The sequence below is a fragment of the Allofournierella massiliensis genome (assembly GCF_004345265.1).
GTDB lineage: Bacteria > Bacillota > Clostridia > Oscillospirales > Ruminococcaceae > Allofournierella > Allofournierella massiliensis.
The window spans coordinates 57,672-109,420 of the sequence record NZ_SLUM01000012.1 but is presented as its reverse complement, the minus strand read 5'-3'; the positions used below and the strand labels follow the sequence as shown (position 1 = coordinate 109,420).

Sequence of the window (51,749 nt, the reverse complement as noted above, 5' to 3'; positions counted from 1 at the left end):
CAAGACACTCTCATTCTAACAGCTTAGGCAACGATACGGAAAAGACACGGCTGGCTGCCGTGCCTTAAACCGTAAATATATTGTAATAGGAGGATAACTCATGAATGCAACAATCTTGCACGAGAGTCGTGGCCGAATCCGTATCAGACTGCAGCAAAGGCGAATGACTCCGGAACAGGCAGATCAGTTGGAAGCCTGGCTGCAGAGTAGGGGCTGGGCAAAGAGGATCACTGTCCATGAACGCACCTGCTCTGTAATTGCGTATTATAGTGGAGACAGGCAGGCGGTTTTGGACGATATTCGTCGTTTTTCCTGGAAAGATGCAGAAAAGAATGTGAGTTTGCCAGTTCACAGCAGTCGTGCCTTGAACCGGGAATTTGAAGAAAAATTAGTGGGCAAAATTGTGATGAAGGCAGCCTGCACGTTGTTTTTGCCGTCCCCATTACGAATTGCTCGAATTCTCTGGCATATGATTCCTTTTGTGCGACGTGGTTTGCGCTGCCTATTACAGCGGCGAATCAAAGTGGATTTATTGGATGCTCTGTCGATTTCGATTTCTGCTTTCCGAGGAGATTTTGGTACTGCCGGAGCGGTGATGTTTCTGCTTGAAGTGGGAGAGTTGCTCGAGGAATGGACCCGAAAAAAATCCATGGAGGATCTGGCCCGGTGTATGTCACTCAATGTTGATCGGGTTTGGCTTCGTACGGCGCAGGGAGAAGTACTGGTTCCAGTGTCTCAAGTGCGGCCGGGAGATGCAATTGTTGTGCGCGCAGGAAGCGTCATCCCTATGGACGGTATTGTTCTGGAAGGGGAAGCAACTGTTAATCAGGCTTCGCTTACCGGAGAGTCCATACCGGTTGCCAAACGAGCCGAGAGTGCTGTTTATGCGGGCACTGTGGTGGAGGAAGGCGAATGCGTTCTGGAAGTAAAACAAGCATCCGGACAAAGTCGCTACGATCAGATTGTACATATGATTGAACAATCCGAGCAGATGAAATCGGCAGCTGAAAGCAAGGCGACTCATCTGGCGGATAAGTTGGTTCCTTACACTTTTTTCGGCAGTCTGTTGAGTTTTGCCTTAACGCGCAATGTAGCGCGTGCTTTGTCGGTTTTGATGGTGGACTTTTCCTGTGCGCTAAAGCTGGCAATGCCTTTGGCGGTTCTCTCTGCTATGCGAGAGGCTGGCAGGGCTCATGTTACAGTTAAAGGAGGAAAATTCCTGGAGGCGGTAGCTGCAGCAGATACCATCATTTTTGATAAAACAGGCACGCTCACTCATGCTTGTCCTCGAGTAGCGAAGGTTATTCCCTTTGGAGGGAATAACGAAAATGAAATGCTTCGTCTTGCTGCCTGTCTGGAAGAGCATTTTCCGCATTCCATGGCGAACGCGGTAGTGGAAGAAGCAAAACGACAGGGGTTAACCCATGAAGAATTTCATTCGAAAGTAGAATATCTGGTGGCTCACGGTATTGTGAGTACGGTGGATAGTGAGCGCGTATTAATCGGCAGTGCGCATTTTGTTTTTGAAGATGAGGGATGTAAAATTCCGGAAGGGGAGCAGGAACGATTTGCGATGCTTCCGGAAGAATACTCTCATCTGTTCCTGGCGGTAGGAGGGCAACTGGCGGCTGTATTATGTATATCGGACCCGCTGAGAGAAGAGGCTGCAGATGTACTCCGTGTACTGCGAAATATGGGAGTCAAGCAAACGGTGATGCTTACCGGCGATAGCCAGCGTACAGCGGCTGCAATAGCAGCTCAGTTAGGTGTGGACGAGTTCAGAGCAGAAGTATTGCCTGCAGATAAGGCTGAGTTTGTTGCACGTTTGCGCAAAGAAGGACACACAGTTTTAATGGTAGGAGATGGAATCAATGATTCTCCCGCGCTTTCCGAGGCGGATGCAGGAATTGCCATCAGCGATGGTGCGGCATTGGCCCGAGAAATTGCAGATATTACCATTGCTGCTGATAGTCTTTGGGAGCTGGTAGAGCTGCGTCATGTTGCGATGGAACTGATGCGGCGGATACATTCTAACTATCGTTTTGTGATTGGATTTAATGGTGCACTTATCGCATTGGGGGTAATGGGCATTTTGCCGCCAGCGACTTCCGCTACGTTACATAATTTGTCCACATTGGGTGTAAGTTTGAGAAGCATGAGTCCATTGCCGAAAGTACAGAAAAATGTGGATACAATCATAAGTGGTGATTAATGTGAAAGCGGTGGCCACAGGCGGTACCTGCGAAATAAGCACATATGAGAAAGGGGTTATACCATTGCGTATGGTGAATAGCCGGACGAAGCTTTGGATGTGGTAACACACCTGACGGGAATTGCGAGAAGCCAGTGAAGTCAGATTGTTGCGGATCGGTTCTGTTTTGGTGTCTCTTGCCCAAAGAAGGAGATCCGTCAAAATCATCTTCGAAACGCTTTGGGAATTTTAGTTTATTTTGACTCCGCAGCTTCCCGAAAAAGACATTCTGCACAGTGTGACTGATACTCCTGATGGCGGTCGATGTACTGGTTTCCCCAATCGCTGAGTCCACTCAATACATTGAGCAGGGTTTTCCCGTTATCTGTCAACTGGTATTCTACCCGAACTGGAACTTCATTGTATTGTTCCCGATGCAGAATCCCATATTCCTCCAGATGCTTCAGAGATTGGGAAAGCATTACATTGGTAATACCAGGCACTCCGCGTTTGATCTGATTATAGCGCATAGGTCGGCCGTCCTTCAGCAGGCAGATAATACTCAGCCGCCACTTTCCGCCTATAATATCCATCGCTAGCCGCAACGGGCAAATCTCAACCTGGTTTTTCATAGTTCAATAATCCTCCCCAGATACGAAAAAGTATACCATATACAAAAAACTGCGTTCTTGTCAATTTGCTTTCTCTCCATATAATGAAAGTAGATACAGAAATCATACCATGTATTGATAATTTATCAAGGGGGATTACTATGAAACTCTCAATTGTCTACGACAGCAAGACTGGAAACACTGCCAAGATGGCTGAATACATCATTGAAGGTGTTGCACAGGTTGCTGGAGCTGAGGCCAAAGCATTTTCTATTGAGTCCATTGACGAAGCATATGTGAAAGAAAGCGATGCCCTGATCGTGGGTACGCCTACCTATAACGGCTATCTTACTGCCCGCATGAAAGCCTGGCTGGAATCTGCTCCGGTCAAGTTAAATGTGGCAGGAAAATTGGGTGGTGCTTATGCTACGGCGGCCTTTATTCATGGCGGCGGTGATCTGGCCATTCAGTGCATCCTCACTCATCTGATGGTGGACGGCATGATGGTCTATTCCAGCGGTCAGGCCAAGGGAATGCCTGTAATCCATCTGGGACCGGTAGCCATCGGTCCGGATCTGGACTCCTTCGCCGAACTGTTCCGGATTTACGGAAAACGTATGGCAGAGCAGGCGATGCAGATTTCTTCCAAATAAGCAAAAGTGCCGAATTCCCGCAGCATTTCGGGGGATTCGGCACTTTTTGGATGATTTCGGTTATAGCCCTTTCCTTTGTGATCTTGTATCTGCTCACAGAGAGCGGCTGGACAGCATTTTAAATCGCATACTCCGATGGATGTCGGCAAATAAACTCCGGTATCCGTTGAGAAGCAATATATAATTAGGAGTTGGATAACAATGAAGTACGATTTTATACTAACAATCCCTACTCTGTTCTTAAATCAAAATCAGGGTATATAGTTTTTGGCGATCATACCAGAATAGTTAAATATATTCGTTTTCCATTTGCGAGAGGAGCAGATGGAACACAGGTGTTAAAATCCAATAATCCTTGCATTCCAGAAGAATTATTTTATCAAATGATAAAATCAATCGACTTGTCTAACTATGGATATGCACGCCATTTTAAGTTCTTAAAAGATACATTGATTGTTATTCCGGAGAAAAATATTTCTGGCAATTTTGCAGAAATAACAAAGCCGATATATGAAAAACAAGCCAAACTTGTATTCGAGAATATTGAATTATCAAAACTCCGTGACTGGCTCCTGCCGATGCTGATGAACGGACAGGCACGGATGGAATGAGGTGAAACTATGGCCAAAAGTCCATTGGAAAGACAGATTGAATCTCAAATGAAGCAGGCAAAACAGCTTGCAGATAAAAAGCGGCGAGAAGATGAAAAACGGGCAAGGGAGCAGAAGCGCATGGAACAAAAAGCGATTGTTCGGGATCGGGCATCATCTATTGTAAATGGCCAACCATTAGTGGAAGGCTTTCGCATTATGGATAAGACATCAGAAGAAATATTAAGGTGTTTACTGGAGTGTGACAGCCTAAGGAACAGCCATGTTAATTTCTCTGATGATATTTTTCCGTCGTATGTCCAGATGTCTATTGGAGTGGAACTCGAGAAACTAATACAATATGGGATGATTGGCGGGCTTTTATCATTTGGCAATGGAGGTATGCTCGACTTGTTACCACCTGCCTTCTCCTATTTTGAGGATAAACAGGCAGCTTTAGATAGGCAAGATAAGCGAGAAAAGGAACGCCAGCAAAGTATCATCAACTATGGAAACTTGGTTTTCGGTAATGTTTCGGGCTCTACATTGACTGTGGACAATTCCATACATCAAATTGAGCAAGCCATAGATGAAAAAGGCGGCGAGGATAAAGAGGAACTCCACGAATTGTTGGATGAGGTCAAAGAATTGATTGAAAATATACAGTTGAGCAGAGCTATACCGAAACAAAAGAAATTATTTGAAAAGATCTCCAATCACATGGAAAAGCATGGTTGGTTTTACGGTGCCGTGGTTCAACTTTTGGGAACAGCTGCATTGGGACTGATAGGAGGATAGAAAGTATGAAAAAGGTCGATTTACACATTCACACAGTTGCGACTGTAAGTGACCATTACTTTGAATTCTCCATGGATACTCTGCAAAGTTATGTGGAACGCAAAGAATTAGATGCAATTGCTGTCACAAATCATAATCTGTTTGATAGAAAGCAATATGAAGAAATTTGTAAAAAAATATCAGTTCCAGTATTTCCGGGTATTGAAATTGATGTAGAGCAGGGACATTTATTATTGATTACTTCACCGGACGACCTAGATGATTTTGAACCTCGATGCAAGCATATACAGGAAAAAAATTCAACCAATACTTCTTGGATATCAGAAGATGATCTGTTGGAATATTTTCCAACCATTGGAAAGTATGTGCTGATACCTCACTATGATAAAAGTCCAAAGTTAGAATTACATCGAATTCCCAAAATTAAAGACCATATTACATGCGGTGAAGTTACAAGCGTAAAAAAATTTATATCAATGAAAAAAAGAAGCGGGGAACTCGTACCAATTCTTTTTAGCGATGAACGCATGGAGAACAGGGAGGCGCAGTTCCCAGATAGACAAACTTTTATTGATATTGAGGAATTATCTATAAATGCATTAAAACACGCCTTAAGAGACCGTGCCAAAGTTTCACTTTCTCCAGATGAAGGGAATGTTTTGTTTCAAATTTTAGATTGACGCCATTTTAATAACCTTGTTTTTGGTAATATGCCTAAAATCATCAATCCCAAGTTTTTTCAAGACTTTTTCTTCTGTCATTAGTTTGCTCATTTCAACATCTTCTTTCTTATAGCAATTTTAGTGATAGAAAATGTATCTTTGTATTCTTAATTACGCAACAAACGGCCTCTCCTGTGGCCTATAAGTGAGAGAGTCAAAAGAGGTTCTGGGGCGGCACCTTCACATAGGTCTGAGCCTTATCAAACTCCGGGTAATGGTAGCGCCACTTGTCATAGTCCTCTTTGGAGATCTCGCCCGCCTCCAACATGGCAGCGGCCTGCTGCCAAGAACAGAGCATCTCATGCAGCCGGGCGGCATCCTTGTTCTTCCGCACATCGACCTTCAAGCAGACTTCTCCATCCATCTCGCTGATCTTGAGCCCGTAGTTGTCCTCCAGGGTAAACAGGGTGTGCATGAGCCCCACATAGGAGTCTATATCCGGGACAGAAAGAGCATAGGGCGAGACATCCAGTACCTGCGCCAGGGCGGCAGTTAGATCCGCCTGCTGTTGAGCAGCACATTGTTGAATATGGTGCCACAGAATTTATTGTCGGCCACTACGGCGGATTTGACCGTCTTGCAGCGTCAGCAGTCAAAGAAGCAAAGCGTTTCTACCCAGAAGTGAAGCTCACTTTGCTATTGCCATACCATCCGGCAGAGCAGCCCATCCCGACGCCAAATGGATTTGACGGCACCTTCTATCCACCGGGGATGGAAAGTGTCCCGCGCAAGATCGCAATCGTGAGAGCAAATCGCTATGTTGTAGATCATGTAGACTATCTTATCGCCTATACCTGGCACCCCGCCAGCAATGCGCGGGAGTTGGTGGAGTATGCCCGGAAAAAGCAGCGAAATCTCTGCCTTTCCATAACACTGATAAAACCTGATAATTGGATGTCAAGTTGAGTTTTTCACGAAAATGTGATAAAATAAATCCAAGCATTTCTTGCTTTGGAGGGACTAAAATGGCGATTTGTTATGACCGCTTATTCCATCTGATGATTGATAAAAAGATAAGCAACGCACAGCTAAAAGAGAAGGCCGGTTTTAGTGCCAATATTATCACCCGCCTAAAGCGTAACGAGTATGTTTCCATCGAAAGCATCGAGAAGATTTGTCGTGTGATGGAGTGTGGCGTGGACGATATTCTGGAGTTTGTTCCGGAAGAAAAATAAGCATGAATTTTGACAAAGTGGTTTGATATTTGAAGGGTTCTTTTGGCATACAAAAACTTCGTAGACTAAAAAGCTGTGAAAGATCGGATAGGAGTGTGGCTGTGATGGCAACAGCAAACAAAACGGTTTGGGGAATCCATACGATGGACGATCCCCTTTTTTTGAATCAGAATCTAATTGCAATCGGCTGGGAAGAGATGGGCGACTTGTCGGTCATAAGTGCATCTCGTGATGTCTACAAAGAAAAATATATTGCGACCTATCCGGACGCTAAAAAAGGTTCGATCCCCACAAGTGCTGGAATGCTGTACCGGTTCGTTCATGAAGTGCGAGAAGGCGATTATGTCGTGTTTCCATCTAAGTTCGACCGTAAAATCAATATTGGGATCGTTGAGAGCGCCTATTTTTATGATAGTACAGCAGCACAGTATCCCAATCGCCGGAAAGTAAAGTGGCTCAAACATCTGCCCCGCACAGCTTTTTCCCAGGGTGCTCTGCATGAAGTTGGCTCGGCATTGAGCTTTTTCCAGGTGAAAAACTACGCAGATGAGTATTTTAAGGCTCTGGATAAAGATTTCAAAGGCAATATTCTGGAGCCGGATACCGATGAGACAGTGGCACAAACAGCGGATGAAATCATCGAGGCTAACTGATTTTGATTAGTCAGTTAGCTCTCTTTTTCTTTTTATTATTATTTTGTGCAACAAACGGCCTCTCCCGTGGCCTACAAGTGAGAGGATCAAAAGAGGTCCTGGGGCGGCGATGAGGTAAAATAAGTTTCGCAAAAATAAAAAAGACATGGTTTGCAGATCGCTGGTAGAATGAAGTTGCGACACTAACCATTCGAAAGGAGAAAGCAAACCATGCCTGAAAAAATTGTACAACTAAATGAGGCCGTAATCAAGAGCGAACTCAAAGAACTTGTGCGAGGCAGCGTAGAGGAAACTCTCAACGAGCTGCTGGAGGCCGAGGCGGATAAACTGACTCAGGCAGCTCGGTATGAACGCAATGAACAGCGCCAGGGCTACCGCAGCGGCCACTACAGCCGCAACCTCACTACGACTTCCGGGGATGTTACCCTGAAAGTGCCCAAACTCAAGGGAATTTCTTTTGAAACCGCCATCATTGAGCGGTACCGTCGCCGTGAAAGCAGCGTGGAAGAAGCTCTCATTGAAATGTACCTGGCAGGAGTATCTGTCCGACGTGTGGAGGATATCACTGAGGCCCTGTGGGGCAGCAAAGTCTCACCCTCCACCATTAGTGAGTTGAATAAGAAAGCATATGTCCACATCAAGGATTGGCGAAATTGCCCCCTGCAAGGCGGACGGTATCCGTATGTCTACATAGATGGAATCTATCTGCGCCGAAATTGGGGCGGAGAGTTTGAAAATGTGGCCATTCTGGTGGCGATTGCGGTGAATGAGGATGGATACCGCGAGGTTCTTGGTGCAGCCGAGGGCATGAAGAAGGACAAAGCCAGTTGGGTCAGTTTCTTCCAGTGGCTACGCGGCCGTGGTCTGGATGGTGTAAAACTCGTCGTTGGCGACAAGTGTCTTGGTATGCTGGAAGCCGTGGGTGAAGTGTTTCCTGAAGCCAAATACCAGCGCTGCACTGTCCACTTTTACCGCAATATCTTCTCTGTCACACCTCGCTCCAAAGTGAAGCTGGTAGCTAAAATGCTCAAGGCAATCCACTCCCAGGAAAGCAAGAAAGCTGCCCGTGTGAAGGCAAAGGTCGTAGTGGAGGAGCTGCGTTTCGTGAAACCGAAAGAGGTCGCTAAAAAGGTGGAAGATGGCATTGAGGAGACGCTGACCTACTGCAATTTTCCCAGCAAACATTGGACTCGTATCCGCACCAACAACGTCATTGAACGGCTGAACCGGGAGATCCGCCGCCTCGCCCGTGTGGTTGGCAGTTTCCCGGACGGCAATTCTGCTCTCATGCTGGTCTGTGCCCGACTGCGCCATGTGGCTGGTACCCAGTGGGGTAACAAGAAGTACATGAACATGAAGTACCTGGAGGCGACCCTTGAGGACACCTCCATTGCTGGCTGACTTCATTCGCGACAGGGGCTGTAAACCAAAGTGCGAAAAACTCTTGACACTACCGAAAAAAGGAAAGTAGTCAAATGGATGAAGAACCATATATAAACGAAAGAGGAGCGTGAGCAGTGCCAATCATGGCACGGCGCACGCTCCTCGCATACAATGCAATCAAATCAACTGCCGTATCTGACCATTCACAACACCGCTCAGCTTCTCCAGCCGATTATCCGCCACTGGGATTTGCGGATGCTCTTGGAACGCGAAGCCATACAGATTTTTCAGGTCATTACGGATCTCATCTGTCATTAAGGCTTTTGCAACGACGATAAAGTCAGATCCGAGCCGTGGAGTCAGGCGGGCGATATAACGTTCCGCATGCTCCAACTGGTCGGCATCCAGATCAAACAGCAAGCTGCGGTTGTTATCAAACACCGGGGCCATGGTTTTCACCTGCATGGTATCCGTATCAAACAAAACACCGAAATTACCCGGATGCCGGTCCGTATTCAGGAGAATGGCATCCAGAATCATCATGCGGCGAAAGGCATCCTCGCTACCGATGGAACGGAAATACTCCAGTAAGCCGGAGATAGACCGCTCTTCATGGGTAATGGCAGCTGTTTTGGCAAGGCCGATGGATTCACTGGTGAACAGGGGACAAGTAGACACCAGTCTTCCATGATGGAATCGTATATCATATGAGACTGTACCAGGGCACAGGATGCTGGAAATCTGAGCAGCCAGATATTCCGACAGTGGCTCCAGCTCATAGGTGGCGCTGCCGGCCTTATAGAGGTAAATACCGTCCGCTTCTCGTTTCCAGCACTTGGCATAGTTTCCGTCCGTGGTAAATTCCGGTGAGGGGGAGGAGGGAAGATTCTGCTCGCTGAAGAAGCCGTTCAACGCAGCCTCAGCAATGATCTCATCAAAGTCATTCTGATACAGGGAGACATCCCGCCAGCACAACGGGGAATCCGCCGGTTTTACCCAAAAGGTATCGTTGAGAGAAAGCGCATGGCTGACCAGCAGAAATCCTTCCAATGTGCGGCACCCATATTGCTCGAGAAGCTGCTCGATGTGCTTTCGGTGCTTGGGAGCACGCCGCCCTTCCAGAAAGCTCAGAAGAGATTTATAGCCAATGGGGCGCAGGGACGAAAACCAGGTTCCTTCCAGAGCTACCACATCGCCAAATTCATCCTCTTGGGTGGAAAATTCCAGAAATGGTGTGTCTTTGTTCAGTAAAATCCAGTCCATCTTGGCCCATCCTTCCTGCGTTTCATTATACTACAGAATCAGTGTTATGCATCCCGCCTTTCTTTGTCTGCAAAAGGAGGGTTCCCGTTTTCTGCTCTCACAGGTGTTGGAAATATTGATTTGTTGGTGTCCAATGAGTATAATGTTCTCAAAGAGGTGATGCAGGTATGACGCTGGAAGAACGGCGGGCAAAAATTCTAATCAACAAAGCTGGTGGGACAGCTGGGCCAGAAGGGAAAAGCTATCGTGTGGTGCTGCCCCCTGTATGGGCCAAACAACTGGGGGTTATGGAGAATAGCTGTGATGTCATTCTGCAATTTGACGGCGAATGTATTACCATCCGCAGAGCTGGCACGGGAGAATATCATTCCTTTATCAATGAGGCGAGAGAGAAAAAGCACGATCTATTGATTCTTCACTACTATGATGGGGAGACTCTTTGCACCAAAATCTGCCTGGATCGGACCTCCCGGCGGTTGGTTATCGAAAATGAGACGGACGATATTCTTTCAACCGCGTTTGGGGTCAACCAGACACCCAATTGGGAGGACTTTATGACCTTTTTGGAATCTCGCTGCATTCCGCGGCAGCGGGATGGATTGAAATACTATCTGGCACAGCTGGGGATAGAGAAATACGATCCGATGGAGATCATCCGTAAGACTGCCGGCCGCATGGCAGAAGATTCCTGCTGGATTAAGATTGTGGAGGGGTAAGATGGCAGTCAGATTAGTGACCGGAAATCGCATTGCAGAAACGTCCTCCAAGGGAAATCAGGAAAAGTGGCTGGAACATGACCGTTGGTACAAACTTGACCTCTTTGGATATGAAGGGTTGGCGGAAACCGTAACCTCCCAATTGTTGCAGCAGTCTAACATAGAAGAACTGGGTTTCCGCTATGTGACTTACTGTATGGAGCGGATGAACGTGCATCAACGGATTCGGAATGGCTGTTCCAGCCCCAATTTTCTGATGCCCGGCGAAAGCATCCTGACCCTCGCTGACTTGTTTCGCAAAGGTGTTGGACCGGACTGGCAAAGTGTTGTAGCCCGACAGCCTAACCTCGCCGGGAAGGTTCGCTGGATGGTGGAACAAACGATACGCCTCACCGAATTGAAACAGTTTGGAAACTATCTCACGTTGTTGTTTGAAGTGGATATGCTGTTTGGCAACGAAGACCGCCATCTGAATAATATTGCTGTTCTGCGCAGGGGAGAGGAATTCGACTACTGTCCCATTTTTGACTTTGGTGCGGGACTTCTTTCCAATGTGCGCGACTATCCCATGGATATTGAACCTCGTTCCCACATGAAGCTGCTGCGGGCGCAGCCGCTGAACACAACATTCACACGACAGGTCCGGGCGGTCAGATCCCTCTATGGGCCCCAATTGCAATGGACTTTTATGGTTGCCGAAGTAACTGCTGCACTGGAGGAGCCGCTAAAGTTCTATGCCGAAAGGGACCGGGCATACATTGCCGACCGGATAAAAACCTGCATCCACTGGCAGGCTGCAAAATTATGAAAAGGGTTAGGGCAGATAACCGTCTGTGTGTTTCAGCAGTACAGCGCCTTCGCCTGCCACCTGTTCATTTAAAGCCTGTTCGGCGGTGTTTAGTTCGTCATTGGCCGTGGCGGGTGAATCGTTGATGAAATTGCAATTCGTACACGCTTTGCCCGGAGATATTTCGTAACCGGTCATTTGAAATTCATATCTGGCAAAAAAATTGATGTTGCCTGCGTCTCGATTCATACGGTCAGGCAGGATGATATATCTTGATGAAGCCATTGGGGGAAAACGACTGTGCAGCTTCTGGAACGCAGCTGCACAGAAAAGAAAGAAGAAACGGGGCGCAAAACAGAAAACTCCCTCCCGATCCATTCCTGCGGAATGAAAGGGGAGGGAGCTTTTTGCAAACCGGGCTTCCTGTGTTCGCAACGCTGCTGTTTGGGGAATCAGAACCGCGACACTTCGGAGTCGCTCCAGCGTTCTGCGGTGGGTGCGTCGGAAAGATATCAATTAATCTTCTGAAAATTTTCAGAAGATGTCATGTGCAGCTGCATCAATCCGTTTGCGGAGAATTTCCTGAACCTCCTGCATCAGCAGCAGTCCTGTGGAAAACCCGTATTGAAATGCATCGCTGCTTTCTGTATCGCAGATAATCAGTGTCTGTTCCAGCATCTGGTCCACCAGTGCCATATCATCCTCGCTCAGATTGTTCCGCAGGTCTTTCAGGAGCTGTTCAATCTCCTTGCCAGCCTGTTTGTGCCGACCGTTTCCTTCCATGTTGTTTTCACAGGGAAGCAACTCTCCCCGGTAGATAGCATCCAATACCATGCGGATTCCCTCCTTTATCACAGAAGCTGCTTTTCTTTGTGGGTGGCCAGCGAGAAGTTGTAGGGCGCACTGGGCCGTCCGTCCGGGAAATTGGGCGTGGGCAGGGTATTCAGAATGCGCACCATCTCCTGCAGTCTGTCAGAATAGCCGTTTGTCAGCAGAATTCCCCGGGTGGGCTGAATTCCCTCCAGAACCAGACCGTCCCAGTACATCCGCAGCTGGTACAAATCCTTCGGCTCTGCCTTTCTAGTCTTCAGCTCATAGATATCGCATTTTCCATTTTCCCCTTTGTCCACCACATCCACGCGAGTACCGGTGGGCCAGACACAAATCTCGCTGGTTACCTCATCCTCCGGATTTGCAGCCTTGAGAATTTTCATCCACTTCTTTTTCAGTTCATCCTCGCTGAATGTGGCGGCGTTTTTCTGCGGCGGGAACTCAGCCAGCGCTTCAAAGACCTTGTCCCAGTCCGGGTCGTTGCGGTCAATACCGGTCTTGTTGTTCAGGGTGGCAAGAACACCACGGGGCAGCTCCGGCAGGATCAGCTCGCCCACAAAATCGTTGTAGCTGTTGTGCCGGGAAATGGGCGTGCCGTCTTCTTTGTGCCAGATTTCCCCCAGCTGAGCGGTGGCAATCACCCGCTTGCCCAGCCGGATATCGATGCCCTGCGTGGGCTGGGTTCCCTGATAGTAATACCGGGCCTTGCCGCCCAGTACCAGATGATCCCGCTTGGATTTATCGAGGGTACCGTGGACGTAAGTCACCGGTACAATCTGGCCGCCCAGTTCCACTTCCAGCTTTTCGGTGCGCGCCATCATCATGGGAACCTGGATGGGCGGAACCAGCATACTGCTCTGGCCTACCGTCACCGCGATCTTGGCGCTGGGCTCCAGCGTGACCGGATCCAATTCCAGGTAACCCCGGTAGACAACGCCCAGATGCTCGATCAGCCACAGCCGGAGAGTGGCCAGATCACTGAGCTTCCGGTTGCCCTGCCGCTGCAGGGTGCGGGCAATGGCCATCGGCACCCGCACATAGATGACCGTGGAGGGATCAGGCCACTGAAGATTCAGGCCCTCGGGCAGCTGAAGATTGTTTTCCTCAGTTACGGTCATCTTCAGGTCAAAGGGGCCGCTCACTTTGTAATAAGGGCCGGGCTGGCTGCGGGTGTAGATGCACCAGTCACCGGTGCCGCCGGACAGGCAGGCCAGCGCATTGTTGAGACCATATCCGTGCTCATTCAGGCGGCTGTTGGTCAGCGGAGCACTGCCCAGCTGAAGCGCATTGGTGAGAGCGGCAAGATCCATGCCGCAGCCCCAGTCGGCCACTGCCAGGTGAATATAGTTCTTGTCTGCATCAGGTGCCAGCGCCACACAGATCCGGGCTTTTTCGCCCGCCAGTACGGCAGCGAGGGCGTCATCGCACAGTTCACAGGTACCCTGATGGCAGAGCATTCCCTGACGGGCCAGCCCGACAAAGGCCTTGCCGGTGATGTTGATGGAGATTTCGTGGCTCTCGTTGGTGCAGGCGGTGATGTTGTTCGTGTTCTGGTTGTTCATATTGAATCCTCTCTTTCTTATTTATAAGGAATATGGTTGATCCACTGCCCTTTTCCGGCTTGTTTTGTTGCGGCCGGCATGTTATGATGAGAGGGCAGATTGGATTGTTTTGACGAATGGTTCATCTTGCACTTGCCGTGTCTGAGTTGCAGCTCAGATGCGGCTTTTTTTGTGTGGGGAAAGCAATCTTTATCACGGCCAGCAGGCAGGGACAATGGCCGAACTGCCTGCTTCGATGATCCGGGATGTTGTCCGCTTCGTAGATGAAGTGGGCGTTGCCTTTCATATAGATACCTCCTATCTGATTGGTGTCAGGGAGTGTGTTCCCTGTGCTTATATTATAGCATATTGGTACCAATATATTAAATACGCATTTCCTCCAAATAATATTGGTACCAATATATCATTCTTTGTGCATTATCCATATTGGTACCAATAGTCATTTATGATATACTTAAAATAAATATGCCATTTTATCGATTGAATGGAGGAATTGAACATGGCTTATACCAAAGCGAGTGGTCAGGCTGTAAACCGATATTCTAAAAAAGTATACGATGATGTCCGGGTTCGGGTGAAGAAAGGGCAGAAAGAAATCATTCAGAAGCGGGCAGAACAGCTGAACAAGAGTGTGAACGGCTATATTACGGACCTGATTGAAGAGGATCTGGCCGGCAGCGATTTGCTGGAAGAGTGAATCGAAAAAGCACAGCCATACATATTAGTAAAAAACCGGGCACAGAGCCACCTGCCGAGGTGAATCTCTGTGCCTGGTTTTCTGTTTTTATGATGCCGTAATCTGAACGGCGTTTTCACGAACCTGATTGATTGTTTCCAGCAGGAAAGTGGTGTCACACAGCTGCTTTTTGGCATACTTGAACACAGCATGCTATGCCTCCGGTGCGGTGCACTGGGGGACTTATTTTTTTGAACAGTCTTGCATTTCAATAGAGTTTCGCTATAATACAAATAAAGACTATTTTTTGATTTTGTACTTTATACGGGAAGGTGACAGCTTGTGGCAAGAAAGGCGTACTCCGATGAGGAGAGGGCGCAGGTGAAGGAAGCCCTGATGGTCACCATGATCCAGTGCATCGCGGATCGGGGGCTGATTCATAGCAGCATTGATGTTCTCTGCAAAAAAGTGGGGATCTCCAAGACCTTCTTCTACAGTTTCTTCTCATCCAAGGAGGAACTGGTGCTCTACGCCCTGCGATATCAGCAGCCCAGACTGTTGGACTACGCCCATCAGCTGATGGAAGACCCGACGCTCAGTTGGCGGGCGGGCGTGGAGACCTTCCTGAAAAACTGCTGCTACGGAGCCAAAAGCGGAGTCGCTGTTTTGTCCATTGAAGAGGAGCAGCAAGTACGCCGTTGCCTTTCCGAGGAGAATTTTCAGGCCTTCCGACAGGATCAGGTCAGTTTTTATGGGAAACTACTCTCCATCTTTGGCCTCCCCGCAGACGGCATTGACCCCCGGCTCTTCGGTAATCTGGCTCTGGCCATGATGATGGTGCACAAGGCCATTCCGGACACCATGCCCTTCCTGTTTCCGGAGGTGGCGGAAGATATGGTGGAATTCCAGGTCAGGGCTCTGGTGGACGAGATGGAGCGTGCAAAAGAGGATGCGCGGCAGGTGAAAGCAGATGTATAGCGGTGGGTTCCTACGTCCAAACGGACACGAAAGACAGCAGAATATTGTTAAGCACGGGGCCTTGGAAAACAGGTCTCGGGTCTGTGCGGCCTTTTTATGCCTTGCGTCAGCCTGTCCAAGTGACAGGGTGTCGCAGGGCATTTTTTATTGTTCGGAAAGAGGTGCCTGATATGAATTTACCAAAACGAAATAGTGCGGACGGGCGCTGTTACTGGATGAAGCCCGAGGTACAGGAGGAACTGCAACTGCTCTTTGACCAGTGCATTCAGGATGCTATTGACGGGAGAATCACACGGCTTGATTCCCTTTGGCCGCCGGTAGTGGTCAGCAGCGAAGGCGCACCCTTTGAGGTGCACGCTCTGGTGAGAAAATGGACCGAAGCGCAGCGGGCTGAAACGCTCGATGCGGAAAAGGCCATCGCCTTCAGCGAAAACCTGCGCCGCCAGAGCCGGTGGGGTGAAATTGACTACTATTTACTTGATATGCTGAAACGGGAGCTGCAGGAGAAGTATTTTGTCGTGACAGGCAACGAAGATGACCACTTCTGGGATCGGGAATACTCCCTGAAGCCAGGTATCCGTGCAGAACAGGTCCCGGAGCCGCTGCTGCGTTTCGCCTGCTATGTGGCAGTGAGCTATAAGGTATATGGCATGGACTTTGAGTATCTGGACGCCAATTACCTCTTTGGATTGGTAGAGAAAGTCCGTCCGGATATGGTGAAAAAGCTGAAAGAACATGGGACCGGCAGGTTGCCGCTCAACCTGCAAAAGCGGAAAACAGAGCACTTCACCGCATCGGCCAACGATGCCTTTGCCGTGATCCGCATTACGGCCAGAGACAACACCGAGGAATGCTGCCATGAAGTGCTGGACTATCTGTGTGAGGTTCTTTCGCAGGAGGATTTTCCCCGCAGCTATGCGGTGGAGTTCAAAGGGCCGGAAAAGAGGTATTTGCCCATCACAGGCCTGCCCAAAAAGGGAGTAAACCAGCTCTTTGCCTGTGCCGTGCAGTACCCCGGCCTCCACTCCCTGATGGAACGGTACGCCCGGCTTGCCATGCGGCAATATGAGCAGTACACCAATCTCAGCGATGAGCAGTGCGCGCTCCCCGGAAGTTTTGCTGTGTTCGCTCTGGGAATGCTGGGGCAAGAGTGGCGGCAGCTGGTATGGGATTATCTCGATCTCTGCGATGATGAGCACTCCCACTTACAGGAAAAATTCCTCCGGGAGTATGTGAAACAGTTCGGATTTACCGCCGATACCGTCCCTGTGTTTGTCCGGGGTGTGCTGTCCATGCAGAACATGAAGTATTCCAAGGACTATGCCGCGTGGATGGCAAATGCAGAAAGCCTGGACGCTCTGCTGGAGGCCAAAAGCCACCTGTCCGAGATCGTTCCAAGCGGTTTTTCCTCCGACGAGGATGACGATGATGACGAGAAACCCACCGAGGAAACAGAAGCCAGCCCGGAGGAAGTGCTGCAATACGCATGGGAAACGGTCTGCTATGTGATCTGGGGCAAAGCCAGCGCCAAGGGTGGTCAGAAAGTGGTGGAAGCAGCTCCGGAGGAACTGAGAGAGCGGTATCAGGAAATTTTTCGATAGGAGGAAACAATATGAAAACCTTTGATCCCGATTATAAATTACTGGACGAGATGTATCAGGATGATTATTATCCTGCTTTTCTGGTAGACAAGGTAAAGGATGAACTTCAAAAAGTCATTGACCTGCTGGAGAGCGGCGAAACCGACACTGAAGTGATACAGAACACGCTGGATAAGGCGGTCTGCGGAATCAATAATCTTCAGGATGAATTTTACGAAAACGACAGCGAGATTGAAACGGTGGCGAGGGATTGTATTGGAGATACCGTTGCCTACATTCTGGAGTGGTTTGACATTCCCATTGACACCGAGGAGGCCATCCGGGAACGGGACTGGTGATTTTTCAGTGCGTTGACCACATGGCTGTCGCTATGATGCAGGAACTGGGAAAAGGGGAAACGACCTATGGCAGAGTTCGAACAAATCATAGAGAATGCGCTGGACATTCTGAAATTTGACGGAGCCATACAGGACACTCTGGCGGAGCTTCGAGAAAAATGGAGCGCACAGGTCCCGGCGCTGCTGGATGAACGCTTTGATGCCGTTGGTGTTCAGTATATGAAACTGTCCCATGAAAAAGGGGCGGCAGCGTTGGGACAGGAACTTTCTGCCTTCGGCTGGGCGCTGTATAACCTGGACGATGAGGACGAGTATCTGTTTGCCCTGATCCCAGAGGAACAACGCAGCGAATGGGAACGCTACTGCAAAAAGCAGGGGCAATATTGCCACCTGATGAAACAGCAGGGGAGAAAATGGGGCGACCATGCCAAGGAGCAGGACCCTGGGAAGCTGATGCCCTGCGAGGAGTACATACTTCAGGATGAGTACGATTATTTCTTCAACTCCCTGGCGGGTGATTTTGCGGCGGGCGAATGGAAAAACCAGGATGCAGAAGAATGGAAAAACGGCTGTGTGGCCGATCTGCGCCAGCGTCCGCCCCAGGTGACCCGCGCCCACAGTTTGCCGCATCTTGGGTGCCTCACTTATTCCGCAGAAAATGGACTCTATGCCGCGTCCATAGCCGCTGGCAGCGGGACGATTGGCCGGGCATTACTGAGCAGAAATCCAGCCACCCTCAACTGGGCCGAACCGTCCCCCATTGGATATGACGGCCCGCCCCGCACCCTTTGCTGGGCTGACCATTCCCTCTGGGTGGGTGATCCCACCAACGCCACACGGATCGAACTGACTGACCGGGGCACCTGCCAGGATGTGAAAAACTGGATTCTGCCGGAAGATGGATGGAGCACCAAATACCATTGCGGCATCGTGACAGACGGTCTGGGCCGGGTCTACTTTTCCAACGAGTGGTACAAGGGGCAGATTTACCGCTGGGAAAACGGCAAGGTAACAAAACACACCTTCTCTCTGAATGGATACGACCATCTCTCCGAGGCCGTTCCCGTTCCCGGCACAGGCCGCATTACCATGATCCACGCAGTCAGCGGCAAGGGGAGAATGGAAGAATGCCTGCTGGAACTGGACATGGACACCGGGCGGTGCCGCATTGCCCCGCTGCCCGGAATGGGCGAGGGACTGAAACTGCGCTGGTTTACCGGGGACTGGCTGCTGGTGCAGGGGAACGGCGAGATCCTCTCCGATGACTTTGCCCAGCTTATCAATAGGAACACCCGTGAAGTGCTGCGTATCCGTCCGGGAATGTTCGGCGGGGAGAAAATGCAGCACATTGGAATACTCACCGATGGCACGGTGGTGATCGTCACCCGGCGGGATAGGGTTGGGCCGGTGTTTCGTTATCCCATCGACTTCTGGGGTTTCCTTCGGACGGCAAACAAGCCCAAAAAGCTGGAATGGCGAGAGTACAAAGAAGTGTACCCGAATCTGCCAATCTTTCTTCCGCCCAAGACCACGGAGCGAAAAATCATTCTCAAAAAAGACAGCCTGACTATTCTGGGGTCGGTATTTACGCCGCCGTTTACCCTGTCGCAACTTGCGGAAAAGCTGGGGTCCGCCCGCATTGTCCTGCAAAATGGAACACGGAAAAGCCCCATTACAGGCCGAGAGAGTCCCTATACCCAGGCACTTGCTCTGTGGGACGAGCTTGGACTCCAGGGCTGGTTGGATGAAGATGAGCAGACCATCAAAACCCTTGGTGTCCGGGTAGCGGCACTGGGAGAGTATGCGGTTCGGCAGACATTTGACGGAGCGGTTTGGATCGGATCCAGGGACTACCGGGAGGTCGGCTGGAAGGATTTTGCCGGATTTGCCCATACCCTCAAATTAGGCGGCTTTACCGTTTATACCCGCTTGCCGGGTCCTGTTTCAGAGGAGCAGTCAGCGCAGAAAGCAAGGCTGGAGGCCCTCTCCGCCATGGTGCAGATCAGCTGGAAAGAGCCGGAGAAAAAGGCGGCGAAAGCGCAGAAATACAAGTTATCCAAGCCGACTGAACCAGTGCTCACCTTTACCAGCTTCAACTTCAAGCTGGCGGTCATGGAAGTCCTGATGTACGAGAAAGGCTTACTGGCTCCTAAACTGGATGCCCATGAGTTTGCCAGAGAATATAGCCGGCGCAAGATCGACATTGACGCGGAAGGGTATGAACCCATCCCGGAGATCCGGAAGTGGCTGGAGAAATACCCGATCCCGGAGCGGCTGGCCCGGTCGGTCACAGAAATCGAGATGGATGGCGGCAGCGAGATTTATACCCAGCTCTGTCCGTTCTGGGATGGCGAGGATGGAGCTTTTGATCTCAATGCCATTACGGAGGCAGAACTGCGCCAGTTCCCCAATCTCAAACATATTACTCTCATGTCCTCCAAGCCGGAACAGGTGCTGCCCATTCTGGAGCGGTGCGGCATCGAAGTGGACTTGCTGTGAGGTGCGCTGCTATGAACGAAAAACTATTTCGCCCACAATTTAATGCACTGAAACTGTCCGATAAGCTCTGGCTGATGCAGACGCTGGCGACTCATTATGGACTTGCTTTCAAGGAACTATACGCCTTTTCCCGTTGGGGACAAAGCTGCACCACCGGTCTGTTTGAAAAAGGTGGCCGGGAGTTTGTCTTTGTCCCGGGCGATACCGTGATTCTTGGCTGGGAGAGCTTTGTCCAAGGGATGGATAAGGCCAACCAGGAGGAACTGGCGGATGCTTTTGCGGAAATCGAATATGAGGGCACTGCGGAGGAATTTCTCCGGCAGGGAATGACCCCAGTACGCCAGGTGACCATCGGCCCCATGTTCGTGGGCAGAAAACTGGAGGAGATCGGCTGGGAAAGCGTACCCATGAACGATCCACGCATCACCGCCCACCCCGACTGGCTGGAGAACTTGCAGAAATGGGCAGGCCAGAACAGCCAGAGTTTTGAGATACACGAAACGGTTCGCTTTGAGCGCAATGGTGATAGCTGGCGAGCGTGGCTGTGCCATCCAATGACCTACCCGGAGTTTCAGCGGTCCCTGTTGTGGGAGCTGGCGGCCAGCCTTCCCACGCCGGATGAGTGGGCCTATCTGTGCGGGGGCGGATGCCGCACCCTGTTTCCTTGGGGGGATGGACTGGACTATTCCATGCATCTGCATCACTTTGAAAGCCAGGAAGACCAGGACAAGCCATACGACATGGAGCAGGCGAACTTCTTTGGCCTGTCTATTGCCTATGACCCCTATAAGCGGGAGCTGGTAGACGGGAAAACATTGACCACCTGCGGCGGCGACGGCGGCTGCAATATCTGCGGTGGCATGGGATCTTTGTTTGGATATTTGCCCTGTTCCCCTCACAGTAAACCGGAGGTTCGGGAAGATAATGAGATCCACAATGACTACGACTTCTTTCGTCCAGTGATCCGAGTGCAGACATCCGGGTGGAGAATGGTATCGACCGGAGAGGAGAGGTGATATTCCCATATGATCGAAGCAATTACGAAAATCCACACCACATCTTCTTCGGTTACATTTGAATGTGGCAATATAGCCGTTATTGGAAACGGTGAGTTTCGGGCTTTATCTGGGAAAGTGGATGGTTTTATCCTGTATGCCGACACTTTGCGGTATGAAAACGGGGCGAAGCTCTCACGGGATGAACAGGGGAATTTGAAGTGCCTGTATCAGCACTTTGTATGGAACCGTGAAGATTTTATAGACTGGGATATTTGAACGATGATTTACGGTGAAATAACAACCGTATAGAAAAGCCGAAATAAAGGAGGTACGGATATGGATTTGTTGAAACAATGCCAGCTCTGGTTTGAGCAGGACGAGGTGCAGAAGGTAATCGACGCCCTGGAAGCAATTCCCGCTGAGGAGCGCACCCCGGAACTGGACAGCGAATTGGCCAAGGCATATATTGCCGTTGCACATATAGGAGAACGGGAGCCTTTTGAAAAGGCGCTGGAACTTCTGGCCCCCCATGAGGAGTATTTTGCCGAAGATCATTGCTGGAATTATCGGATCGCTTCGGCCTATTACTATCTGGACGAGGAAGGCCCCGCCCTGCGTTACTTTGAAAAGGCCCTGAAAGCCCGTCCGGGCGACAAAGATACCCAGGAGTACATAGACGATTGCCGACGTCGGTTATCCCTGCCCCGGTTTGAAAAGAACTTCCGGGAAAGAGCGCAGGAAGCGTGGGCGGCCTTTGCTCAGATTGAGGCGGAGCTGCGTCAAATCATGGATATCGACGAAACGCGCCAACGCGGCGAAGAACTGATTGAAAAATGCGGGAATGCGCTCAAGACGGCCCTGCGTGATACTTCCTTTGAGCTGGGCTTCAATGGCGAAAAGTATGAACTGATCCTCAGCCCGGAGGGCCTTCGGTCCCGGTTGTTTCCTCTGGTGTACTTCCAGCGGCAGGCCCCGGAATCGGTGCTGGAGCATTGGAATATCTTAGTAGGCCGCCAGCCCTGTGAGAAATTTGAGCTAAGAGCGGGAGAGATCAAAGTCCGGGCCGAGGATGTGCAGATGTGGGCCGAGAAAACCGACGATCAGCGGGTGAGTCTGGTTCTTTGCTGTGAAAAGTTGACGCCGATCCTGAAAGAGGACACCGACAAGGTCTGGTGGGCCCTCTCGATGCTGGTGGATCAAACCATTGGAGAAGTTTCCGCTATTGCCTTTGTTGCCGGGTTCGATGTTTATGCTCAGCCGAAAGACGAACCGGCCATGCGCCTTACCCAGCTGCCGGAGTTGCTGCAGAGCATGGGACTCTCCCTTTGGAGGGATGGCAGCGACTATCTGGAAAACAGCTATCTTACCTACGAGCTGGAACCGGTGGAGGATCCAGAGGCTGACTGGCGGTTGGATGTATATGCCGGCGCCTGCCGCCTGCCAGTGCTCATCAACGACTATCTGTCTGCCCGCAGCGACGCGGTGGATGAGTACCACAGGGATGGCATCGCAGCGGGGTTCCTTTGCTACCCATTGGAAGGATTTACCGGAGAGGAGCGGAGCAAGGCCATTCTGGACTTCCGAGATGATTTGAGAGATGCCATCCTGCGGGAGGCAGGAGCGGAAGCCGTGACCTTCCTGGGTGGGGCTACCGGTCTGTACCATGGATATCTGGATTTTATCGCATGGGATCTGCCCGCTGTATTGACCGCGGCACAGGCATTCTTTGAGGGAAGCAACCTGCCCTATGCGCACTTCCATGTATTCCGGCGAGATGTGGGCGGTGTGCCGCTGCTGGATGAGGCGGAACCGGAGCCTGATATTCATGAGGAAACCGGCTCCCTGCTTTCAGCAGAGGATATTGAAACACTGGAATCTTATGATGACGGAATCTCCGGCTACTTCTGGAGAATGCTTCAATGGCTGGAGGATTTCATCAAAACTGGCATTGAAGAAGGAAGATTCACCGAAAAGCAGGCACACCAGGACCTGCAGATCGCCCTCTGGTACGCCTTCGCCTGCCTTAATCTGGATGATTATATCCATTATTATCAGGCAGCCCAGTGGATGAAGGATTCTGAGAAAAATGCCACAGGCTGTGCTACCTGGTACTATCGGTATTCTGTGGCGCTGATGTACTGCAGCAGGCTGGAAGAAGCGCTCAACTATGCGGAGAAGGGTGCTCAGGAAGAGCCGGACTACCCCTGGATCTGGCTGCAGGTGGGGAAATTGAGAGCGCATTTTGGTGACAAAGCTGGCGCGCTGGATGCTGTTAAACAAGGGTTGAAACTGGAACCCGGTGATTATGAGTTCCTGACCTTGCAGCAGGAGATCGAATCCGGCGCGACTCTGGAGCAGATGGAATACCACTGGATTAACCCGGATGCTGACCAAACGCTCCAGCAGGGACTGGACGAGGATGCGGATGGGAAACAATATGCTCTGGCGTGTATCCGAGTAGACAAAGCAGGTCTTGCCGAATTTTATGAGCTGTTCCACCCGGAGAAGTATGGCTATGAGAAAAATTCACCCTGCTGCGAATTTCGATACATGGTGAAGGAACATCTTGTGGATCTTTCCTTCCGTATGAACGAAGCCGGACTCTCCAAAATGGGAACGGACTGGCTGCGGCAGCTCAAAGAACGGTTGGACAGCGGGGAATGGTTGCTCCACACCCCGGAAGGGGAATCGGAGGGGACTTTGGTTGCAGTCTTCGTGGAGCAGAACCGTCGCATCAGTCTTGTCTATCAGCAGGCGGGAGACGATCAGTATTTTCAGATTTTTCTGAATCCGGACGGTACAAAGGCGGATGCCATCTGGTCCTCGGCGGACAAGCGTGAGCCTGAGGTTTATTCGGAGGATGAGATGTCTGCGATAGAGCAGCACATCAAAAACATGTTTGGTGAGTTTGAGAATGTATTCCATGAGCTGGTTTCTCCCGACATCCATGTGGACATCTGCATTGTTCCTCCTTCTGAAGAGCGGGATTATTACACACTGGTAACGATGGGGATGGGTGCTCACCGGATGAATGTGCCGAAGGAGCTGGAGGAATACAAGCTGGAGCGGGCGGAACTGGCCATCGCTCTGCCGCCGGATTGGAAACTGGATGAGGAATCCCTGAAGGATGAGCGGTGGTACTGGCCCATTGGCCTCTTGAAAGTGTTGGCCCGCCTGCCCATTTCCAACGATACCTGGTTGGGCTTTGGCCATACAATTGACAAGCAGTCGCCATTTGCGGAGAACACGGCACTCTGCGGCGCACTTCTGGTAGGCCCGCAGGATGTTGTCTGGAACGGAGGAGAAGTCTACACTTTGCCCAGCGGCGAGGAGGTCAACTTCTATCAAGTGATCCCGCTCTATCGTAATGAAATAGAGTATAAGATGGAGCATGACGTGGACGCTCTGCTGGAAAAGATGGCAGGCATCAGTTTTGTGGTCAACCCCACCCGCCAGAATGCCATCACCAGAGGAACGCTTGCAGAGGAGTTCACCGACGATATGGACGATGCCGACTGGCATCTGGAAACCATTCAGCAAAAGGGCCTGCCGGTGGACGAGATCAATGCCTACAACCACATGGCAATCTATCTGCGCTGGTGCATGGAGCATGATCTGATGAGCGCGGAATTTATGGAGCGGTACTGGGAGCAGGTGCAGCTGTTTATGGCAGATCTGAGCCGCGCTGATCTGCGTGGCTTCATCCGGGACCAGCTGAAAGGGCAGCTCTTTGGGGCTCTGTTCAACAAGGAGGGCGCAGCCTTTGCCGGATATTACTATGGCGAGGCGGACAGTCCGTACTTCCCCAGCGACATTGACAACTATGCCTTGGAATATTTCGGCTCGGAGCAATATTATTCCGATAAGTTCCAGGATGAAGCCTATCTGTTCATCCCATTCGATGAAAACTATTATCAGGCTATGGCAAAAGTTATGGAAAAGCGGTTTGCCAACTGGCAGGGACAGAGTTTCGATGAGGCCACTCTGGAGCCTTCGGACCTTGCTAAAACCATGATGGAATATCTGGACTGTGAATGTACCTATTTTCCCTCAATGACGGATGATGACCCCATTATGTCGGCATACAACTACGCCAAACGGGAAAGTGTCAAGGAGGGCTTTGTGCCGGTTCTGATTAAGGCGGATGACGAAATCCTGTGGGAATGCCTGATTCTAAATTCCGATCCGGACAGCGATAGCAAGGACGACTATGCTTTCGACCCGGACAAAGTTGCCGCATACCGAAAGGAAATGCTCTCCGCCCCCATCAAGAACAGTAAAGCAGTTCTGGAGGAAATGATTGGGCAGCGCAAAGAAGAAGCCGAGGATGACGATATGGATTGGGTTGAGGAGATCCTGGGCGAGATGGAAGGCGGATATGAGAACCGTCGTTTTTCAAGCTACTGGAACTCCGATAATAAGATGACATATCCTCTCATTCTGGCTAAAATCCCTGTGAAGAACCCTTGGGAGATTTTTGCCTATCTGCCCTTTGGTGGCTGGAATGAATGTCCTAACACGCCGGAATTAATGGCAGTTGCGAAATGTTGGTTTGAACAGCATGGGGCGGTGCCCGCTGCCATGAGCCATGACGAGTTGGAGTTTCTGCTCCCGGCTCCTGTTTCCGAGAAAGAGGCCATAGATGTGGCGGTGGAGCTGTACGGCTTCTGCCCAGATGTGATTGACCAAGGCCCGCAGGACGCCACCGTGGGCACTCTGGCCGATGTGCTGCGGCAGTCAACTGTCTGGTATTTCTGGTGGGATTGATGAGAGCTTGTGTGGACAAAGGAGTTCTGCGCCACCTTTGTCCACCAGACGGACATTACACGAACACCTGTTTTTTCAAAGGCGGGTTTGCCGTAAGAGTGTGGCTGTGATGTCAAAACAAAAGGGGCTGTTGCGCAACTTTCGTTTTGCAACAGCCCCTTTTCTCATTTACGTAAGAATCTTCTTGCTCTTTGTACGGTTGCACTTTCAGCATAGGGTCTGTAGATTCGTTTCTTCAGTGCGGCCACCCTTTGAGACGGGGATAATATGCTGCCTTATTTTTGACCAGCCTTTCCATTTGAAATTTTGATTTGCAGCCTGGATAGATGCAACAATTAGACTAAAAACGCAGAAAAACACCTAAAAAGGTGGTTTTCCTAAGAAAGGAGGTCCGAGCGACAGAACTGGCACCATCTTGCTCCCAAAGCAGGCGCGCTACCAACTGCGCTACGCCCGGATATAAAGTCGTAGAATGGTCCGGGCGTATCCTCCCAAAGAATGCGTATTCTGTCCCGAACAATTTCTGGAACATAAAAAAGCAGGGCGGCCCTGATCGGTTGGTCGGACCATCCCGCAGTGAATCTGAAAAAGGACATAAGAAGCTTCCGGAATCAGCAGCTCTTTAATGCTGAATCAAAAACCAGCCATCAAGAAAAGAGCTTGCTCTTTTTGCGCACCATGTACATGTCGGGATCCGCCAAAAGGGCATAGGGATAGGGACCGGGCGTGAAATCATCCTGACGCACCTTCTGTGCGGTAAGGGTGCCGGAGAAATGCAGCTCGTTTTCCGGATCCATATCATCAACAATCAGGTCATAACTGCTGTGAGGAGGCAGGGTCAATTCCAGGGCGCAGGAAGGCACTTCGCTGCGTTTGAAGTTATCCGCCTGGTAGCGCAAAGGCTGTGCAGAATGCAGCAAGGATTGAGAGACATATCGTCTCAGGCACATGCGGTATATCTCGCTGGGAGTCGCCCCGTATGAAGTGGACGGTTGTTTGCGGGTTTTGTCTGCATGTCCCATCAGTTTGGGGATTTCCGGAGCATCGAAACCGCTGTGACAATAAAGGAAGGTGCAGAAGTTGCGTCGTTCCGAGTGACCGGTCAGTCGACGGTATACGTGATCGTTTTGCTGTTTGATATTGAATACAAACTGTCTGGCAGCGTACAAGGACTGGAGCATACCCTCATTGCGCAGCAAATCAGTAATAGCGTTCGACAGATGATCCCGATAAATGCGCATCGTTGCGGGATCGGTGAGGAAGGCGTCACCTTCCGATTGACCGCAAAGCAGCTGCAGGGAGAGGTCTCCATGGATTGCACTCAAAGTCATCACCCGTTGATACATGGCTTCGCCTACATCTGGGCATAATGGGATGATGCGATAGGACGGCAGAGTTTTGGGCATTTCGGTGCGCTTGCCGTCTGGCAGCAGCTGGCCGGAAACACGCAGATAATACATCCGTCCCTGCGATCCATCCAGATAGCCCAGCGAGCAAAACAGCAGACCGGTAAACTCGCCGATTCGAAGTCCGGTATCGGTGAGAATGCTGATCACATCGGCAAGCGGGGAGTTTTTGCACAATGCGAGCAGCTCGTCAGGCGGCAAGCTGCGAACCCCATCCACCTGAGACATAATCGATGACAGGTGGGATGTTTTGCCGTCGAGGTCCGGGGGAAGACAGTCAATCTGTATGTCATCCTCTTCAATCAGGTAACTGATCAGCTGTTTCAGCAAACCGTAACGCTTCTGTGCCGCAGATGGCACCTCCTGATACGGATCATCCTGTTTGACTTTTGTCGCTTTGCGTGCAGCATCGCAGATGGACTCGAAAACAGCGGTATAAATCTCATCGTTGATTGTAAGCGCGTTGATACCATCCAGATGAGGAATCAGTTTATCGAATTGATAACCATAATCCTTGACCGTGAGCGGAGCCCAGTTTCTTTCGCGCTGTGAAAAGGCAAAAAATGCATCCCGGTAGGTGCGGGCCAATTCTCCCAGATCGACCGCGGGAGCGGTGGAAGCCTGCCCGGAATCAAAAAATCCAGCCAGATGCATCTGTGCAATGATACCGTCAGCAATGGACGGGAAGAGGTTCTTTCGGATATCCTCAATGTCCCTGCCGAAAATTGCTGTTTCGGCGGGTTTGTCGCTGTCGCTGCCGCGGAGCTGCCGTTTTGTGATCGCCTTTCCGGTTTTCGGATCACGGGGTGTAATGCGAATACGGCAGGGTGTGTCACTTGCTTTGTATGAGGAGGGATACGACAGGTTTGTTTTAAAATATACGCCGTTGTGTTCAAAATCTTCCATTAATTATTGGACCTCCATGATGCCAGAATGGCATAGTTGCTGTTGATGCGGATGGTTTGCGCTGTATCGGTGTTGTTTTCTATACGAAAGATGCGACGCTGCGGAACAGACTGGTCTGAAAACGGTGTGTACCGGCGCAGTCTGAGATAGCGGGTAACGGCATAATCGTCGCACAGGGTGTCCAGGTAATGTTGCTCATCCATTGTCGTAGCGGGCAGGCCGAACATAGCGTGGACCATGGCATCATCGGCCCCGCAACATTTGGCGATGTATTTGGCATCCCGCTGTAACAGCTCAATGTCCCGCTTTTCGGTCTGAAACCTGGATTTGCCGCTCTTCTTCGTGCGTGGAATGTTCGCTTTAGGGATGCCGGCCTGCTGCATGATCGAGTTGATGCGATCACGGATATCTTTTGCTCCAACGATTTTGCCCGAAATCGTGCCAGAAAGACGCATGTCAGCAATTTGAGCATCGGAATACCCGGAGCTGTGCAGATACTCAATATACTTCAGCATAACGTTTGCCACCCATGGAGCAAGAACGACACGCCGCAAACGATGAATCGGGAAATCGTCATTATCGGCACTGATTGCACGGCAAACAGTGTTTGTGTCCCGGATCTGTTTGGTCACCGTGATGGTGTAGCAGTTTTCATCACGCAGTTCCAGCTGATCGATGTCGCCAAAACACAGAGCGGGAATTTCGTTGGGAGCCAGACCGGTGTAGATCAGTGCAACCAGCCAGAGATCATAAAGACGATCGGCGGGGGCAAGAACGGAAAAGAGAGCGGCGCGGAATGTATCGTCCAGATGATTTTCACGGCAGCTGTTGATGATCCCACGGTTCTGGCGCTTTATGCGGGTGATTTCATCAGAGAGTCGCACTCCTTCGCGTGCAGCAGGATATCCGTTTTGCACAAGCGACTGGAACAACAGTCTGTATGCCGCCTGTGTATGGGTTTTTGCAGTTAGCGAGATGGTCTCATCGTTTTTAAGCCGACTATTGAGTCTCTGAACGATTGCCTTCTGCCGATCGGGCGACAGCTGATGAAGCTGGATGTCGCCGATCATCGGCAATATAATTCTGTTGATACAAGACCGCAGTGATGCAGCTTCTTTGAGAGATTTGTCTGCGTAAAGGGTGTCGCCCACAAAATGGACGTAATCGCGCACGGTCACGTTTCCACATTTCAAATTACTTTTCCAGAGGGGGCGAAAAAGCAATTTGGCGATGCGTTCCAGTATCGGGTAGGCTTCCTGGTGAAGGAGTTCTTCTGCCTTTTTACGGCTTTTTCCGCGGCGTGCGAGTTTGAATTCGGCATTGGGATGGGAACGTGCCTTTTTTTGAATTTCCTCCAAATCCGGGCTAATCAGCTGGGCAAGGACAGAATATTCCTGCTGGCGATGTTCCAGTTCCGCAGCCAGCTCGGCATTGGTATATGGCTTTTTGGTGTTGGGGTTGATCAACTTATAGAAAGCGTCGTAGCTTCCTCTATATGGTTTGGTGACTTGGCGGCCGGTTCCGCCCATGATCGGAAAGTCGTTTTTGGAATGGCTCATATGCCGAATCCTCCTGAGGGTATAAGAATTTGTGCTGTTTGGTTCTTATGAAACCCCTTTTTCGGATTCTTTCCAGTTTTTTTGCATATGGCTGCGTACAAATTTTTTCGGCAAGTTCGAAGGGGAGACTTATGGTCGTGAAGGGCTTGTCCCTCCGCTCATCGGGGGGCCTTATTATAGAAGGATTTTCGGGTTCATTTAAGACAAAACCACCTGCGTTTTTCATTACGGATTGTATGGTGGTACATTCATCCTTTTTTCGGTAGAAACAAAGCAAGGGAAGAAGCAGAAAATGAAGCTGCTTCTTCCTTGGGTGCGGTTATGCCCTGGTATGCTGCTTTGCCGGGTCTTTGTTGGACAGTGAAAGTTTCTTCTCTCGCTGCAGGTTCAGTTCAGTGGATTGATCAGGCGGCGCTGTTGCCGGAAGCCGGAGCTGTTCCGGCGATACGATCAGGCTGTTGAGCAGATCCAGCACCTGCCGCTCCATGCGCGCTGTCGATGGCCGCCCGCTGAAGCGGCGGAGGAGCTTCTGCGTGTCCGTTTTGGGAGCTGCCGTCTGCTTTGCGCTTCGCTTTTCCAGTGTTTTCTCCAGGGCTTCTCGATCAATGACCGGCGGATAGCCGCGCTCTCCTGTATAGCGGCTGTCTTCCAGAATTCGGGCAACCATGTTTTTGTTCCATAGCTTTCCCTCGTCATAGGGAATTGACTGTTCCCGAAGCTCCTCTACCAAGGTGTTGTAGGTGGCACCCGCAAGGTATTGTTGGAAGATGTACTCTACCAGCTCTGATTCCTGCGGATGGATGGCAATTTCGCCCATAACCACCCTATAGCCAAACGGCTGCTTCCGATTGCCCATCAGCGCACCGTCCTTTCTATGGTTTCAGCCAGCTCCAGCTCGTTTTTCAGGCGGAAGCGGATTCGCTCATTGCTTTCCACGATGATCGTTTCAACGAGCTCACCGAACAGCTCTGCGTCAAAGCTGTCAAGGAAGTCCGGGCCATCATTCAAGATTTCCATCAGCTCTCTTGTTTGGGCGATGGTGTTGTCGCCATCGACGGTCAGAAGACGCTCCTTTTTCAGCTTTACAGCGCGGAGCTGCTCGGTCAACTCATTGCTCTGGGATATAAAAATGTCAGGATCAATGAGGCCCTGTTGTTTCAGCGTGGCCAACATTTGATTCTGACTGGTAAGATCGGATATTTGCTTGTTGAGTTCAATGACATCCAGGCTCCAAAGCATCCGGCGGTTGCGGATGGCTTGGAGCGAGGTGATCATTTCCATGAGGATGGGTTCGCCATGGTGCTTGAGCTTATAGTATAGGCGGATGAAAGCATTTGTTATTTCATCTTCTGCAATTGGTGTACCCTCATCTGCGTATATGTCAACCATTCTCCAGTTTTCCTTGCTGGAGATCAGGTCACTGTAGTGACGGTTCTGGGCGGCGAAGGAGTTGAGCTGGTCATCAGAGACGGAGCTGACACGGGCGTATGCCGCAACCCGCGATTTGGCGTTTTGGGGCTTTTCGGTTGCCTCGATGGTGATGACCCGGTATTGCTTTTCTCGAAGTGCCATGCTGCCGTCGGTCATCAGCTTTTCCGCCATGTCAGTTCACCTCCTTTTTTGCAACACAAACAATACCACAACACCTTTGAAATAGCTATTGAAAAGAATGCGATTTCAGAAAGAAAGGATAATGTCCGCACCGGTCTGTGCGGCAATTCTGGCCAAAATTTTGCGGGCCTCTCTTTCCGTCGTTTTCTTCTGCTCTATCAGCGTGCGGAGCAGTTGGGCAATGCCGCACAAATCGATATTTGTCATCTCGTTTCCTCGCTTTCGTGGATTTGTTTTTGATAACAGAAATATGGGACCCGATCAGGGAGTTTGAGGAGAAAAGGAAGAGGAGTGTAGAGGGGGAAAGATGAAGAACTCAGAGAAACGGAGGTTGAGAAGAAGAGGATGTACTGTGATCAGATCCCATATTTCTGCTATCAAAAGAAAAACAGAGGGCCGCTCCCAAAGGTCAGGTGAGCGGTTGCAGGCTCCGAGTCTGGAGCGGCCCTTTGTTTCTTGATGCTGCTTAGTCGCCTGTATTCGACACTACTTCCCCAGGCAGGGCGGCAACTTGAACTGCGCTGGCGCACATCATGGGACTCTCACCCCTCCGAGGCTCTCTCCGAGCTGCGTAAGCAGAAGTATCATTGTAGGCTGACGGGGTCATGGCGGGGACAGCTTGCCAAGGCTGCCTTGGCCTGAGTGGGTATCGCTCTGCACCTTATTTGGCCGTCCTTTGATGCGGATCTGCTCCGCACAGGTGGTCTTCGCGCACTCGGCATGACGCTCTCCCGATCAGCTAAGGTATTCAAGTTGCCGGATATGACCGCCTGGGGCGGTGTTTTTCAAGGTTTGCTCTGAGATGTTTTGATCTCACGAAGATTGTAACTCCGTGCGTATACTTCCAACAGAAACAGAATGGAAAGTTTACCAACCCAAAATGGAAAGTTTTTAGAGAGATGCCTCCAATTCGGACAGTAGAGAGATGGCCATCCGCAGTCCGCGCTTCTGTTCCTCCGCAAAATCTCCTTTTCCCACCAAGAGATAATCCAGAGAAACCTCAAAGAATGCTGCAAATTCTACGGCCAGCTCGACTGGGCCAGTTTGCTTTCCGGTTTCGATTTTTGCGATGTATGGAGTGCTGACATTCATCTTCTCTGCCAACTGCTCCCGTGTGAGCCCACGCTTTTTTCGCAAGCTCCTGATCCCTGAACCATAGTCCTCTCTATTAAAGTACATGGTGATTTACTCCGTCTTCTGAAATTTGGATGCGAACCAAATTTCGGAGCGGTGGGTCGCGGCAACGGAGCGACCGGACATACCGGACGCTGAGCAGAGGCCGCCATTTTTCGACAAACAAAAAATGCACCCACCGTGCGGTGAGTGCATACGAAGAGAAATATTTGCCGAGCTTTAGCGGTATATAGTGAGTAAGGACAAATGGTGTCGAATAAAAAAGAACCGCAACCCCTTGGAGGATTGCGGTATGTAATGTTACTCTTTTTTCCCTGACCCCCGGCGGGTGTTCATTGCTCCCTATACGCTTTCCTGCCATATTCTCCCCTTGCGGGGATAACAGACAAAAAGTGCGTTTCCCCTCACCGTTTCGATGGGGGTATTATAATAGGGAATTTTTAGGGGTTTCTTAGAAATCGCTTAGGTTTTAGGCAGTTTTGCTGAAATTTGAAGATTATCCGCTTTTTGTATATTATTATATATTCATATTGGCCCAAAAGAACCAGTCAAAACTGTGCATTCTATATGTGCAATTAGTCTGACAAGATTTTCTACATCTTATTTTTCTATTCTACCAAGGGTACACTAAACTTGTCAACATATTTCTTGTGGTCGGAGGGTTGGCAAGTGGAATATGGAACTATTCGGATTAAGCTGGACGAGCTGTTGAAGGCATCCGGTCTTAGCAAGAACATGCTGAGCCATCGGGCTGAGATGCAGCGGACGCAGATCAATAATTATTGTAAAAACCAAATTACTCGTTTAGATATAGATGTCCTCGCAAGGCTTTGTACGGTGTTGAATTGTGAGATCGGCGATCTATTAGAATTTATACCACCAGAAAAGATAGAAAAATGAGGCTCGAAAGAGGAATGTACTTTTCTCCCTAACCCTTTGTGTTCTTAATTCTCTGCCTATTAATGGATTATTATTTATGGGCGTAATAGCAGCTTTAAAAGAATGGCTGTGGCGGAACTAAGACCACCACAGCCATTCTTTATACTTGCCGTCATCTTCTCCTTGACGATCCTGGTGTCCAACCTCATCCCCAGGGTGGAGCAGACCGTCACAAGGCTTTCTTTTGCGGCTTTGGCGTCTACGGCGATCAAAATGCCGCCCAGATTTCCGCTATACTGACACGAGCGGAGAGCGGAGCTGTCGGAGAGGAGGAAGATCCCCGGAGCCTCCACCGTGTAGGAAGTACCCTGCAACGCTCGGACAGTAAGGCGGCCGGTCAGGCAGAACAGCACTTCAAACTGGAGCGGTGCGCCGCACACCGGGATGGGCCGCAAGGGCTCCTGCACCGGCTCCGGCAGGGAAAAGCGGCAGATCTGCACCCCCGGCATACCGTGGCTCCAGCGGCCCGTGCCGGAGCCCTGGCTCAATAAATATTCCTTCAGCATGATTTCTCACGACCTGTTTCTCTGAGTTCGAAATTGGTTTCGCCTATGCTGGCTGGGGATACAGAGAGAAGGCAGGAGACGAGATCCTCCTGCCTTCTGCGGTGTTTTTGTCAGGCCAGAGATGCGCCCAGCTCGCGGCAGGCTACCAGAGCGTCATCGTCCGGAGCCTCGTTGCAGATCACGCTCTCACAGGCCAGATTGGCGCCGTCGTCGTTGCAGCGGGACTCCCAGCTGCGCATCCATTCGCCGTCCCCCCAGCCGTAGGAGCCGAACAGAGCGATGTTCTTCCCGCTCAGCCTGCCCTCACAGGCGGTGAACATAGGCTCGAACTCGCTCTCCTCCAGCTGCTCCGACCCCATGGAGGGGCAGCCGAAAGCGATGGCGGAATACTCGCCGACCTGCTCCGGTGAGAACTCTGCGGCGGTGATCACAGATACCTCGGCGCCCTTGCCCTTGGCGCCTTCAGCCACCGCCATGGCCATGGCCTCGGTGTTTCCCGTGCCGCTCCAATACACAACTGCAACTTTACTCATAAGACTTTAGCGACCTTTCTTTTCTGGATTTGTTATGGTAGAAACATCAACCAGCCACGGTGAGCTGCTCGATGGATTTCCCTTGCTGCCACTGCCGGGAGTAGATTTTGCTGCACATCTCGTATTTCTCAAAGATGTTTCTGGCGGCCTGCTCGTCGCCGTAGACCTTCCAGCAGCCCACGCACTTGTGATTGCATGCCCGATTGCAGATGAAGCCCAGCACATCCTCAGGGGGATAGCTCAAAAACAGGCCGATCTCATGGGGAAATTCCCCCTCGCTCCGGAGCCGGTGGATGAGGTGAACCACGCAGCCGTTGGGGTTTTCCGGCACATAGCCGTATTTGAGAAGCAAGGCTCTGGCGCGGTGATCGGTCAGATCGCTCTCCAGCGCATTGGGCCGGTAGGCGTAAATCAAAGCGCGGCCTTTGCAAACCCGGAGCGGCAGAACGCGGATGCCCTTGGGCACCAGTTTCTTGTTCAGCCGGCACAAGTCTCGCGTCAGATCCTTCCGGCTGGGGCAGGCGCAGGAAAAGAGGTTTCCCGTCTTGATCCCGGCCAGGGTGGGAGAACAATGGCGAATCAGCAGATCCTCTGACATAGGCGTTTCCCTCACAAAATCATGTCCATGCGAAGACTGTACGGCAAAATGAAAAAACGGACAGTAAATGTGGTTAGCGGTAGCTAACTAATGCAATTATATACAGGGCAAATCCGCTTGTCAAGAGGACGGATGGAATCTGTTGACAAATAAATAGCGCATTTTGGACGCCTGTGTTATAATAAGCAAAATGTCCGTTTTGGGGAGGGTCCTATGGCGATTCACGAATCTGGCCAGATGTATCTGGAAACTATTTATATTCTCTCTCAGAACAGCGCCTTTGTTCGGGCTATCGATGTGGGAGAGCAGTTGGGCTTTACCAAGCCCAGTGTCAGCAGAGCCATGTCCATTCTGAAAAAGGACGGATATGTGAATGTGGACGCTGACGGAGCAATTACCCTGACGGAGACCGGGCTTGCCATTGCTAAGACGATGTACACCCGCCACACGGTGTTGAGCCAGATGCTGATGGAATTGGGCGTGGACGAGGAGACTGCGACCGAAGATGCCTGCCGGATCGAGCATGTGATCAGCGAAAAATCCTTTGCGGCTGTGCAGGCGCACTTGGAGCAGGTAACGAAAATGCGGGAAGATGCGCACGGGCAATGAGGCTATGCAAATTTGGCGGACTTTGCTATCGAGCGGCAACGCGATAAGTGAATACCTGCCATTTGGCACGGGATATCAAATGAGGTGGAGCCTTGATATGGCCTCCACCTCATTTTTATGTGATCTGCGCTTTTAAATCAGGAGCGACCTGCTGTGTAAGTTCACCGCCAAGCGTACCTGCTCCATAGCTCCAAACGCTTACGGCAGCTCATCCTTATGTGTCTGCTGGCTTTTCAAAACCTTTCGGGTGGCTTTTTTGATTTTATGGCACACGCTAAAAATAGCGATGCAAAACAGCAGAGCCACTAATCCATATCCAAACGACTGCATTGCCGTGTTCATATTCACGCCTCTTTTCTGACCGCTGCCGCCAACGAGCTCAACCGAACAATCCTCTTTTTTTGTACGGCTCCTTCTGGATCGTGCCGACCTCATACCCTGTGCTGCGAATAGCATTCATAAGAGCCTCCGTGTCCAGATCTGTTTCAGAGAGGATTACAGTCTGGTTTTTGCTGCGGGAGGAGTTTACCTTTTTGACCGGGCAGGCTTTGCGTACGGCGTCATTGACATGAGCCTCGCACATCCCGCACATCAATCCGTTGACTTCCACTGTGTACTTCCACATGTTCTCTCACTCCTTCTTGACTTTTGGATCATCGAGCTGCGCGGACCGGACGGTGGTCTGCCGTGCCGCAGTCCGTTCATCCGGGATCTTCCTGGCTATCAGACAGCACAGCGGCACCAACGAACTTCCGAGAAGCTGATGGCGAACGATGGAATAGCCGCACTCGGACAGGTATGCCATCAGCTCCCCGGCAGTCCAGACATGGTACACCCGAAAGCCGGACAGCCCCATGAACCAGAGCCGGAGTCTGGCGCTTCGACTTTTGCCCCAGACAAAGGTTGGGGCGAACAGCCATCCCCATGGCTTCAGAACCCGCCAGGCTTCCGCCAGAGCTTTTTCCGGGTGAGGCATGACATGGAGGGCGTTGGAGATCACAACCGCATCGAAGCTCTCCGGGCCATAGGGCAGCTGGGTAGCGTCCTGGACGGAGAAATGGAGCCGGGACGAGTGCATCTGCTTTTTGGCCTGACGGATCATTTCAGCTGAAAAGTCGGTTGCCTCCCAGCTCCGGACACATGGAGACAGCGGCACGGACAGCTGGCCTGTTCCGCAGGCCAACTCCAGCACATCCATGTCCCGTTTCAGAAAAGGGCGCATTGCTTTGCATATCTGCTGATAGGTTGCCTGGGAGCGGCGCATGAAACCGGAGTAATGCCGTGAAAACCGCTCCCAAAACTGCTTGTTGTCATCCATACAATATGGTCACCTCAATGATGGTTAGCGATTGCTAACTACATCATACTCTTTGTCACACGAAATTGCAAGATGCCGCCATATTGGTTTTGCATGTTCTCTGGGATAAATCAAGGGAAGAAGCGAGAACGAAGAATGACCGGGATACATCTCCCGGCCATTCTTTCCGTTTCGTTCGGCTCACTGTGTTTACCGGCACCAGCCGGTGGGATTGGAGCGGGCGGTGATGAAGCGGCGGTAAATGCCCTCCTCCGCCATAAGTTTGTCGTGGTCGCCGGCCTGAACGATGCGCCCCTGGTCGATAACCAGGATCTCATCGGCGTGGCGAATGGTATTGAGCCGGTGGGCAATGACCAGCAGGGTCTTGCCCCGGCACAGTTGGGTGATGGCCTCCTGGATGTAGCTCTCATTGTCGGCGTCCACGCTGGCAGTGGCCTCATCCAGAATGACGATGGGAGCATCCTTCAGAATGCAGCGGGCAATGGAGATCCGCTGCCGCTCTCCGCCGGATAGGCTGGCTCCACCTTCGCCGATAACAGTGTCAAAGCCGTCGGGCAGTTCCATGATGAAGTCATAGCATCGGGCTTTCCTGGCTGCCTCATAGACCTCCTCCCGTGTGGCGTCTGTCCGTCCCATGGCGATATTGTTATAGACGGTATCCTGGAAAAGATAGACCCGCTGGAACACCATGGAGATCTGATCCATCAGATCAGAGAGAGGAATATCACGGATGTCCCTGCCCCGTACCAGAACCTGCCCCTGTTTCACATCCCAGAACCGGGAAAGCAGGTTGACTACCGTACTCTTGCCGCCGCCAGAGGGCCCCACCAGGGCCAGCATCCGGTTTTTCTCCAGTGTGAAAGAGACATCATGCAGTACCTCTTTCTCCCCGTAGGCGAAGGTGACATTTCGGAACTCCACCTCCGGGGCACCGCCGGCTTTGGGTAAGGTCTCCCGGCCCCGGTCAGGTAGTTCTGGCTGGGCCAGTACCGCCTCGATCCGGTCCATGCAGGCGTTCATCACCGTCAGGCGGGTGGCTTGACTATAGAGCGCTTTAATGGGACCGAAGAGGTCAAAGACGAAGAGCAGGACACCCAGCAGGAAGGTGATGGAGAGCTGCCCCCGGCCATAGAGCCAGAGAGACAGGGGGATCATCAGCACCGAGCCCAGACCGCACACCAGATAAAGGGCCCGCATCCAGGGGGCCTGACTCTCCTCGAACTCGATGCTGACCTTGCGGCTCCGGGCGAAATTCTCGGTGAGCTGCGCGGAACGCTCTCCCAGCAGGTTGAAGGTCTTGGCGATGCCGATGCCCTCCACATAGTCCAGCACCGCCCGTGTGAGCGCCTCGCTCTGCTCCTGTCGGATGTCGGAGTGGGCCAGGGTGCTCCCCAGAGATGCGCGGCCCAGCTGCCAGATAATCAGCACCACCACCAAGGCGGCCAGTCCCAGCCAGGGATTCAGGAAGGCCAGCCACAGCACCAGAATAGCCTGGGCAAAGGTATAGCTCATCATGTTGGCAATGTCGTGCATACAGTTCTCCTCAATGAACACCATGTCGGTGGACAGAACGGAACTGATTTTGCCGATGTTGCCCTCTGTGAAATAGCCCATGGGCAGGCGGCGCAGATGCCGTCCCAGCTCCATGCGCAGATCGGCGAATACCATATAGCCCGCCGCGGCCTGGAGCCGGTCGGCGATGTTCTGGCACAGGCACTCCAGCAGAACGCAGCCCACCGTGCCCACCGCCAGCCACAGGCACAGCCGTGCCGTCATGGTTCTCTGGAGAAAAGCGCTCAGGGCCAAGAAGGACAGACCGATGGGGGCCTTGGACAGCATGGCCTTCAGGAACGCAAAGACAAAGGCCAGCTTGATCCGCCCCTGATAGGGGCCGGATACGGACAGGATTCGTTTCATCAGCGCGATCATGCCTCGTCGCCTCCTTTCTCCGCAGAGACACGCCAGGCAGCGGCTCCCTCGGCAGCCCGCCACAGTTTTTCATAGGCGGGGCAAGTCTTTCGCAATGTATCGTGGCGGCCAATCCCTGCCACATTGCCCTGATCCAGCACCACGATCTGATCGGCACCTGCAATGGACTGAAGCCGGTGGGCGATGACGATGACCGTCTTGCCCCGGATCACCTCGGCAATGGCGGCGTTCATTTTCTCCTCATTCTCCGGGTCCAAAAAAGCGGTGGCCTCATCCAGCACCACGATGGGAGCGTCCTTCAAAATCGCCCGGGCCAGGGCGATCCGCTGCCGCTCCCCGCCGGAAAGCCCCTTGCCTCCGTCACCGGCCATGGTATAGATTCCTTTTTCCAGCCGTTTCAGAAACTCTCCGCATTGAGCCCGTTCCGCCGCCGCCAGCACCTCCTCGTCGGTGGCGCCGGGTCTTCCCAGCCGGATGTTCTCCAACAGGCTGGTGTTGAACAGGAACTGCTCCTGCGCGACGAAGGAGATCTGCTCATTCAGAGAGGCGAGGGACATCTCTCGCAGGTCTTGCCCGCCCAGCGTGATGCGTCCGCCCGTCACATCGTAAAAGTGGACCAGCAGCTTGGCAAGGGTCGACTTCCCGCTGCCGGATTCTCCCACCAAAGCAGTGAGGCTCCCCTGTGGGACAGAGAAGGAGATGCCGTGGAGGACTTCGTCCTTTTCATAAGAAAACCGCACATTCTCAAAGCGGATCTGCAAATCGTTTCCGTTGAAATCCGTTTTTCCTTCTTTCAGGGGCGGAATATTGAACAGAGATTCCATTTGGTCAATCTTGTAGCTCAGCTGGGGCAGCACCGACATAAAGTTCATGGCTCGGATCAGAGGCGGTCCCACGGAAAAAGACATGCACAATACCAGCGCGTAATCCGGCAAGGTGGAGGCGCCGGTGAGTACCAGATAGCCGCCGGCTGGCAGCAGCACCAGCGCCACGCAGGGCAAAATGCTAGTGTAGAGGGCCATCCACAGCCAGCAGGCCCGGAACCAATCCAGCGTAAAATCACGGTAGTTTTTTACATCGGTCTCAAAGCGGTGATATGACTCTCCGTCCCGGTTGAAGACTTTCACGACTTCCATGCCGTTGATGTACTCCACGATGGTGTTGTTCATTTTCTGCCCGGCGGCGTAGTAGTCTCCCATCTTGCTCATGCCGGAGCGGTACATCATGCCCATGGCCAGCACGCCCAGCGGAAGGGAGCAGAGGGAAAGCAGACCCAGCTTCCAGTCCGTGAGGAACATGGCCGCAAATACCACCACCGGCACCGCCAGATTGGACAGCCCTTCCGGCAGGGCGTGGGCCAGCAGAAGTTCCATGCTCTCAATGTCGTCAATGAACATCTTCTTCCAGACTCCAACGCCCTTCTCCTGGATCGCGCCCAGGGGCTGCTTTTCCAGCTTGCTCTGGAGATGGAGCCGGAGGTTTTCCAAAGTATGATAGGCGGAGCGATGAGACAGAGCCAGCCCCTCCACATAAAGAAGGCTGTAGAGGACCATGCACAGAGCCATGGCCCCGGCGTTGAACAGGGTTTCCTCCAACGTGAGACTGCCCCCAGTCAGCAGGGGTCTCAGCAGGCGGTAGAGGAAGAAATAGGGCAGCACGCTCATGGCCACGCCGGCCACCAGTACCAGAATGGAGGCATAAGTCGTCTTCCGGTGGCGTCCGGTGTAGCGCAGGACTTTTTGAAACACAGTATCACTCCTTTTTTGGTTAGTTATTGCTAACTTATTAGCGAGAAAAAGGCCTCCGCAGAGGCGTTTTTCACCCCTTGGAGAATCCCAGGGCAGCGTACCAGTCAAAGAGACGGCAGACCAAAGTGCAGTGGCGCTGGATCTCCGGCCAGGTGAAGTCGTGGATAAAGGGCTCGTAAATGGTGGTCCAGAAGGCGGACAGGACCACATGAAGCTCCTCCCGCGTCATATCCACCGTACACAAGCCCCGGCGTCTGGCCTCGGCGTAGTAGGTCCAGGTGCCTTCCGTCATTTTCTCCACCCAGTCGTGTTGGAAGTTGGCGTAGGCGGTGCCCTCCGCTCCGGTGAGCAGCAGCACAAAGCCATCCCGCCGCTCATTGAGAAAGCGGAACCACCACAGCATATATTCCTCATCCATATACCACGCCCGGATCAGATCTTCGTCGGAGAGAGCGGATGCCGGCACCGCCGTCCGCTCCTCATAAACAGCATCCAAATCCGCCACCGTATCCGCCACCACAGCGCGAAACAGCTCCTCTTTTCCGGCGTAACGCTTATAAAGGGCGCCGGTTGTCACCCCAGCCCGCTGGCAGATGGATTTCAGGGAAGCCTTCTCAAAGCCCAGCGTCCGGAACTCCTCTTTGGCGCTGTCCATGATCCGAGGGTCAATGGAAGTATCCGGTTTTGCCATAACATCCCTCCCAATGATTGATAATTTAATTATCGATAATCTAATTATCAATATAACATCCCTTTCTATCCCTGTCAAGGGGAAATCCTCTCTTGACAAACTCGCTTTTTGGTTGTATATTCAAAACATCGTTATGAAACAGTGTTTTGAATTGAGAGGTGATACCATGGCAAAGCAGATCGAAGGGGTCTATGAAAATGTACTCCGCTGCGCCCGTCGGGAATTTTTGGAAAAAGGCTTTGCTCTGGCCTCCCTGCGGGACATCGCCAAGGCGGCGGGAACCAGCACCGGCTCCATCTATACCCGCTTTACCGACAAGGCTGGATTGTTCCGCGCCCTGGTGGAGCCTGCTGCCGGAGAGCTGAAGCGCCGTTTTTTGGAGATTCAGGAGTCTTTTCACCGGTTTGACGGCCAAACCCAGCAGGAGGAGATGGGGCGTTACACTGCCCATGCCCAGGAGGGACTGTTTGATTACATCTATGAGCACCTGCCGGAGTTTGAACTGCTGCTCCGCCGGGCCGCCGGGACGGAATATGCCCACTATATTGACGAGTTGGTGGAGATCGAAGTCAGTTACACCTACAAATACATGGAGGTCATCGGCTGTGAGAGCGTCCGCTCCGGTCAGGTCACCGAGGACTTGATCCATATCGTTACCACCGCCTACTTCAACGGAATGTTTGAGCCGGTGCGGCACCGCATGGATAAGGCCCGGGCGCTCCACTATATCCGCCAGCTCAACCGCTATCACATGGCAGGATTTGAGACGATCTTTCATCCCGAAAACTTCCGGTAGTGCAAAAGGCCGCTTTCCCGGCGGCCTTTTCATAGAACCAAAGGTTAGCAATAACTAACTAAAGGAGGCTTATTTATGCAGAAAACGCAAAGCCCGTTGCTGCGGTTGTGGCAGCTGGGCAGGGAACATCACGGCGGCCTGATTGCCGCCATCTTCTGCGCGGTGGCGGGTGTCCTGCTGGGGCTGCTGCCGTATCTCTCAGCGGGGCACATCCTGGTAGCGCTTCTGACCGGGCAGCAGGACTGGAACTTCTATCTTCTGTGGTGTATGGTGGCCCTGGGGGGCTATCTGGCCAAAACCCTGCTTTACAATCTGGCACTTTCCCTCTCCCACAAGGCCACCTTCCAGATCCTGCGGGACATCCGGAAGATGGTTCTGTCCAAAATGCCTCGCTTACCCTTGGGAGATATTCTGGATACCTCCAGCGGACGGCTCAAACAGATCGTGGTAGATCAGGTGGAGAGTATGGAGACGACGCTGGCTCACCTGCTGCCAGAGATGACCTCCAATCTGCTGGCGCCGGTATGCGTTCTCGTGTATCTGTTTACGCTGGACTGGCGTATGGCATTGCTGAGTCTGGTGTCCATTCCTGTGGGCATGGCTTTTATGATGGCCATTATGGGCAGCTATGGCAAGGACTATCAGGGTGCGGTGGAGACGACCCAGGCTATGAACGAGACCATTGTGGAGTACATCGGCGGCATTGAGGTCATCAAGGCCTTCAATCAGGGAAAGAACTCCTATGAGAAGTTCTCCTCCCGGGTACGGGCCAATGCTGCCTACTACTACAACTGGATGAAGAAATGCCAGTTTGGAATGGCGCTGGCCTATGCCATCGCTCCCACCACGCTTATTACGGTGCTGCCTGTGGGCTGGATCTTCTACACGGACGGCAGTTTGTCCGCAGAGGTATTTCTCACCACCATCATCCTGTCCATGAGTATTGTGGGACCTCTCATTGCCGCCATGGGCTTTGTGGATAATCTTGCCAAGGTAGGTACCATCGTGGGCTCGGTGGACGAGATCCTCCTGAAGCCGGAGCAGGATCACGGAACACAGCCGGCACAGCTGGGAAAACCGGATATCGCCTTGGATCATGTTTCCTTTGGATATGCTCAGGACAAGGAGATCCTCCACAACATCTCCCTCACCATTCCGGCCGGCAACCTCACCGCTTTGGTTGGACCCTCCGGTTCGGGCAAGTCCACCATTGCCAAGCTCATCGCCGGTTTCTGGGATGTGACCGAGGGCCGCATTACCCTGGGCGGCGTGGAGGAAAGCCGTATCCCGCTGGAACAACTCTACGACCAAGTGGCCTTTGTTTCTCAGGACAATTACCTCTTTGACGATACCATCCGGGAAAATATCCGTATGGGACGGGTAAATGCCACGGATCAAGAAGTGGAACAAGTCGCCAAAGCCGCCGGATGCGACGGTTTCATCTGCCAGTTGGATCATGGCTATGACACCCGGGTGGGCGGCGGAGGCGCCCATCTCTCCGGAGGAGAGCGGCAGCGTATCGCTATCGCCCGGGCCATGCTGAAAAACGCCCCTGTGGTGATTCTGGACGAGGCCACCGCCTACATTGATCCGGAGAATGAAGCGGTGGTCCAGCGGGCAGTGGCAAAACTGGTGGAGGGTAAGACGGTCATCGTCATTGCCCACCGCCTGTCCACCATCACCGGCGCAGATCAGATCGTGGTGGTGAAGGATGGAAGCATCGAGGCACAGGGCAGACATGAAGAACTGTTGCGCCATTGCCCGTTGTACGCCGATCTGTGGCAGGCTCACATGGGTGTAAAGGAGGGAGAAACGGTATGATCGAGACATTCAGAGGTATCTGGCGGTTTGCCGGTGAGGAACAGCGCAACATCCGGCGCTCGGTGATCGCCTGCTTTTTCAATGCGGTATTCCATATGTTTGAGATTGCCGCCATCTACTACACCATCCTGGCTCTGCTGGATGGAAAAACCGGCCCTGCCACGGCGTGGCAGGCGCTGGGTCTGTTGGCAGTCAGTATTCTGGGCAGCGCCGTGACCAAGTATTTCTCCCAACTCCAGCAGACCCACGCCGGGTACTTCATGGCGGCCAATAAGCGCGTGGCCATCGGGCAGCGGATGAAATCCGTCCCCATGGGCTACTTCAACGACAACAGCCTGGGAGAGCTCACCGGGGTCTGCACCACTGTACTGGACAATGTGGAGACTGTGGCTCCCATGGTGTTGGTGACCATGTTGGGAGGATTGCTCAACGCTCTGGTCTTTACGGTGATGATCCTGATTTTTGACTGGAGGATCGGTCTCATTGTGGTGGCGGCCACCGTGGTTTATCTGTTCATCACCTCTGCCATGGAGAAAAAATCCGCCGCCCTCGCCCCGCACCGTCAGAAATCCGAGGCCAAGCTGGTGGAGGCGGTACTGGAGTATGTACAGGGCATGAGCGTGGTGAAGTCCTTCAACCTCACCGGACGGGGTGACCGCACCTTGCAGGAAGCACTGGAATACAACTGCCGCAGCAACCTGAACATCGAAAAGATGTTCACCCCTTATATTATGGCGCAGGGGATCGCGCTCCAGCTGGGAAGCGTGGCCATGATGCTTGCGGCGGTATGGTTCTATCTCTCCGGAACGATGATTCTGGCCAATGCTCTGATGGTGGTCATCATGTCCTTCCTGGTCTTTGCCCAGATCTCCTCGGCGGGCAGCGGCATGTCCCTGCTGCGTATCGTCAGCAGCTGCATGGCCCATGCCGATGAGACGGACGCCATGCCCCAGCTGGCAGAGACCGGTCGGGCCGGCACGCCCAGGGAGCACGGCATCACCTTCGACCATGTTTCGTTCTCTTATGACCAGCGGCCTATCCTGCGGGATGTATCCTTCGCCATCCCGGACAGAACCACCACCGCCATCGTGGGCCCCAGCGGCTCCGGGAAAACCACGCTGTGCAATCTCATCGCCCGGTTCTGGGATGTGGAGAGCGGCGCCGTCCTGGTGGGCGGTCAGAATGTGAAAGACTATACTCTGGAGAGCCTGATGGATCAGATCTCCATGGTATTCCAGAAGGTCTATCTCTTTGCCGACACGGTGGAAAACAACATCAAGTTTGGATGCCCGGGCGCCACCCACGAGGAGGTGGTGGCCGCGGCAAAGAAAGCCTGCTGCCACGACTTTATTCTCACCCTGCCAAAGGGCTATGACACCGTCATCGGCGAGGGTGGTTCCAGTCTTTCCGGCGGCGAGAAGCAGCGCATCTCCATCGCACGGGCTATCCTGAAGGATGCTCCCATCGTGATTCTGGATGAAGCCACCGCCAATGTAGACCCGGAGAATGAGGACCGACTGCAAAAGGCCATCGAAGCCCTGACCCGGGACAAGACCATTCTGATGATCGCGCACCGGCTGAAGACAGTCCGTAACGCCGACCAGATCCTGGTGCTGGACGGCGGACAGATCGTTCAGCGAGGCACACACAGCCAGCTCATGGCCCAGGAGGGCCTGTATCGAGCGTTCGTATCTGGCCGTAAAGAGTCCGGCCAGTGGAAACTCTGAGCGAGGAAACGCCCAAACCATTATGAAAAGAGAAGTGCCGTCACCGGGTATATTCCGGCGGCGGCACTCTTGTTGTGCGCGGGAGATTGCGCTTGAAGGGGCAATTGCTGCTGCAAATGGAAAATGACTTGACTGGTTAGCGAATGCTAACTATAATCAAGCGTAGAGTACCGTGTCTTTTGAGGAGGGCCTATGGAGAAGTACAAAATCGAGAAGGACTCCGTGCAGGAGACGCTCATCATCCCGCTGTATGGCCGGCGGCTCTGCTCGTGGCGGTTCCCCGGACTGTATCAGGATACCACGGCGGCCATGCTGATGGAGAAGGTGGACTACGACTTCTCCCCTTTGGAGCGGCAGGCAAACGGTCTGATGCAGACCTTCGGCGCGCTGGAGGTCGCCATGCGCCAGAATGACCTCGCCTGGGAGGTGCGGGACTATCTGAATGCCCATCCCAGAGCCGCTGTCATCAATCTGGGCTGCGGTCTGGACAACACCGGGCGGGCCTGCGACAACGGCCGGTGCAGCATCTGGAACATCGATCTGCCGGATGTGATCGAGCTGCGGGATCGCCTGCTTCCCGCCGGGGAGCGGGAGAAAAACCTGGCCTTTGATCTGAAAGACCCGCGCTGGATGGATGCCGTCCGCACTGATCCTGAGGATGGAGCGGTGCTGTTTGCCGCCGGGGTCTTCTACTACTTCACGACGGAAGATGTCAAATCTCTGGCCACAGGCATCGCAAAACGCTTCCCAAGAGGGCGGCTTGTCTTTGACGCGGCCGGGAAAACGGCTGTCCGGCTGATGCTGAAAACCTGGGTGAAGCAGGCGGGCATCCGGGATGTGGGCGCCTATTTTTCCGTCAAGGACGCCAGGCGGGAGCTGGAGCCATGGTCGCCGCTTTTTTCTGTTTCCAGCCGGGGCTATATGCTGGGCTATCAATCACTTCATGATCCGGCGGTTCGGCCCGTCCACCGGCTGCTGGCGAAGCTGGCCGACGGACCGATGCATCTGCAGATCGTCCGGATCGACTTTGCAGAATGATGATACCTAACCGACTTTTTCCACCCGGAATACGAGCAAATGATCGTGATAGGGGATGTGTATGAACTGGACGCGCACCGTTTTGGACGGGTTTGCTATGGCGGCCTACTTTAACCTGTTTGCCGGACTGGTGGCGCTGTATAAACCCCGGCTGATGTTCCCCTGTTATCCGCCCGCCATCATCAAGGCGGCGAAAGATCCGCCCACCAGTGCGGAAAACCGCTTTTACTGGCTTTGGATCTGTTTTGGGGAGCTGCTGCCCCTTCTGCTTTATGGCGCGGTCAGTACCATGGAGGGCGGGACACCAGGGTTCTGGCCTCTGGCCCTGACCGGGTATATCCAGTGGATGATGGTCAATTTCTGCGACCTGTTCTTTCTGGATTTCTGGCTGATTCAGAGGAAGGCGAAAAGCCGGTTTATCATCCCGGGAACCGAAGGGCACCCCGGCTACGGGTTCAACGCGTGGATGAAGGACTACGCTCTGCCGGAGCACCTGCTCCAGTGGCCGTTTTTGATGTGCCCCATCCTGGCGGCGGCTCAGGCAGGGCTGGGGCTGCTCATCGAAATATTTTGGTGAACGGTAAGAAAACAAGATGTGCCGCATGAGTGTCCCTTTTCAAATCGTCAGTCCGGCAGTCAAGATGATGGGGATGCAAAAATTGTTTTTCATACCCCCAGAGGGCCCGATGGAGGAAGCAAAAAGATGAAGAGTGTGGCTTTCAGCGGCATTAGATGAAATGACTCCGAAGATATCAGTAAACAAGCGCTCCAATGTGGGACCCACACTGTTTGGTACCAGCTCTGCCCTCATGATGACGCTGGATGTGGCGCTGGGTGCTTGAGTGAGTGAAGGTGAAAAAATGGGACAAGAAGAGCGGATTCAAAACGCCTACCGGGGATTGGGAGGCAAACGGACATTTTATGATGGCATGATCACCTGTTCCACCCTGTCAGGCCGGGCGGTGTGCCGCCTGATATGGGGAATGGATCGGGCGGAAACCCAGGACTACCTTTCCGCCGCCCTTTCCGGAATACCGGAGGGGTTTTCCGGAAGACTGCTGGAAGTCCCCGTGGGTACCGGCATACTGACCATGCCCCTCTATCGGGAAATGCCGGAGGCGGAGATCACCTGCCTGGATTACTCGCCGGAGATGCTGGAGCGGGCAAAATCCCGGGGCGAGGGACTTTCCCATGTGTGCTTTCAGCAGGGGGATGTTGGGGCGCTGCCTTTTGGGGATGGCAGTTTCGACATCGTGCTCTCGCTCAACGGGTTTCATGCGTTTCCGGATAAGGAGGCCGCCTGGCGTGAGATCTTTCGTGTACTGCGGCCAGGCGGGATCTTCTGCGGCTGCTTCTATGTGAGGGGGCAAAACCGCCGCACCGACTGGATAATCCGCAGGCTGTATGTGCCAAAGGGCTATTTCACCCCGCCCTTTGAGACGGCGGAGAGCCTGTGGCATCGTCTGGAGGAAACATTCGGGCCGGCAAAGGTTCGCACCGTTCAGGGCATAGCCTCTTTTGTCTGCCGGAAGGCGAAGGAGAAACACCCGTAAACGAATTGTACACAAATATTGAACAACAGGAGGAAAATCAAATGCAGCAAAAGCGTAATCAACAAGCAGAAATTCGTCTCGGTAGCCATGGCGAAGACTACGGAAGCTGGATGTCCAATCCCGTGTTCTATATTATTGGCGGTATCACGGCTCTGGCCGTAGTTTTGGCCGTACTCTCCTTTTTGGTGTTCCACATCACGGTTCTCGGTGTTCTGTTCTCTGTTGTTGCGGCGGCGCTGGTGGCCCTGCTGGTCTGGATCACATGGATCAGGCGTCAGTATGCCTTTGGCGGTGGCGGGATCATGGAACAGGTTCACCGGGTCGTTCTCTCTCACCTGGACTATGACGGCCAGGGCAGTCTCTTGGAGGTCGGATGCGGTTCCGGGGCCCTGTCGATCCGTGCGGCCCTAACCTGGCCGGAGACAAAGGTCACTGGCATGGACTACTGGGGAGCTGTTTACAATTACAGCAAGGCCCTCTGTGAGAAAAACGCCGCAAGTGAAGGTGTGGCCTCCCGGTGTGTATTCCAGCATGGCGACGCCAATCATCTGGATTTCCCCGATGAGAGTTTTGATGCGGTCATCAGCAACTATGTCTACCACAATGTCATGGGAGCCGATATGCACAAGCTGCTGCTGGAGAGCCTGCGGGTGCTGAAAAAAGGAGGCGTCTTTGCTCTGAACGATGATATGAAGCCCAAGCTGTACGGCGATATGGATGCCTTTGCGCAAAAGCTGCGGGAGATGGGCTATCAGGATGTCCGGCTCATTGATACCGCAGAAGAAGCCTTCGGCTCCCACCGCCGGGCTGCCATGATGATGCTGGGATCTTCCCAGCTGCTTGTCGGCAGAAAGTAATTCGTCAAAACGGGAGGGCTGACCATGTCCAAGTTGGGCGTTGTGGAGGACACATTGTTTGTCCCCATGCTGGGCAGGCTCTATGCCAGCGAGCACTGCCCGCAGATCTTATACGATGGGAAGGCGCTGGAGCTGAAGGAGAAGCTGCCGCCCGAGCTGCTGTCGCAGGGCCGCCTGAGTCAGTATACCCTGCTGGCTTCCACCGCTCGGTCTGCCAATCTGGACCGGATCATCCGGGCCTTTCTGGAGCGCAGGCCGGACGGTGTGATCGTCCAGCTCGGCTGTGGCCTGGAGACGGCCTATTACCGCTGCGACAATGGAAGGTCGCACTGGTATACCGTGGATCTGCCCCATGTGGTGGAGTACCGGCGAGAGCTGCTGCTGGAGCCGGAGCGGGAGACCTATCTCGCCGGAGACGCCTTTGCCGAGGACTGGATCAAGCAGATCCGCGCTGATGTGCCGGATGCTCCTATTCTGGTCACCGCTGGCGGCCTGTTCCACTATTTTGAGGAAAGCAAGGTTGTGGGACTCCTGCGGATGCTCACGGGGTTTGGAGAGATTGAAATCGTCTTTGATACCGTGAGCAAAAGCGGTATGGCCATGATGCGGAAAAAGTACATGAAGCAAGTGGGCCACGGAGATGCGCAGATGTTTTTCTATGTGGATTCCGCATCGGTGCTGGCCGGAAAAATTGGCAGTGGGGTCAGGGTGCTGGCTGAGGAGCCTTATTACCGCCATATCACCCGAACCGGATTGAAGCTGTCCACCAAGGTCAGCATGGCAGTTTCGGACCGATTCTGTATGGTGAAGATGGTACATCTCTGTCACAGCGCTAAATTCCATGACCAAACAGGATAAAGTCGTCCAATCGGAGCGGAAAGAACTGCGATGTGCCGCTATACTCAGTAAGGAGGGGCGCGCTGAGCGCCTTTTCTCAGAAATAATGGTTAGCATAATCTAACCACATGAATGGAGAGCGGTACATCATGAATACGCAGAAAAAAGGGATGACGGGAAAGGACATCATTACGGTGGGAATTTTCTCCGCCATCTACTTTGTCATCAACTTTGCTTTTATGCTTCTCAGCGGTCTGCATCCCCTGCTTTGGATCTTGATGCCTGGCCTGATCGCCGTATTTGCGGGTATCCCATTCCTGATGATGTGTACTAAGGTGCCAAAGACCGGCGCAGTGGTCCTGATGGGCTTTATTACGGCCTTGATCTACTTTGTTACTGGCCAATTTACGGTGGTGATTCTCATTGCTTTTGCGGTGAGCTGCATCCTGGCGGAGCTTTGCCGGATCTGTAGCCATTACCGGTCTTTCCGTGGTAATGCTCTGGCCTACGTGTTTTTCTCGCTGGGGATGATCGGCTCCCCGCTGCCTGTCTGGATCATGCGGGACAGTTTTCTGGCGCAGATCAGCCAGCAGGGAATGCCGGAAGCCTATGTCTCCACCTTGGCGGCATTGACTTCCCCGGGTATGATCGTGGTTCTGGTGGGGGCGCCTATCGTGGGAGCTATTCTGGGTATCCTGCTGGCCAAAGGAATGTTCCGCAAGCACTTTGAGAAGGCGGGGATTCTGTAACATGGAGGAGGCACGGCGCTGTTTGGTGTTCGACCCCAGGGTGGGTCTTGCTCTGCTGGTTTTCGCCAATCTGGCAGCCTTTAGTGAGCAACCTTTTTGGATGGAAATGATATGGATCGGTTTTCTCCTGCTCCTGATGCTGCTCCATCGCTGCTTTGCCATGGTGGGGAAAAGCCTCTTGATCTTCGGAGGAATCCTGTGCCTGCAATACTGGATTCTGCCGGCTGCGCCGGGATGGGTTGCTACCAGCTTCTCTATTTTTGCCAACTATGCCCGCCGAATGATGCCTTGCCTGATGCTCGGCTTTCTGATGCTTCGCCGGACGCCTATGCCTTATCTGGTGGCTGGAATGCGGAAGATCCATTTCCCTCAGCGGCTGATCGTAGCCGTCTCGGTGACGCTGCGGTACTTCCCAGCCATTCGGGAAGAGACAGGCTATATCCGGGATGCGATGCGATTGCGGGGCATCCGGGGATTGGCAAAGCTGGAGGGAATCATGGTTCCCCTGATGGTCTCCGCTACCGGCACTGCGGAGGAGCTGTCCGCAGCGGCAGTAACCCGGGGAATCGAGGACCCGGCGCCTAAGACCAGTCTGGTGGAGCTGCGGGCCTCGCCGGTGGACAGCGCCGCATTTGTCGTGGGCGTGGGGTTGACTGCTGCCCTTCTGGCGGCCAAATTGGGGGTGTTTCCATGGTAGAGCTGCAAGATGTGTCCTTTTCCTATACAAAAGAAGTGGGCACCCTCACCCATGTGGATCTGACCATCCGACCGGGCGAGTGTGTCTTGCTCTGCGGCGCTTCCGGCTGCGGAAAGACCACCATCACCAAGTTGGTCAACGGCCTGATCCCGGCATTTACGGAGGACTGCACGCTGACCGGACAGGTCCTGCTCCACGGCGCGCCGGTGCGGGAACAACCTCTTTACCAGCTGGCCCGGCAGGTGGGGTCTGTTTTCCAGAACCCCAAAAGTCAGTTTTTCAACATGGATTCCGACAGCGAGCTGGCTTTTGGCCTGGAAAATCAGGGTATGACCCGGGGTGAGATCCTCCGTCGGCTGGATGATACCACCGACCGCCTGCATCTGAAGCGGTTG

Annotated in this window: 53 protein-coding genes, 1 tRNA gene and 1 pseudogene (1 of these 55 only partly in view); 31 read left to right on the top strand and 24 right to left on the bottom strand. The window is 52.5% G+C overall.

The features are described from left to right. Positions 1 to 100: 100 nt before the first annotated feature. Positions 101 to 2,212 (top strand): heavy metal translocating P-type ATPase, encoded by a 2,112-nt coding sequence (locus EDD77_RS08580; RefSeq protein WP_058964340.1) that lies wholly within the window; start codon positions 101 to 103, stop codon positions 2,210 to 2,212. Between the two features lie 233 nt (positions 2,213 to 2,445). Here the strand turns inward: EDD77_RS08580 and EDD77_RS08575 are convergent, their stop codons facing one another. Then, entirely contained in the window at positions 2,446 to 2,823 is a 378-nt protein-coding gene (locus EDD77_RS08575) for a winged helix-turn-helix transcriptional regulator (RefSeq protein ID WP_058964339.1), read from the bottom strand. A gap of 140 nt (positions 2,824 to 2,963) precedes the next feature. On the opposite strand from EDD77_RS08575, the gene EDD77_RS08570 reads away from it, so the two are divergent. The 4 genes from EDD77_RS08570 (at position 2,964) to EDD77_RS08555 (ending at position 5,523) form a co-directional block, all read left to right on the top strand. Continuing rightward, on the top strand, positions 2,964 to 3,455 hold the full coding sequence (locus EDD77_RS08570) for a flavodoxin family protein (protein ID WP_058964338.1): 492 nt from the start codon (positions 2,964 to 2,966) through the stop codon (positions 3,453 to 3,455). 191 nt (positions 3,456 to 3,646) lie between these two features. After that, on the top strand, positions 3,647 to 4,066 hold the full coding sequence (locus tag EDD77_RS08565; RefSeq protein ID WP_132587368.1) for a restriction endonuclease subunit S domain-containing protein: 420 nt from the start codon (positions 3,647 to 3,649) through the stop codon (positions 4,064 to 4,066). A 9-nt stretch (positions 4,067 to 4,075) separates the two neighbouring features. After that, a complete protein-coding gene (locus EDD77_RS08560; RefSeq protein ID WP_058964336.1) occupies positions 4,076 to 4,843 on the top strand; it encodes a hypothetical protein in 768 nt (255 codons plus the stop codon). A 5-nt stretch (positions 4,844 to 4,848) separates the two neighbouring features. Then, on the top strand, positions 4,849 to 5,523 hold the full coding sequence (locus tag EDD77_RS08555) for a PHP domain-containing protein (RefSeq protein WP_058964335.1): 675 nt from the start codon (positions 4,849 to 4,851) through the stop codon (positions 5,521 to 5,523). A gap of 196 nt (positions 5,524 to 5,719) precedes the next feature. Here the strand turns inward: EDD77_RS08555 and EDD77_RS08550 are convergent. After that, positions 5,720 to 6,070 (bottom strand): annotated as a pseudogene (locus EDD77_RS08550) (helix-turn-helix domain-containing protein); the annotation flags it as partial. Positions 6,071 to 6,530: 460 nt separating this feature from the next. Here EDD77_RS08550 and EDD77_RS08540 point away from each other — a divergent pair. The 3 genes from EDD77_RS08540 to EDD77_RS08530 all read left to right on the top strand — a co-directional run bounded on the left by EDD77_RS08540 (position 6,531) and on the right by EDD77_RS08530 (position 8,794). Then, entirely contained in the window at positions 6,531 to 6,740 is a 210-nt protein-coding gene (locus tag EDD77_RS08540) for a helix-turn-helix domain-containing protein (RefSeq protein ID WP_054338619.1), read from the top strand. A gap of 104 nt (positions 6,741 to 6,844) precedes the next feature. Beyond that, the gene (locus EDD77_RS08535) at positions 6,845 to 7,393 is read left to right on the top strand and encodes a restriction endonuclease (RefSeq protein WP_242868383.1); all 549 of its coding nucleotides are present in this window, start codon (positions 6,845 to 6,847) and stop codon (positions 7,391 to 7,393) included. A gap of 210 nt (positions 7,394 to 7,603) precedes the next feature. Beyond that, a complete protein-coding gene (locus EDD77_RS08530; protein ID WP_058964334.1) occupies positions 7,604 to 8,794 on the top strand; it encodes an IS256 family transposase in 1,191 nt (396 codons plus the stop codon). A gap of 159 nt (positions 8,795 to 8,953) precedes the next feature. Here the strand turns inward: EDD77_RS08530 and EDD77_RS08525 are convergent, their stop codons facing one another. Then, the gene (locus EDD77_RS08525; RefSeq protein WP_058964333.1) at positions 8,954 to 10,039 is read right to left on the bottom strand and encodes a HipA domain-containing protein; all 1,086 of its coding nucleotides are present in this window, start codon (positions 10,037 to 10,039) and stop codon (positions 8,954 to 8,956) included. A 167-nt stretch (positions 10,040 to 10,206) separates the two neighbouring features. Here EDD77_RS08525 and EDD77_RS08520 point away from each other — a divergent pair, with 167 nt between their 5' ends. Together EDD77_RS08520 and EDD77_RS08515 are read left to right on the top strand one after the other, a co-directional pair. Next, positions 10,207 to 10,755, top strand: coding sequence for an AbrB/MazE/SpoVT family DNA-binding domain-containing protein (locus EDD77_RS08520; RefSeq protein ID WP_058964332.1), 549 nt, complete (start codon positions 10,207 to 10,209; stop codon positions 10,753 to 10,755). Between the two features lies 1 nt (position 10,756). Next, positions 10,757 to 11,563: a hypothetical protein gene (locus EDD77_RS08515; RefSeq protein WP_058964331.1), complete on the top strand. Its 807-nt coding sequence runs from the start codon at positions 10,757 to 10,759 to the stop codon at positions 11,561 to 11,563. Positions 11,564 to 11,569: 6 nt separating this feature from the next. On the opposite strand, the gene EDD77_RS08510 is transcribed toward EDD77_RS08515, so the two are convergent. From EDD77_RS08510 to EDD77_RS18065, 4 genes are all read right to left on the bottom strand, one after another. Continuing rightward, positions 11,570 to 11,920, bottom strand: a complete 351-nt coding sequence (locus EDD77_RS08510; protein ID WP_058964330.1) for a hypothetical protein — start codon at positions 11,918 to 11,920, stop codon at positions 11,570 to 11,572. A 156-nt stretch (positions 11,921 to 12,076) separates the two neighbouring features. Further along, positions 12,077 to 12,376 (bottom strand): DUF6809 family protein, encoded by a 300-nt coding sequence (locus EDD77_RS08505; protein WP_058964329.1) that lies wholly within the window; start codon positions 12,374 to 12,376, stop codon positions 12,077 to 12,079. Between the two features lie 17 nt (positions 12,377 to 12,393). Then, on the bottom strand, positions 12,394 to 13,935 hold the full coding sequence (locus EDD77_RS08500; RefSeq protein ID WP_058964328.1) for a PDDEXK family nuclease: 1,542 nt from the start codon (positions 13,933 to 13,935) through the stop codon (positions 12,394 to 12,396). Between the two features lie 121 nt (positions 13,936 to 14,056). Continuing rightward, on the bottom strand, positions 14,057 to 14,221 hold the full coding sequence (locus EDD77_RS18065) for a hypothetical protein (RefSeq protein ID WP_156417377.1): 165 nt from the start codon (positions 14,219 to 14,221) through the stop codon (positions 14,057 to 14,059). Positions 14,222 to 14,434: 213 nt separating this feature from the next. Between EDD77_RS18065 and EDD77_RS08495 the strand changes: the two genes are divergently transcribed. From EDD77_RS08495 to EDD77_RS08460, 8 genes are all read left to right on the top strand, one after another. Then, positions 14,435 to 14,632 carry a hypothetical protein gene (locus tag EDD77_RS08495; RefSeq protein ID WP_058964327.1) on the top strand — a complete coding sequence of 66 codons (198 nt, stop codon included), beginning with the start codon at positions 14,435 to 14,437 and terminating at the stop codon, positions 14,630 to 14,632. A gap of 321 nt (positions 14,633 to 14,953) precedes the next feature. Beyond that, the gene (locus EDD77_RS08490; protein WP_058964326.1) at positions 14,954 to 15,589 is read left to right on the top strand and encodes a TetR/AcrR family transcriptional regulator; all 636 of its coding nucleotides are present in this window, start codon (positions 14,954 to 14,956) and stop codon (positions 15,587 to 15,589) included. 170 nt (positions 15,590 to 15,759) lie between these two features. Beyond that, entirely contained in the window at positions 15,760 to 17,190 is a 1,431-nt protein-coding gene (locus tag EDD77_RS08485; RefSeq protein WP_077138555.1) for a DUF6138 family protein, read from the top strand. An 11-nt stretch (positions 17,191 to 17,201) separates the two neighbouring features. Further along, positions 17,202 to 17,528, top strand: a complete 327-nt coding sequence (locus EDD77_RS08480; RefSeq protein WP_058964324.1) for a DUF5713 family protein — start codon at positions 17,202 to 17,204, stop codon at positions 17,526 to 17,528. Positions 17,529 to 17,594: 66 nt separating this feature from the next. After that, positions 17,595 to 20,027 carry a DUF6892 domain-containing protein gene (locus EDD77_RS08475; RefSeq protein WP_058964323.1) on the top strand — a complete coding sequence of 811 codons (2,433 nt, stop codon included), beginning with the start codon at positions 17,595 to 17,597 and terminating at the stop codon, positions 20,025 to 20,027. Positions 20,028 to 20,038: 11 nt separating this feature from the next. Further along, entirely contained in the window at positions 20,039 to 21,043 is a 1,005-nt protein-coding gene (locus EDD77_RS08470; RefSeq protein ID WP_058964322.1) for a hypothetical protein, read from the top strand. A 9-nt stretch (positions 21,044 to 21,052) separates the two neighbouring features. Beyond that, positions 21,053 to 21,301, top strand: coding sequence for a hypothetical protein (locus EDD77_RS08465; RefSeq protein ID WP_058964321.1), 249 nt, complete (start codon positions 21,053 to 21,055; stop codon positions 21,299 to 21,301). 60 nt (positions 21,302 to 21,361) lie between these two features. Then, on the top strand, positions 21,362 to 25,792 hold the full coding sequence (locus tag EDD77_RS08460) for a suppressor of fused domain protein (RefSeq protein ID WP_058964320.1): 4,431 nt from the start codon (positions 21,362 to 21,364) through the stop codon (positions 25,790 to 25,792). Positions 25,793 to 25,999: 207 nt separating this feature from the next. Here EDD77_RS08460 and EDD77_RS18810 read toward each other — a convergent pair whose 3' ends face one another. The 8 genes from EDD77_RS18810 to EDD77_RS08430 all read right to left on the bottom strand — a co-directional run bounded on the left by EDD77_RS18810 (position 26,000) and on the right by EDD77_RS08430 (position 32,453). Continuing rightward, on the bottom strand, positions 26,000 to 26,152 hold the full coding sequence (locus EDD77_RS18810) for an HNH endonuclease (RefSeq protein WP_082669600.1): 153 nt from the start codon (positions 26,150 to 26,152) through the stop codon (positions 26,000 to 26,002). A gap of 30 nt (positions 26,153 to 26,182) precedes the next feature. Beyond that, positions 26,183 to 26,249, bottom strand: a tRNA-Pro gene (locus EDD77_RS18060). Positions 26,250 to 26,439: 190 nt separating this feature from the next. Beyond that, a complete protein-coding gene (locus EDD77_RS08450) occupies positions 26,440 to 28,104 on the bottom strand; it encodes a site-specific integrase (RefSeq protein WP_058964319.1) in 1,665 nt (554 codons plus the stop codon). Then, positions 28,104 to 29,663, bottom strand: a complete 1,560-nt coding sequence (locus tag EDD77_RS08445) for a site-specific integrase (protein ID WP_058964318.1) — start codon at positions 29,661 to 29,663, stop codon at positions 28,104 to 28,106. Before EDD77_RS08445 ends, EDD77_RS08450 begins: the two co-directional genes overlap by 1 nt. A 319-nt stretch (positions 29,664 to 29,982) precedes the next feature. Next, the gene (locus tag EDD77_RS08440) at positions 29,983 to 30,519 is read right to left on the bottom strand and encodes a recombinase family protein (RefSeq protein ID WP_058964317.1); all 537 of its coding nucleotides are present in this window, start codon (positions 30,517 to 30,519) and stop codon (positions 29,983 to 29,985) included. Further along, on the bottom strand, positions 30,519 to 31,265 hold the full coding sequence (locus tag EDD77_RS08435; RefSeq protein ID WP_058964316.1) for a recombinase family protein: 747 nt from the start codon (positions 31,263 to 31,265) through the stop codon (positions 30,519 to 30,521). The genes EDD77_RS08440 and EDD77_RS08435 overlap by 1 nt, the downstream gene beginning before the upstream one ends. 75 nt (positions 31,266 to 31,340) lie before the next feature. After that, on the bottom strand, positions 31,341 to 31,481 hold the full coding sequence (locus EDD77_RS18055; protein ID WP_156417376.1) for a hypothetical protein: 141 nt from the start codon (positions 31,479 to 31,481) through the stop codon (positions 31,341 to 31,343). 684 nt (positions 31,482 to 32,165) lie between these two features. After that, positions 32,166 to 32,453, bottom strand: coding sequence for a helix-turn-helix domain-containing protein (locus tag EDD77_RS08430; protein ID WP_058964315.1), 288 nt, complete (start codon positions 32,451 to 32,453; stop codon positions 32,166 to 32,168). 624 nt (positions 32,454 to 33,077) lie between these two features. Here EDD77_RS08430 and EDD77_RS08425 point away from each other — a divergent pair. Continuing rightward, positions 33,078 to 33,308 (top strand): helix-turn-helix domain-containing protein, encoded by a 231-nt coding sequence (locus tag EDD77_RS08425; RefSeq protein WP_040648020.1) that lies wholly within the window; start codon positions 33,078 to 33,080, stop codon positions 33,306 to 33,308. 74 nt (positions 33,309 to 33,382) lie between these two features. On the opposite strand, the gene EDD77_RS08420 is transcribed toward EDD77_RS08425, so the two are convergent. The 3 genes from EDD77_RS08420 to EDD77_RS08410 form a co-directional block, all read right to left on the bottom strand. Next, a complete protein-coding gene (locus EDD77_RS08420) occupies positions 33,383 to 33,853 on the bottom strand; it encodes a hypothetical protein (protein ID WP_242868382.1) in 471 nt (156 codons plus the stop codon). A gap of 110 nt (positions 33,854 to 33,963) precedes the next feature. Beyond that, the gene (locus tag EDD77_RS08415) at positions 33,964 to 34,386 is read right to left on the bottom strand and encodes a flavodoxin (protein WP_058964314.1); all 423 of its coding nucleotides are present in this window, start codon (positions 34,384 to 34,386) and stop codon (positions 33,964 to 33,966) included. Positions 34,387 to 34,432: 46 nt separating this feature from the next. Continuing rightward, a complete protein-coding gene (locus EDD77_RS08410) occupies positions 34,433 to 34,984 on the bottom strand; it encodes a DUF3793 family protein (RefSeq protein WP_058964313.1) in 552 nt (183 codons plus the stop codon). Positions 34,985 to 35,197: 213 nt separating this feature from the next. Between EDD77_RS08410 and EDD77_RS08405 the strand changes: the two genes are divergently transcribed. Beyond that, complete coding sequence (locus tag EDD77_RS08405) at positions 35,198 to 35,593, top strand: metal-dependent transcriptional regulator (RefSeq protein WP_040411889.1); 396 nt, start codon at positions 35,198 to 35,200, stop codon at positions 35,591 to 35,593. A gap of 198 nt (positions 35,594 to 35,791) precedes the next feature. On the opposite strand, the gene EDD77_RS18485 is transcribed toward EDD77_RS08405, so the two are convergent. The 6 genes from EDD77_RS18485 to EDD77_RS08375 form a co-directional block, all read right to left on the bottom strand. After that, on the bottom strand, positions 35,792 to 35,935 hold the full coding sequence (locus EDD77_RS18485) for a hypothetical protein (RefSeq protein ID WP_242868380.1): 144 nt from the start codon (positions 35,933 to 35,935) through the stop codon (positions 35,792 to 35,794). A gap of 37 nt (positions 35,936 to 35,972) precedes the next feature. Next, entirely contained in the window at positions 35,973 to 36,218 is a 246-nt protein-coding gene (locus EDD77_RS08395; protein ID WP_058964311.1) for a heavy-metal-associated domain-containing protein, read from the bottom strand. A gap of 6 nt (positions 36,219 to 36,224) precedes the next feature. Further along, positions 36,225 to 36,911 carry a class I SAM-dependent methyltransferase gene (locus tag EDD77_RS08390; protein ID WP_058964310.1) on the bottom strand — a complete coding sequence of 229 codons (687 nt, stop codon included), beginning with the start codon at positions 36,909 to 36,911 and terminating at the stop codon, positions 36,225 to 36,227. A gap of 189 nt (positions 36,912 to 37,100) precedes the next feature. Then, positions 37,101 to 38,840: an ABC transporter ATP-binding protein gene (locus EDD77_RS08385; RefSeq protein ID WP_058964309.1), complete on the bottom strand. Its 1,740-nt coding sequence runs from the start codon at positions 38,838 to 38,840 to the stop codon at positions 37,101 to 37,103. Further along, positions 38,837 to 40,588, bottom strand: coding sequence for an ABC transporter ATP-binding protein (locus EDD77_RS08380; RefSeq protein WP_058964308.1), 1,752 nt, complete (start codon positions 40,586 to 40,588; stop codon positions 38,837 to 38,839). Before EDD77_RS08380 ends, EDD77_RS08385 begins: the two co-directional genes overlap by 4 nt. Before the next feature lie 70 nt (positions 40,589 to 40,658). Beyond that, complete coding sequence (locus EDD77_RS08375) at positions 40,659 to 41,279, bottom strand: TetR/AcrR family transcriptional regulator (protein ID WP_058964307.1); 621 nt, start codon at positions 41,277 to 41,279, stop codon at positions 40,659 to 40,661. A gap of 166 nt (positions 41,280 to 41,445) precedes the next feature. On the opposite strand from EDD77_RS08375, the gene EDD77_RS08370 reads away from it, so the two are divergent. The 11 genes from EDD77_RS08370 to EDD77_RS08320 all read left to right on the top strand — a co-directional run. Beyond that, a complete protein-coding gene (locus tag EDD77_RS08370) occupies positions 41,446 to 42,075 on the top strand; it encodes a TetR/AcrR family transcriptional regulator (protein WP_040412592.1) in 630 nt (209 codons plus the stop codon). A gap of 75 nt (positions 42,076 to 42,150) precedes the next feature. Then, a complete protein-coding gene (locus EDD77_RS08365; RefSeq protein ID WP_058964306.1) occupies positions 42,151 to 43,896 on the top strand; it encodes an ABC transporter ATP-binding protein in 1,746 nt (581 codons plus the stop codon). Then, positions 43,893 to 45,623: an ABC transporter ATP-binding protein gene (locus EDD77_RS08360; RefSeq protein ID WP_058964305.1), complete on the top strand. Its 1,731-nt coding sequence runs from the start codon at positions 43,893 to 43,895 to the stop codon at positions 45,621 to 45,623. Before EDD77_RS08365 ends, EDD77_RS08360 begins: the two co-directional genes overlap by 4 nt. Before the next feature lie 192 nt (positions 45,624 to 45,815). Then, the gene (locus EDD77_RS08355) at positions 45,816 to 46,661 is read left to right on the top strand and encodes a class I SAM-dependent methyltransferase (RefSeq protein WP_058964304.1); all 846 of its coding nucleotides are present in this window, start codon (positions 45,816 to 45,818) and stop codon (positions 46,659 to 46,661) included. A gap of 61 nt (positions 46,662 to 46,722) precedes the next feature. Further along, the gene (locus tag EDD77_RS08350; protein ID WP_058964303.1) at positions 46,723 to 47,238 is read left to right on the top strand and encodes a hypothetical protein; all 516 of its coding nucleotides are present in this window, start codon (positions 46,723 to 46,725) and stop codon (positions 47,236 to 47,238) included. Between the two features lie 283 nt (positions 47,239 to 47,521). Continuing rightward, positions 47,522 to 48,214, top strand: a complete 693-nt coding sequence (locus EDD77_RS08345; RefSeq protein WP_058964302.1) for a class I SAM-dependent methyltransferase — start codon at positions 47,522 to 47,524, stop codon at positions 48,212 to 48,214. A gap of 41 nt (positions 48,215 to 48,255) precedes the next feature. Then, entirely contained in the window at positions 48,256 to 49,071 is an 816-nt protein-coding gene (locus EDD77_RS08340; RefSeq protein WP_058964301.1) for a class I SAM-dependent methyltransferase, read from the top strand. Positions 49,072 to 49,095: 24 nt separating this feature from the next. Then, the gene (locus EDD77_RS08335; protein ID WP_058964300.1) at positions 49,096 to 49,929 is read left to right on the top strand and encodes a class I SAM-dependent methyltransferase; all 834 of its coding nucleotides are present in this window, start codon (positions 49,096 to 49,098) and stop codon (positions 49,927 to 49,929) included. Positions 49,930 to 50,057: 128 nt separating this feature from the next. Further along, positions 50,058 to 50,657: an MptD family putative ECF transporter S component gene (locus EDD77_RS08330; protein WP_006572695.1), complete on the top strand. Its 600-nt coding sequence runs from the start codon at positions 50,058 to 50,060 to the stop codon at positions 50,655 to 50,657. Between the two features lies 1 nt (position 50,658). After that, positions 50,659 to 51,354 carry an energy-coupling factor transporter transmembrane component T gene (locus EDD77_RS08325; RefSeq protein WP_007712972.1) on the top strand — a complete coding sequence of 232 codons (696 nt, stop codon included), beginning with the start codon at positions 50,659 to 50,661 and terminating at the stop codon, positions 51,352 to 51,354. Next, a protein-coding gene (locus EDD77_RS08320) for an ABC transporter ATP-binding protein (protein WP_058964299.1) crosses the window boundary here: on the top strand, positions 51,348 to 51,749 show its start. Its footprint extends 981 nt past the window's final position; the window shows 402 of its 1,383 coding nt (coding positions 1–402); it begins with the start codon at positions 51,348 to 51,350; the stop codon falls past the right edge of the window. The genes EDD77_RS08325 and EDD77_RS08320 overlap by 7 nt, the downstream gene beginning before the upstream one ends.

What these genes read in the sequence shown, in the direction of transcription:
- EDD77_RS08580 (WP_058964340.1), top strand. Translation starts at nt 101, where the DNA reads ATGAATGCAACAATCTTGCACGAGAGTCGTGGCCGAATCCGTATCAGA.
- EDD77_RS08575 (WP_058964339.1), bottom strand. Translation starts at nt 2,823, where the DNA reads ATGAAAAACCAGGTTGAGATTTGCCCGTTGCGGCTAGCGATGGATATT.
- EDD77_RS08570 (WP_058964338.1), top strand. Translation starts at nt 2,964, where the DNA reads ATGAAACTCTCAATTGTCTACGACAGCAAGACTGGAAACACTGCCAAG.
- EDD77_RS08560 (WP_058964336.1), top strand. Translation starts at nt 4,076, where the DNA reads ATGGCCAAAAGTCCATTGGAAAGACAGATTGAATCTCAAATGAAGCAG.
- EDD77_RS08555 (WP_058964335.1), top strand. Translation starts at nt 4,849, where the DNA reads ATGAAAAAGGTCGATTTACACATTCACACAGTTGCGACTGTAAGTGAC.
- EDD77_RS08540 (WP_054338619.1), top strand. Translation starts at nt 6,531, where the DNA reads ATGGCGATTTGTTATGACCGCTTATTCCATCTGATGATTGATAAAAAG.
- EDD77_RS08535 (WP_242868383.1), top strand. Translation starts at nt 6,845, where the DNA reads ATGGCAACAGCAAACAAAACGGTTTGGGGAATCCATACGATGGACGAT.
- EDD77_RS08530 (WP_058964334.1), top strand. Translation starts at nt 7,604, where the DNA reads ATGCCTGAAAAAATTGTACAACTAAATGAGGCCGTAATCAAGAGCGAA.
- EDD77_RS08525 (WP_058964333.1), bottom strand. Translation starts at nt 10,039, where the DNA reads ATGGACTGGATTTTACTGAACAAAGACACACCATTTCTGGAATTTTCC.
- EDD77_RS08520 (WP_058964332.1), top strand. Translation starts at nt 10,207, where the DNA reads ATGACGCTGGAAGAACGGCGGGCAAAAATTCTAATCAACAAAGCTGGT.
- EDD77_RS08515 (WP_058964331.1), top strand. Translation starts at nt 10,757, where the DNA reads ATGGCAGTCAGATTAGTGACCGGAAATCGCATTGCAGAAACGTCCTCC.
- EDD77_RS08510 (WP_058964330.1), bottom strand. Translation starts at nt 11,920, where the DNA reads ATGGATCGGGAGGGAGTTTTCTGTTTTGCGCCCCGTTTCTTCTTTCTT.
- EDD77_RS08505 (WP_058964329.1), bottom strand. Translation starts at nt 12,376, where the DNA reads ATGGTATTGGATGCTATCTACCGGGGAGAGTTGCTTCCCTGTGAAAAC.
- EDD77_RS08500 (WP_058964328.1), bottom strand. Translation starts at nt 13,935, where the DNA reads ATGAACAACCAGAACACGAACAACATCACCGCCTGCACCAACGAGAGC.
- EDD77_RS18065 (WP_156417377.1), bottom strand. Translation starts at nt 14,221, where the DNA reads ATGAAAGGCAACGCCCACTTCATCTACGAAGCGGACAACATCCCGGAT.
- EDD77_RS08495 (WP_058964327.1), top strand. Translation starts at nt 14,435, where the DNA reads ATGGCTTATACCAAAGCGAGTGGTCAGGCTGTAAACCGATATTCTAAA.
- EDD77_RS08485 (WP_077138555.1), top strand. Translation starts at nt 15,760, where the DNA reads ATGAATTTACCAAAACGAAATAGTGCGGACGGGCGCTGTTACTGGATG.
- EDD77_RS08480 (WP_058964324.1), top strand. Translation starts at nt 17,202, where the DNA reads ATGAAAACCTTTGATCCCGATTATAAATTACTGGACGAGATGTATCAG.
- EDD77_RS08475 (WP_058964323.1), top strand. Translation starts at nt 17,595, where the DNA reads ATGGCAGAGTTCGAACAAATCATAGAGAATGCGCTGGACATTCTGAAA.
- EDD77_RS08470 (WP_058964322.1), top strand. Translation starts at nt 20,039, where the DNA reads ATGAACGAAAAACTATTTCGCCCACAATTTAATGCACTGAAACTGTCC.
- EDD77_RS08465 (WP_058964321.1), top strand. Translation starts at nt 21,053, where the DNA reads ATGATCGAAGCAATTACGAAAATCCACACCACATCTTCTTCGGTTACA.
- EDD77_RS08460 (WP_058964320.1), top strand. Translation starts at nt 21,362, where the DNA reads ATGGATTTGTTGAAACAATGCCAGCTCTGGTTTGAGCAGGACGAGGTG.
- EDD77_RS08450 (WP_058964319.1), bottom strand. Translation starts at nt 28,104, where the DNA reads ATGGAAGATTTTGAACACAACGGCGTATATTTTAAAACAAACCTGTCG.
- EDD77_RS08445 (WP_058964318.1), bottom strand. Translation starts at nt 29,663, where the DNA reads ATGAGCCATTCCAAAAACGACTTTCCGATCATGGGCGGAACCGGCCGC.
- EDD77_RS08440 (WP_058964317.1), bottom strand. Translation starts at nt 30,519, where the DNA reads ATGGGCAATCGGAAGCAGCCGTTTGGCTATAGGGTGGTTATGGGCGAA.
- EDD77_RS08435 (WP_058964316.1), bottom strand. Translation starts at nt 31,265, where the DNA reads ATGGCGGAAAAGCTGATGACCGACGGCAGCATGGCACTTCGAGAAAAG.
- EDD77_RS18055 (WP_156417376.1), bottom strand. Translation starts at nt 31,481, where the DNA reads ATGACAAATATCGATTTGTGCGGCATTGCCCAACTGCTCCGCACGCTG.
- EDD77_RS08430 (WP_058964315.1), bottom strand. Translation starts at nt 32,453, where the DNA reads ATGTACTTTAATAGAGAGGACTATGGTTCAGGGATCAGGAGCTTGCGA.
- EDD77_RS08420 (WP_242868382.1), bottom strand. Translation starts at nt 33,853, where the DNA reads ATGCTGAAGGAATATTTATTGAGCCAGGGCTCCGGCACGGGCCGCTGG.
- EDD77_RS08415 (WP_058964314.1), bottom strand. Translation starts at nt 34,386, where the DNA reads ATGAGTAAAGTTGCAGTTGTGTATTGGAGCGGCACGGGAAACACCGAG.
- EDD77_RS08410 (WP_058964313.1), bottom strand. Translation starts at nt 34,984, where the DNA reads ATGTCAGAGGATCTGCTGATTCGCCATTGTTCTCCCACCCTGGCCGGG.
- EDD77_RS08405 (WP_040411889.1), top strand. Translation starts at nt 35,198, where the DNA reads ATGGCGATTCACGAATCTGGCCAGATGTATCTGGAAACTATTTATATT.
- EDD77_RS18485 (WP_242868380.1), bottom strand. Translation starts at nt 35,935, where the DNA reads ATGAACACGGCAATGCAGTCGTTTGGATATGGATTAGTGGCTCTGCTG.
- EDD77_RS08395 (WP_058964311.1), bottom strand. Translation starts at nt 36,218, where the DNA reads ATGTGGAAGTACACAGTGGAAGTCAACGGATTGATGTGCGGGATGTGC.
- EDD77_RS08390 (WP_058964310.1), bottom strand. Translation starts at nt 36,911, where the DNA reads ATGGATGACAACAAGCAGTTTTGGGAGCGGTTTTCACGGCATTACTCC.
- EDD77_RS08385 (WP_058964309.1), bottom strand. Translation starts at nt 38,840, where the DNA reads ATGATCGCGCTGATGAAACGAATCCTGTCCGTATCCGGCCCCTATCAG.
- EDD77_RS08375 (WP_058964307.1), bottom strand. Translation starts at nt 41,279, where the DNA reads ATGGCAAAACCGGATACTTCCATTGACCCTCGGATCATGGACAGCGCC.
- EDD77_RS08370 (WP_040412592.1), top strand. Translation starts at nt 41,446, where the DNA reads ATGGCAAAGCAGATCGAAGGGGTCTATGAAAATGTACTCCGCTGCGCC.
- EDD77_RS08365 (WP_058964306.1), top strand. Translation starts at nt 42,151, where the DNA reads ATGCAGAAAACGCAAAGCCCGTTGCTGCGGTTGTGGCAGCTGGGCAGG.
- EDD77_RS08360 (WP_058964305.1), top strand. Translation starts at nt 43,893, where the DNA reads ATGATCGAGACATTCAGAGGTATCTGGCGGTTTGCCGGTGAGGAACAG.
- EDD77_RS08355 (WP_058964304.1), top strand. Translation starts at nt 45,816, where the DNA reads ATGGAGAAGTACAAAATCGAGAAGGACTCCGTGCAGGAGACGCTCATC.
- EDD77_RS08350 (WP_058964303.1), top strand. Translation starts at nt 46,723, where the DNA reads ATGAACTGGACGCGCACCGTTTTGGACGGGTTTGCTATGGCGGCCTAC.
- EDD77_RS08345 (WP_058964302.1), top strand. Translation starts at nt 47,522, where the DNA reads ATGGGACAAGAAGAGCGGATTCAAAACGCCTACCGGGGATTGGGAGGC.
- EDD77_RS08340 (WP_058964301.1), top strand. Translation starts at nt 48,256, where the DNA reads ATGCAGCAAAAGCGTAATCAACAAGCAGAAATTCGTCTCGGTAGCCAT.
- EDD77_RS08335 (WP_058964300.1), top strand. Translation starts at nt 49,096, where the DNA reads ATGTCCAAGTTGGGCGTTGTGGAGGACACATTGTTTGTCCCCATGCTG.
- EDD77_RS08330 (WP_006572695.1), top strand. Translation starts at nt 50,058, where the DNA reads ATGAATACGCAGAAAAAAGGGATGACGGGAAAGGACATCATTACGGTG.
- EDD77_RS08325 (WP_007712972.1), top strand. Translation starts at nt 50,659, where the DNA reads ATGGAGGAGGCACGGCGCTGTTTGGTGTTCGACCCCAGGGTGGGTCTT.